Annotated in this window: 45 protein-coding genes; 27 read left to right on the plus strand and 18 right to left on the minus strand. The window is 45.9% G+C overall.

What is annotated here, in order from left to right:
• Positions 1-170 precede the first annotated feature (170 nt).
• A complete protein-coding gene (locus tag AACV20_RS02260) occupies positions 171-431 on the minus strand; it encodes a DUF3012 domain-containing protein (protein ID WP_170907891.1) in 261 nt (86 codons plus the stop codon).
• A gap of 306 nt (positions 432-737) precedes the next feature.
• Here AACV20_RS02260 and rbsD point away from each other — a divergent pair, with 306 nt between their 5' ends.
• The 6 genes from rbsD (at position 738) to AACV20_RS02290 (ending at position 6,737) form a co-directional block, all read left to right on the plus strand.
• Positions 738-1,157 carry a D-ribose pyranase gene (rbsD, locus tag AACV20_RS02265; protein ID WP_013868176.1) on the plus strand — a complete coding sequence of 140 codons (420 nt, stop codon included), beginning with the start codon at positions 738-740 and terminating at the stop codon, positions 1,155-1,157.
• A gap of 20 nt (positions 1,158-1,177) precedes the next feature.
• Positions 1,178-2,683 (plus strand): ribose ABC transporter ATP-binding protein RbsA, encoded by a 1,506-nt coding sequence (gene rbsA / locus AACV20_RS02270; protein WP_013868175.1) that lies wholly within the window; start codon positions 1,178-1,180, stop codon positions 2,681-2,683.
• 11 nt (positions 2,684-2,694) lie between these two features.
• Positions 2,695-3,663, plus strand: a complete 969-nt coding sequence (rbsC, locus tag AACV20_RS02275; protein ID WP_010320544.1) for a ribose ABC transporter permease — start codon at positions 2,695-2,697, stop codon at positions 3,661-3,663.
• Between the two features lie 73 nt (positions 3,664-3,736).
• A complete protein-coding gene (rbsB, locus tag AACV20_RS02280; RefSeq protein WP_010320543.1) occupies positions 3,737-4,615 on the plus strand; it encodes a ribose ABC transporter substrate-binding protein RbsB in 879 nt (292 codons plus the stop codon).
• Positions 4,616-4,792: 177 nt separating this feature from the next.
• Positions 4,793-5,713, plus strand: coding sequence for a ribokinase (gene rbsK, locus AACV20_RS02285; RefSeq protein ID WP_170907892.1), 921 nt, complete (start codon positions 4,793-4,795; stop codon positions 5,711-5,713).
• A 16-nt stretch (positions 5,714-5,729) separates the two neighbouring features.
• Positions 5,730-6,737 carry a substrate-binding domain-containing protein gene (locus tag AACV20_RS02290; RefSeq protein WP_047691031.1) on the plus strand — a complete coding sequence of 336 codons (1,008 nt, stop codon included), beginning with the start codon at positions 5,730-5,732 and terminating at the stop codon, positions 6,735-6,737.
• Between the two features lie 45 nt (positions 6,738-6,782).
• On the opposite strand, the gene AACV20_RS02295 is transcribed toward AACV20_RS02290, so the two are convergent.
• Together AACV20_RS02295 and AACV20_RS02300 are read right to left on the minus strand one after the other, a co-directional pair.
• The gene (locus tag AACV20_RS02295; protein ID WP_170907893.1) at positions 6,783-7,406 is read right to left on the minus strand and encodes a DsbA family protein; all 624 of its coding nucleotides are present in this window, start codon (positions 7,404-7,406) and stop codon (positions 6,783-6,785) included.
• A complete protein-coding gene (locus tag AACV20_RS02300) occupies positions 7,400-8,263 on the minus strand; it encodes an MBL fold metallo-hydrolase (RefSeq protein WP_170907894.1) in 864 nt (287 codons plus the stop codon). Before AACV20_RS02300 ends, AACV20_RS02295 begins: the two co-directional genes overlap by 7 nt.
• A gap of 110 nt (positions 8,264-8,373) precedes the next feature.
• On the opposite strand from AACV20_RS02300, the gene AACV20_RS02305 reads away from it, so the two are divergent.
• Positions 8,374-9,276 carry a LysR family transcriptional regulator gene (locus AACV20_RS02305; protein WP_170907895.1) on the plus strand — a complete coding sequence of 301 codons (903 nt, stop codon included), beginning with the start codon at positions 8,374-8,376 and terminating at the stop codon, positions 9,274-9,276.
• Positions 9,277-9,329: 53 nt separating this feature from the next.
• Here AACV20_RS02305 and AACV20_RS02310 read toward each other — a convergent pair whose 3' ends face one another.
• From AACV20_RS02310 to AACV20_RS02330, 5 genes are all read right to left on the minus strand, one after another.
• Entirely contained in the window at positions 9,330-9,470 is a 141-nt protein-coding gene (locus AACV20_RS02310) for a hypothetical protein (RefSeq protein WP_170907896.1), read from the minus strand.
• Between the two features lie 132 nt (positions 9,471-9,602).
• Positions 9,603-11,051, minus strand: a complete 1,449-nt coding sequence (gnd, locus tag AACV20_RS02315; protein ID WP_017044907.1) for a decarboxylating NADP(+)-dependent phosphogluconate dehydrogenase — start codon at positions 11,049-11,051, stop codon at positions 9,603-9,605.
• A gap of 13 nt (positions 11,052-11,064) precedes the next feature.
• Entirely contained in the window at positions 11,065-11,781 is a 717-nt protein-coding gene (pgl, locus tag AACV20_RS02320; protein ID WP_170907897.1) for a 6-phosphogluconolactonase, read from the minus strand.
• Positions 11,778-13,280 (minus strand): glucose-6-phosphate dehydrogenase, encoded by a 1,503-nt coding sequence (gene zwf / locus AACV20_RS02325; RefSeq protein ID WP_026027771.1) that lies wholly within the window; start codon positions 13,278-13,280, stop codon positions 11,778-11,780. The genes pgl and zwf overlap by 4 nt, the downstream gene beginning before the upstream one ends.
• Positions 13,281-13,636: 356 nt before the next feature.
• On the minus strand, positions 13,637-14,149 hold the full coding sequence (locus AACV20_RS02330; RefSeq protein ID WP_170894914.1) for a hypothetical protein: 513 nt from the start codon (positions 14,147-14,149) through the stop codon (positions 13,637-13,639).
• A 209-nt stretch (positions 14,150-14,358) separates the two neighbouring features.
• On the opposite strand from AACV20_RS02330, the gene AACV20_RS02335 reads away from it, so the two are divergent.
• Complete coding sequence (locus tag AACV20_RS02335) at positions 14,359-16,719, plus strand: Lon protease family protein (RefSeq protein ID WP_026027772.1); 2,361 nt, start codon at positions 14,359-14,361, stop codon at positions 16,717-16,719.
• A gap of 423 nt (positions 16,720-17,142) precedes the next feature.
• Positions 17,143-18,387 (plus strand): MDR family MFS transporter, encoded by a 1,245-nt coding sequence (locus tag AACV20_RS02340; RefSeq protein ID WP_170894913.1) that lies wholly within the window; start codon positions 17,143-17,145, stop codon positions 18,385-18,387.
• A 42-nt stretch (positions 18,388-18,429) separates the two neighbouring features.
• Here AACV20_RS02340 and AACV20_RS02345 read toward each other — a convergent pair whose 3' ends face one another.
• From AACV20_RS02345 to AACV20_RS02355, 3 genes are all read right to left on the minus strand, one after another.
• Positions 18,430-19,167, minus strand: a complete 738-nt coding sequence (locus tag AACV20_RS02345) for an MBL fold metallo-hydrolase (protein ID WP_013868161.1) — start codon at positions 19,165-19,167, stop codon at positions 18,430-18,432.
• Positions 19,145-19,774: a hypothetical protein gene (locus AACV20_RS02350; RefSeq protein WP_017043842.1), complete on the minus strand. Its 630-nt coding sequence runs from the start codon at positions 19,772-19,774 to the stop codon at positions 19,145-19,147. The genes AACV20_RS02345 and AACV20_RS02350 overlap by 23 nt, the downstream gene beginning before the upstream one ends.
• Before the next feature lie 99 nt (positions 19,775-19,873).
• Complete coding sequence (locus tag AACV20_RS02355) at positions 19,874-21,208, minus strand: MATE family efflux transporter (RefSeq protein ID WP_170907898.1); 1,335 nt, start codon at positions 21,206-21,208, stop codon at positions 19,874-19,876.
• 460 nt (positions 21,209-21,668) lie between these two features.
• On the opposite strand from AACV20_RS02355, the gene AACV20_RS02360 reads away from it, so the two are divergent.
• From AACV20_RS02360 to AACV20_RS02395, 8 genes are all read left to right on the plus strand, one after another.
• Entirely contained in the window at positions 21,669-22,907 is a 1,239-nt protein-coding gene (locus AACV20_RS02360) for a carbohydrate porin (protein WP_017044902.1), read from the plus strand.
• Positions 22,908-23,244: 337 nt separating this feature from the next.
• On the plus strand, positions 23,245-24,252 hold the full coding sequence (locus tag AACV20_RS02365; protein WP_017050242.1) for a LacI family DNA-binding transcriptional regulator: 1,008 nt from the start codon (positions 23,245-23,247) through the stop codon (positions 24,250-24,252).
• A gap of 30 nt (positions 24,253-24,282) precedes the next feature.
• Positions 24,283-25,530, plus strand: a complete 1,248-nt coding sequence (locus AACV20_RS02370; RefSeq protein WP_170907899.1) for an extracellular solute-binding protein — start codon at positions 24,283-24,285, stop codon at positions 25,528-25,530.
• 94 nt (positions 25,531-25,624) lie between these two features.
• Entirely contained in the window at positions 25,625-26,611 is a 987-nt protein-coding gene (locus AACV20_RS02375; protein WP_013868154.1) for a carbohydrate ABC transporter permease, read from the plus strand.
• A gap of 4 nt (positions 26,612-26,615) precedes the next feature.
• The gene (locus AACV20_RS02380) at positions 26,616-27,482 is read left to right on the plus strand and encodes a carbohydrate ABC transporter permease (RefSeq protein ID WP_017044900.1); all 867 of its coding nucleotides are present in this window, start codon (positions 26,616-26,618) and stop codon (positions 27,480-27,482) included.
• 80 nt (positions 27,483-27,562) lie between these two features.
• On the plus strand, positions 27,563-28,657 hold the full coding sequence (locus AACV20_RS02385; RefSeq protein ID WP_170907900.1) for an ABC transporter ATP-binding protein: 1,095 nt from the start codon (positions 27,563-27,565) through the stop codon (positions 28,655-28,657).
• On the plus strand, positions 28,657-31,257 hold the full coding sequence (locus tag AACV20_RS02390; protein ID WP_170907901.1) for a glycoside hydrolase family 3 protein: 2,601 nt from the start codon (positions 28,657-28,659) through the stop codon (positions 31,255-31,257). Before AACV20_RS02385 ends, AACV20_RS02390 begins: the two co-directional genes overlap by 1 nt.
• Positions 31,258-31,320: 63 nt before the next feature.
• A complete protein-coding gene (locus AACV20_RS02395; protein WP_026027775.1) occupies positions 31,321-32,334 on the plus strand; it encodes a LacI family DNA-binding transcriptional regulator in 1,014 nt (337 codons plus the stop codon).
• A gap of 37 nt (positions 32,335-32,371) precedes the next feature.
• Here AACV20_RS02395 and AACV20_RS02400 read toward each other — a convergent pair whose 3' ends face one another.
• On the minus strand, positions 32,372-33,928 hold the full coding sequence (locus AACV20_RS02400; RefSeq protein ID WP_170907902.1) for a methyl-accepting chemotaxis protein: 1,557 nt from the start codon (positions 33,926-33,928) through the stop codon (positions 32,372-32,374).
• Between the two features lie 235 nt (positions 33,929-34,163).
• On the opposite strand from AACV20_RS02400, the gene AACV20_RS02405 reads away from it, so the two are divergent.
• Entirely contained in the window at positions 34,164-37,082 is a 2,919-nt protein-coding gene (locus AACV20_RS02405) for an alkaline phosphatase family protein (RefSeq protein ID WP_170907903.1), read from the plus strand.
• A 96-nt stretch (positions 37,083-37,178) separates the two neighbouring features.
• Here the strand turns inward: AACV20_RS02405 and AACV20_RS02410 are convergent, their stop codons facing one another.
• Entirely contained in the window at positions 37,179-37,709 is a 531-nt protein-coding gene (locus tag AACV20_RS02410; protein ID WP_370685849.1) for an RNA methyltransferase, read from the minus strand.
• Positions 37,710-37,905: 196 nt separating this feature from the next.
• Here AACV20_RS02410 and AACV20_RS02415 point away from each other — a divergent pair, with 196 nt between their 5' ends.
• From AACV20_RS02415 to AACV20_RS02435, 5 genes are all read left to right on the plus strand, one after another.
• Positions 37,906-39,234 carry a sphingomyelin phosphodiesterase gene (locus AACV20_RS02415; protein WP_170907904.1) on the plus strand — a complete coding sequence of 443 codons (1,329 nt, stop codon included), beginning with the start codon at positions 37,906-37,908 and terminating at the stop codon, positions 39,232-39,234.
• Positions 39,235-40,182 carry a hypothetical protein gene (locus AACV20_RS02420; RefSeq protein WP_249929783.1) on the plus strand — a complete coding sequence of 316 codons (948 nt, stop codon included), beginning with the start codon at positions 39,235-39,237 and terminating at the stop codon, positions 40,180-40,182.
• 83 nt (positions 40,183-40,265) lie between these two features.
• Entirely contained in the window at positions 40,266-40,787 is a 522-nt protein-coding gene (locus tag AACV20_RS02425) for a DUF2058 domain-containing protein (RefSeq protein ID WP_026027777.1), read from the plus strand.
• Between the two features lie 180 nt (positions 40,788-40,967).
• Positions 40,968-41,870 carry a CDF family Co(II)/Ni(II) efflux transporter DmeF gene (gene dmeF, locus AACV20_RS02430; RefSeq protein WP_170907905.1) on the plus strand — a complete coding sequence of 301 codons (903 nt, stop codon included), beginning with the start codon at positions 40,968-40,970 and terminating at the stop codon, positions 41,868-41,870.
• On the plus strand, positions 41,870-42,286 hold the full coding sequence (locus AACV20_RS02435; RefSeq protein ID WP_017042082.1) for a MarR family winged helix-turn-helix transcriptional regulator: 417 nt from the start codon (positions 41,870-41,872) through the stop codon (positions 42,284-42,286). The genes dmeF and AACV20_RS02435 overlap by 1 nt, the downstream gene beginning before the upstream one ends.
• Positions 42,287-42,339: 53 nt before the next feature.
• Here AACV20_RS02435 and AACV20_RS02440 read toward each other — a convergent pair whose 3' ends face one another.
• Entirely contained in the window at positions 42,340-43,809 is a 1,470-nt protein-coding gene (locus tag AACV20_RS02440; protein WP_170907906.1) for a serine protease, read from the minus strand.
• Between the two features lie 275 nt (positions 43,810-44,084).
• Between AACV20_RS02440 and AACV20_RS02445 the strand changes: the two genes are divergently transcribed.
• Together AACV20_RS02445 and AACV20_RS02450 are read left to right on the plus strand one after the other, a co-directional pair.
• Positions 44,085-44,636 carry a YbhB/YbcL family Raf kinase inhibitor-like protein gene (locus AACV20_RS02445; RefSeq protein ID WP_017050256.1) on the plus strand — a complete coding sequence of 184 codons (552 nt, stop codon included), beginning with the start codon at positions 44,085-44,087 and terminating at the stop codon, positions 44,634-44,636.
• A gap of 14 nt (positions 44,637-44,650) precedes the next feature.
• Entirely contained in the window at positions 44,651-45,493 is an 843-nt protein-coding gene (locus tag AACV20_RS02450; RefSeq protein ID WP_212752649.1) for a helix-turn-helix transcriptional regulator, read from the plus strand.
• Positions 45,494-45,506: 13 nt separating this feature from the next.
• Here AACV20_RS02450 and AACV20_RS02455 read toward each other — a convergent pair whose 3' ends face one another.
• The 3 genes from AACV20_RS02455 to AACV20_RS02465 all read right to left on the minus strand — a co-directional run bounded on the left by AACV20_RS02455 (position 45,507) and on the right by AACV20_RS02465 (position 51,361).
• Positions 45,507-48,347, minus strand: coding sequence for an FAD-binding and (Fe-S)-binding domain-containing protein (locus AACV20_RS02455; RefSeq protein ID WP_371319571.1), 2,841 nt, complete (start codon positions 48,345-48,347; stop codon positions 45,507-45,509).
• A 69-nt stretch (positions 48,348-48,416) separates the two neighbouring features.
• Complete coding sequence (lldD, locus tag AACV20_RS02460; protein ID WP_026027779.1) at positions 48,417-49,553, minus strand: FMN-dependent L-lactate dehydrogenase LldD; 1,137 nt, start codon at positions 49,551-49,553, stop codon at positions 48,417-48,419.
• A 107-nt stretch (positions 49,554-49,660) separates the two neighbouring features.
• Complete coding sequence (locus tag AACV20_RS02465) at positions 49,661-51,361, minus strand: L-lactate permease (protein WP_170907908.1); 1,701 nt, start codon at positions 51,359-51,361, stop codon at positions 49,661-49,663.
• Positions 51,362-51,581: 220 nt separating this feature from the next.
• On the opposite strand from AACV20_RS02465, the gene AACV20_RS02470 reads away from it, so the two are divergent.
• A complete protein-coding gene (locus AACV20_RS02470; protein WP_170907909.1) occupies positions 51,582-52,481 on the plus strand; it encodes a LysR family transcriptional regulator in 900 nt (299 codons plus the stop codon).
• Positions 52,482-52,795: 314 nt separating this feature from the next.
• Here the strand turns inward: AACV20_RS02470 and AACV20_RS02475 are convergent, their stop codons facing one another.
• Positions 52,796-53,788: a nitrilase family protein gene (locus tag AACV20_RS02475; RefSeq protein ID WP_094131634.1), complete on the minus strand. Its 993-nt coding sequence runs from the start codon at positions 53,786-53,788 to the stop codon at positions 52,796-52,798.
• A gap of 62 nt (positions 53,789-53,850) precedes the next feature.
• Between AACV20_RS02475 and AACV20_RS02480 the strand changes: the two genes are divergently transcribed.
• Positions 53,851-54,729, plus strand: coding sequence for a LysR family transcriptional regulator (locus AACV20_RS02480; protein ID WP_170907910.1), 879 nt, complete (start codon positions 53,851-53,853; stop codon positions 54,727-54,729).
• Positions 54,730-54,883: the final 154 nt, after the last annotated feature.

A 54,883-nucleotide genomic window follows, 5' to 3' on the forward strand; every position in this document is an offset into this window, starting at 1 on the left:
TTCCAAGAAATGGACGATGCCGATCAAAAACTGGCGACAAGCTCTAAACCGCTTTATGATTATGTTCGAAGACCGACTCACTCAATACATGTAACCCTGACAGTTACACAGAATTATTTACAGGGTCGAATAAAGAGCCAACATAGCTAGGCTCTTTATTTAAACCAATCCTAAAAAATACAATGCTTAGCGAAATCGCCAGCCTCATTCGCTGTCCAATCACCTTTTGGCTTGTCTTTCATATCTTCACACCACGCGTCGCTGCCAATTTGTGATTGGAAGACACAGTGCTTTGCATAATCCACCGCCTGCTCGGCGTTCCATTCGCCTTTTGGTTTCTCTTTCATATCTTGACACCATGCTTCGCTGCCCACTTCTGAGCAGGCGGCGAGTGAAAATGCAGTAAACAATACCAAGGCTATTTTTTTCATGTTTGAGTTCCAAATGGATGCGATTTTTGTTCGGAGTGACTATACCGAAAATCACGGTCTCAGTGTTAATCCTATGCTAAAAATGGGCATCTAATGACAAATCACTCAGTGATGATCCTCACTCTTTTTTACTCCTCAGCTCACTAATCAACGATCAAAATCACATTACCTATTTTCGCATCGTGCAAATTATTTTTGCTACGCTAGGATTCATCGAAACGTTTCGATGAGATTTTCTTGAACGATTCAAGAGTGATAGAAAGGTGTCAAAAATCGAAACATAAAGCCTAACGTGAAGGTATAACAATGAAAAAAAGTACCCTATTAAACTCAGAACTCTCTTACTTGGTGGCTACTTTAGGGCATACCGACGAAATCACAATTTGTGATGCAGGTTTGCCCATTCCTGATGAAGTGCAGCGTATTGATTTAGCATTAACTCACGGTATTCCCGGTTTTATTGACACGGTCCGCGTGATTCTTTCTGAATCTCAAATTGAAGGTGTGATCATTGCTGAAGAGTTTGCACAAGTAAGCCCTGAGCATCACAAAGCGCTGCTTGCTGAGCTGAAAGCGGAAGAGGAGTTATGCGAGAAAGCGATTGCTGTCACTTACCTCTCTCATCAAGATTTTAAAGAACGCACTATGCGCAGCCGAGCCGTGGTAAGAACTGGCGAATGCACGCCGTATGCGAATGTTATTTTTCAAGCAGGCGTCGTGTTTTAAGCCGCGATTGAGGATCCACTATGACTCAAGCAATTTTAGCGCTCAGTGAGATTGAAAAAGCGTTCCCCGGCGTGAAAGCGCTCGATAAAGCTAGCCTCAATGTTTACCCCGGCCGCGTGATGGCGTTGATGGGCGAAAACGGCGCGGGTAAATCAACCTTAATGAAAGTGTTGACGGGTATCTATTCATTGGATGCGGGTTCTATCACTTACCAAGGAAAACCAGCCGCCTTTAAAGGCCCACGAGATTCACAACAAGCGGGCATCAGCATTATTCACCAAGAGTTGAATTTGATTCCGGAATTAACCATTGCTGAAAACATTTTTCTGGGTAGAGAGATAACCGGTGCTATGGGGCGAATTTTATGGAATGAAATGTACCAAGCAGCCGACAAACTACTGGCTCGCTTAAATGTTAAACACAGCTCCAAGACCTTGTTGGGTGACTTAAGCCTTGGTGAGCAACAGATGGTTGAGATTGCAAAAGCGCTCTCATTTGAGTCGAAAGTGATCATCATGGATGAGCCGACGGATGCGCTGACGGATACCGAAACTGAATCGTTATTTAATGTGATTAACGAGCTGCGTGAACAAGGTTGCGGCATTGTTTATATCTCACATCGGTTGAAAGAAATTTTTGAAATTTGCGACGACATTACCGTGTTACGTGATGGCAAATTCATTGGCCAGTGCAAAGTGTCTGACACCAATGAAGATGGCCTGATTGAGATGATGGTCGGCCGGAAATTAGAAGAGCAGTACCCACGTATTGAGGTAAAGCACGGCGACACTTGCCTTGAAGTGATAGGCCTCACGGGTTCAGGTGTGCATGACATTAATTTTACGCTCAAACGAGGTGAAATCCTCGGTGTCTCGGGTTTGATGGGCGCAGGGCGCACTGAATTAATGAAAGTGATTTACGGCGCGCTGCCCAGTGAGCGAGGCGTGATTAACCTTGAGAACAAAACCATCAACCCAGTCAGCCCACAAGATGGCCTTGCAAACGGTATCGCGTATATTTCAGAAGATCGCAAAGGGGACGGTTTGGTTCTTGGCCTGTCGGTGAAAGAGAACATGTCACTGTGTGCGTTGAATAAATTTAGCAAAGGTGTACAGATTCAACACAGTGATGAAGTCATCGCAGTGGAAGATTTTATTCGCCTATTCAACATCAAAACGCCATCTCGTGATCAAATCATTGGCAATTTGTCCGGTGGCAATCAGCAAAAAGTAGCGATTGCGAAAGGGTTGATGACACGCCCTAAAGTCTTGATTTTGGATGAACCCACACGCGGTGTTGACGTGGGAGCCAAAAAAGAGATTTACCAATTGATTAACCAATTTAAAGCCGAAGGGATGAGCATTATTTTGGTCTCGTCAGAGATGCCAGAAGTGCTAGGGATGAGTGACCGAATTTTGGTGATGCATGAAGGTCGGATCAGCGGCGAATTCAGTGCCAAACAAGCCAACCAAGAGATTCTACTCGCCTGTGCGGTAGGCAAAAAGATCAATGAGGAAGCAGCATGAGCAGTAACAGCATGAGTAATTCAACCCAAACTAACCGCAGAAAATGGATCAGTAAAGAGTGGCTCATTGAGCAAAAATCACTGATTGCTTTGCTTTTTTTAGTGGTCGTTGTCTCTTTTTTAAACCCCAATTTCTTCACGGTTGACAACATACTGAACATTTTGCGCCAAACCTCGGTCAACGCCATTATCGCTGTGGGGATGACCTTGGTTATTCTAACGGCAGGTATCGATTTGAGTGTTGGCTCGGTACTGGCGTTGTGCGGCGCTTTTGCTGCAACCATGATTGGTCTTGAGATTCCTGTCATTATCGCAGTCCCTACAGCGTTACTTGCTGGCGCGGCACTGGGTGCGATTAGCGGCATCATTATCGCCAAAGGTAAAGTGCAGGCGTTTATTGCCACCTTAGTCACCATGACCTTATTGCGTGGTGTGACCATGGTTTATACCGATGGGCGTCCAATTTCGACAGGTTTTACCGATACTGCAGATGCTTTTGCTTGGTTTGGTACAGGTTACGCGTTGGGTATTCCCGTTCCGGTGTGGATGATGGTGGTAGTCTTTGCTGCGGTTTGGTACTTACTCAACCATACACGTTTTGGCCGCTATGTTTACGCGCTAGGTGGCAATGAGTCTGCGACTCGATTGTCAGGTATTAATGTGGATCGCGTGAAAATTGGTGTGTACGCCATCTGTGGTCTATTGGCTGCGCTGGCTGGCATCATCGTCACGTCTCGCCTCTCTTCTGCGCAACCGACTGCTGGTATGGGTTATGAGCTGGATGCCATCGCTGCCGTCGTACTTGGTGGTACCAGCTTGATGGGTGGTAAAGGACGCATTATGGGCACGTTAATTGGGGCGCTGATCATCGGCTTTCTTAATAACGCGCTGAACCTGCTTGATGTCTCTTCTTACTACCAAATGATTGCGAAAGCCGTGGTTATTTTGCTCGCGGTACTCGTGGATAACAAAAATAAGTAACACGATAGAAAACCTCCGTTTTAAAGCGAGCCATATTAGCTTTAAAACGGCCCCTACAAAAAGGACTATAAAGATGAAAAAACTTGCAACTTTAATCTCTGCTGCTCTACTTTCCACCACTGTCTCTGTGGCTGCGCATGCGCAAGACACCATGGCAATTGTACTATCCACTCTGAACAACCCATTTTTTGTCACCATGAAAGATGGCGCAGAAGCGAAAGCGAAAGAGCTAGGCTACAACCTGATCGTCTTGGATTCACAAAATGATCCAAGCAAAGAGCTATCAAACGTAGAAGACTTAACCGTTCGTGGCGTTAAAGCGATTTTGATCAACCCAACCGATTCTGATGCCGTCTCTAACGCCATTCGTATGGCCAACCGCGCTAAAGTGCCAGTGTTGACACTGGATCGCGGTGCAAGCCGTGGTGATGTTGTGAGCCACATCGCTTCTGATAACGTAGTCGGTGGTGAAATGGCCGGTCACTTTATCGTCGAAAAAATCGGTGCAAAAGCCAAAGTCATTCAACTGGAAGGGATTGCCGGCACATCGGCCGCTCGTGAGCGTGGAGAAGGTTTCATGAACGCGGTGAAAGGCAGTGAAATGGAACTGCTTGCTAGCCAGCCTGCTGATTTTGACCGCACTAAAGGTTTGAATGTAATGGAAAACCTGCTAGCGGCAAACCCAGATGTTCAAGCCGTATTTGCCCAAAATGATGAAATGGCATTGGGTGCACTTCGCGCCGTTCAAGCATCAGGCAAAGAGGTGATGATCATCGGTTTTGATGGTACCGACGATGGTATCGCGGCGGTAGAACGCGGCCAACTTGCTGCGACAGTTGCTCAGCAACCAGACATGATCGGTGCACTTGGCATTGAAACGGCCGATAAAATGCTAAAAGGCGAACAAGTGGATGAGTACATTCCGGTTCCTCTAAAAATCATCAGCAAATAATATTTGCTGTAGGTAGCTCTTTACTGGCTCGTAGAGAGCTACCTCTTCTCTATAACCCCTCAGCCATTAATAACCAGTAATCAGGCTCGATAGGTTTGTTTTTTCAGGTGAAGCCACAAAAGCCAAACCTCTCCAGCTCTATTTCAAACATGTTCACTCATGAACAAAGGACAAATTATGAATCAGTTAGTGGTATTAGGTAGTGTTAACGCTGACCATGTTTTGCAAGTGCCTTCATTTCCTCGCCCGGGCGAGACGCTGCATGGTCGTCATTATCAAGTTATTCCCGGTGGTAAAGGGGCCAACCAAGCTGTAGCGGCCGCGCGATTAAAAGCGGACATCGGTTTTATTGCCTGCGTGGGTGACGATGCATTCGGTATCAATATTCGTGAGAATTTTAAGCTCGATGGTATCAACATTGCGGGAGTTAAAATGCAGCCCAATTGTCCGACGGGCATTGCGATGATCCAAGTCTCGGACAGCGGAGAAAACAGCATCTGTATTTCGGCAGAGGCGAATGACAAGCTGACGGCTGATGCCATTGAAGCGGATTTAGCCGCCATTGGTGCGGCCAAATATTTATTGATGCAACTGGAAACGCCAATCGATGGCATTATTAAAGCTGCGCAAATCGCCAAACAAAATCGTACCAATGTGATTTTAAACCCAGCGCCTGCCCGAGATCTGCCTGATACTCTGCTAGAATGTGTCGATGTGATCACACCAAACGAAACGGAAGCGCAGCGATTAACGGGGATCACGGTTGATGATGATCACTCGGCGCAATTAGCGGCCAATGAACTGCATAAAAAAGGGATTGAAATCGTCTTGATCACCTTAGGTGCAAAAGGCGTTTGGCTAAGCCAAAATGGGCGTGGTCAACTGATTGCTGGTTTTAAAGTCGATGTGACAGACACCACCGCGGCAGGTGATACGTTTAACGGTGCTTTAGTAACGGGTTTGTTGGAAGATATGCCTTTAGAATCAGCCATTAAATTTGCACATGCTGCGGCAGCCATTTCTGTTACCCGTTTTGGCGCGCAAACCTCAATACCCACCCGAGTAGAAGTGGACGCGTTTCTCGCTCTGCATCAATAGAATAGGAAAAACAGACATGGCGACAATGAAAGATATTGCAAGATTAGCCGGTGTATCCACGTCTACCGTCAGCCATGTCATTAATAAATCTCGCTATGTGAGCGATGAAATTGCTGAGCGTGTCAATAAAGCCGCGCAAGATCTGAACTATGCCCCGTCAGCATTGGCTCGCAGTCTCAAAATGAACCGAACGCGCACCATTGGTATGTTAGTGACCACTTCGACGAACCCTTTTTTTGGCGAAGTGGTCAAAGGGGTAGAGCGCAGTTGCTACCACAAAGGTTATAACCTTATTTTGTGTAATACCGAAGGGGATAGCCAGCGGATGCAAGCCTCTATCAACACACTGCTGCAAAAGCGCGTTGATGGCTTACTTTTGATGTGCTCCACCTTAGAAGGTGAGCGGATTGACGTTTTTGAACGCTACCCAGATATCCCTGTCGTGGTGATGGATTGGGGCCCAATGCTCTTTCCTAGCGATAAAATACAAGATAACTCTTTACGTGGTGGTTATATTGCGACGAACTATTTGATTGAGTGCGGTCATAAAGAAATCGGTTGCATTACTGGGCCATTGATTCGACATCAAGCTCAAATGCGTTATGAAGGCTATAAGCGCGCTGTCTTGGAAGCAGGTTTGGACATTTATCCCAATTGGATTGTTGAATCCGATTTTGAATGTGAAGGTGGCTACGAAGCGTTCAATAAAATGTTAGCCAAAGGACCATTACCGAGTGCGATTTTTGTCTCTAATGACATGATGGCAATGGGTGTGATTAATGCAGCTAATGAAAAAGGGATCCGCATTCCTGAAGATCTTTCGCTGATGGGGTATGACGATATTCACATCGCCCGTTTTATGTCGCCAGCTCTAACCACTATTCATCAACCCAAATATCGTTTAGGTAAAGCGGCAGTTGACACCTTACTTGCCCGTTTGGAAAACGAAGCGCTCGAACCGCAAATTGTCCAATTAGAGCCGACTTTAGTGGTGCGTAAAAGCATCAAAATGATGAACAAGTAGATGGAAAAATCCCTCTCTTTAGTCAAGAGAGGGATGAGGCACTAATTACTGAGTCATATTTTTCCAGAAATCAGCCCATTGTTGTGGTCGATTATAGAAATGGCTAACAGATACGGTTCGCCATTGCCCCTCTGCTTCATACACAATCGAGGGAAAACCAGAAAGCTGATATTGCGCCATTAAGCTTTGCGTCTGCTCTAACTGCTCTGGTAACTGAGCTTTAGCTTGCTCCATCGCTTGTTCCCATAGATTTGGCTCTAGGTCAAGCGATTGGGCTAACAGTGCTAATGTTTCAGTATCGGCCACAGGCAAACCTTGCTGGTAATGCGCTTGTTGAATGCTTTTGAGCATAACACTTGGCGATACACCGAGTAATTGCGCTGCAATAATGGCTTGAGCAGTAACGTATGAGTCCAATATCACGGTTTCACCACTTTTGATTTTGGCGATGTAACCTTCCCCAAATACGGCTCCTGTTTGCTGAGCAATGCGCTGATCAGCTTGCAGTACATGTTGGCGAAAACCATCTGAAAGAGGCGATCGCTCGATCATTCCACCCGGATGAAGGTGCAGTTTTACTCCGCTCATTTCATTCAACTGCTGAATCAGAGAGGTTGCTCCGTAACACCAGCCACACATTGGGTCGAAAATATAGTGGACGTTTACCATTTCATCTCACCCATGTGAACTTTGGCACCAATTTCTAAAGCCATTGGTAGGCCAGCATTAGGGTAAAGGTTTTGCATGGTTTGAATTAACTGAGCGCTGTCTTTGCTGTTTGCTTTGGTTTTAGCAAAATCCATAAGATATTGTTGTGCAAATTCAATTGAAGAAGCATCAAGCGCTGTTCCAGAAGTCATATGCCCCGGGATCACTACGTTTGGTTTGAGTGCTTTCATTTGATCAAGTTGTTGCGCCCAAGCTTGGCGGCTCGCATCACTTTGTGCATCAGCCATCCATAAATGAACATTTCCGTATACCGCGACGTTACCTAAAATCGCTTTATTGGCTGGTATCCATAAATAAGGACGATGCGCTAATTCTCCATCCGCATCGCGAATTTCAATAGTTTGCCCATCAATGGTTAAGGTTTTGCCATTATAAGCCGTTGGTAGTATTGGTTTTACAGGGGCATTTGCACCCATTTTTGGAGCCCAAAATGCCAGTTTACCTTCGAGTTTTTCTGCAATCGTTGCACGTACGCCAGGAGTCGTCAGCACTTTCGCTTGTGGAAACATGTCATGCAGTACTTCAGCGCCAAAGTAGTAATCAGGGTCAGCTTGGCTAATAAAAATCGTGGTTAAGTTTTTGCCAGAGTCTAGTACTTTTGCTGCAATACGGAGTGCGTCGGCTTTAGTAAAGCCAGTGTCAACCACCATCGCTTCTGTTTCGCCATAAACCAAAGTGGAGTTGACATGGAAGCTATTGCCATCTGCATTGTAGACGTCAAGTGTCAAAGGTTGTTGTGCTGCAAACGCGGTGCTGCTGATGAGTGTGGTTGCTGTAAGTAGAGTCAGTGTTTTCATGATTATTTATCCAAAGAGTATGTTATCGGTTCGAGAGCTATCATACGAATTAGACTTGTTCGGATATATAGCTAATAATTGACATCATTGTTTCTTAATTAGAACTAATCATGGACAAACTCACAGCAGCTCAGGTCTTTTTAGATATAGCGATTACCCAAAGTTTTACGGCGACAGCGGAACGGCTGGATATTTCTCGTCCTATGGTGACTCGGCATGTTGAAACCATGGAAACTTGGTTACAAGCTCGGTTATTGAACCGAACCACACGAAAAGTATCGCTCACATCAGCAGGAGTTCAATGCCTAGACGCGATAAAATTATGGGTCGAGCAAGCGCAGCAATTAGAACATCAGTTGATGGATCAACAGTCGTTATCTGGAAAAATCCGGATTGCGACCAGCATGTCGTTTGGCTTTTCTCAACTGATCCCGGCCGTTAAACCTTTTTTGAATACGCATCCAAATATCGAAATTGATATTGATGTACAGGATAAAACCGCAGATTTGATTGCAGAGCGAATTGATTTAGCGATCCGTATTGCAGCCGATCCTGATCCTTCTTTAATCGGGCGCCCTATCGCCCAATGTGATTCTGTATTGGTTGCCTCTCCTGACTATCTCATGCGCTGTGAGCCAATAGTCACACCAAGCGATCTCTCACAGCATCGTTGTCTTGGATACAAAAATTTTGAGCGACATATTTGGCATTTAAAACAAGATGATAAGCATCAATCGGTGGAGGTGCCATGCCAGCTAACTGCAAATGAAGCCACCACTTTGTTACATGCGGCTATCCACGGGATGGGCGTTGCTTTACAGCCGACTTATCTAGCCAAGGGTGCGTTAGAAAGGGGGGACTTACAGCAGGTGTTAGCGCATTGGCAACCGAAGAAAATGGACATTTACGCTTTATATCCCTCTCGGCGTCATTTATCACCCGCTGTCAGAGCTTTGATTGATCACTTAAAGGAGTATTTCGTGAATCATGATTGGCAAACGATATGCTTATAGGTGAGGTAGAGAGGAGTGATAAGCAGAGCGTGTTGCCACACTCTGCTTATGGATTATGCTACTGCGCCTTGTTTCTGCGCTTGTTGCACTAATGCCTGACGTTGAGCTTCCATAGCAGATTGAACTTCATTTTCCCTATGAGTGTCTTGTTCCACAGCCTGTGGGACAAGTACATAGAACTTATTGATGGTCATCTTTGGATCTCATGTAGTTTTGGAAACAAAAAATAGAGGATGTTAACCTAGTTAACATCCTCCATGACGGTCAAATTATAGGCGTAGATGAAGGGGCTTAGCTAGTCCTTTTTTCATCGTAAGCCGAATTTTTTATACGTCGTAAGTGGTAGACGCCGTATTTCCGCCTGTACCAGTCCAGTTTGTGTGGAAGAATTCACCACGTGGACGGTCAGTACGCTCATAAGTGTGAGCACCAAAGTAATCACGTTGGGCTTGCAGTAAATTAGCCGGTAAGCGAGCGGTGGTGTAGCCATCTAAGAAAGTGAGCGCGGAGGTCATACATGGCATTGGAATGCCGACTTCCATTGATTTGGCCGCTACTTTACGCCAAGCCGCTAGGCAGTTATCCAAAATGCCCTTGAAGTAGGCATCTGAACCTAAGAAGGCGATTTCTGGGTTAGCTTCGAACGCATCACGAATGTTGCTCAGGAATGCGGAGCGGATGATACAACCACCACGCCACATCAATGCCACGTTACCGTAGTTAAGATTCCAACCATTCTCGTTAGACGCTTGGCGCATTAGCATAAAGCCTTGTGCGTAAGAGATGATCTTAGACGCAAGTAGCGCTTGACGAAGTGCGTCAACCCACTCTTGTTTATCACCTTCGATCTGCATATTGCTCTTACCAAACAGCGCTTCGGCAGCAACGCGCTGATCTTTCAATGCTGAAAGGCAACGAGAGAAAACTGACTCAGTGATCAGCGTCAGCGGAATACCCATATCGAGTGCGTTAATGCCCGTCCATTTCCCTGTGCCTTTTTGGCCAGCAGTATCGAGGATTTTCTCAACCAGAGCTTCACCATCTTCGTCTTTGTAGCCTAAGATATCAGCGGTGATTTCCACTAGGTAGCTATCGAGCTCGGTCTTATTCCAATCAGCAAACACTTTTTGCATTTCATCATGGTTTAAACCCAAGCCGTCTTTCATAAACTGATAAGCTTCGGTAATTAGCTGCATGTCGCCATATTCGATACCGTTGTGTACCATTTTAACGAAGTGGCCCGCGCCGTCGTTACCCACCCAATCACAGCAAGGTTCACCAGCTTCGGTTTTTGCTGAGATACCTTGGAAAATTGGCTTCACGGCTTCCCAAGCTTCAGGTGCGCCACCTGGCATGATAGATGGGCCAAAACGTGCCCCTTCTTCGCCGCCAGAAACGCCTGTACCGATAAAGTGAATACCTTTTTCACGCAGTGCTGCAACACGGCGGTTGGTGTCTGGGAAGTTCGTGTTACCACCGTCGATAATGATGTCACCTTTATCGAGTAACGGAACCAGTTGGTCGATGAAATCATCCACGACTTGGCCCGCACGCACCATCAGCATCACTTTGCGAGGTGTCGCCAGTTTGTCGACTAACTCTTGCAGTGAATAAGCACCAACAATATTGGTGTCTTTTGCTGGACCTGCTAGGAACTCATCGACTTTTGCCGCGGTACGGTTGTGAGCTACCACTTTAAAACCGTGGTCGTTCATATTTAGGATAAGGTTTTGGCCCATCACTGCTAGGCCGATTACACCGATATCACCTTTCATTTATTTCTCTCCTTCACGCAATCTTTGTTGCGGCATCTGAATCTAAAAACCACTCTGTTTCGCCAGTTGTTGATTTAACTTTGGCAGCCGGATAAGGAAGATCCTCGGCTTTCGTGGTGTGAATTTCGTGTACGATCTCGGCTTTACCTGCGCCAAGAACGAGGTAACTAATGCGTTTTGCAGCTTCCAACACTTTCGCTGTTTTAGAGACACGAAGTTGGCCTGATTCCGGATGCGTTGCCACTAAAAATAAATTCTCATCCTCGTAGTCTGTCACATTAGGGAACAGGGATGCCGTATGGCCATCTGCGCCAACACCGAGCAAAATCCAATCAAAAACAGGAGTACCGTTGACGGATGGAATGACTTTTGCCATCTCATCGGCAAAGCGCTTAGCTTCGGTTTGTGGATCATCTTCGCCGCGAATACGGTGAATATTTTGAGGTGGAATGTTCACTTGGCTAAACAGCAGTGTATTGGCTTCACCAAAGTTGCTTTCGGCATCGTCAGGAGCGACACAGCGTTCATCACCCCACCAGAAATGCAGGTTTTGCCATGTAATCGCCTGTGCATAAGGTTCACTGGCCAATAATTTGAACAGCATTTTGGGTGTGCTGCCACCGGAAAGGGAGATATGAACTGGCTGACCTTGCTCGCTATAGCGTTGCATTTCATTGGCGAGCGTTTCAACCACCTGTTCTGGGGTTTGAAAAATTTTATGATTGATCATAATTCGCAGTAATCCGTATCGGTCAAGTTTTTACACGGGAAGCGCCACGCGCGGCCATCATTGTGTAGCAGCAAATCGGACTCTTTTGGTCCCCACGTGCCACAGGCATAGCCAAACAGCGATTGAGGGTCTTGTTTAAAATCCAAAATAGGTTGCACGAACTTCCAACACGCTTCTACGGCATCGGTACGCGCAAATAAAGTTGCATCACCGTTGAGCGCATCCAAAAGAAGCCGTTCATAAGCGGTCAACATCTTGGTTTCTTCCAGTGATGTGTAATGGAAGTTCATGGAGACTTCTTTGGCTTTAAAGCCCGCACCTGGCTCCTTCAAACCAAAGCTCATTTGAATGCCTTCATCGGGCTGAATGCGGATGATGAGCTTGTTTTCAGGGGCATTTTGCCCAAAAACAGGGTGTGGCGTACGCTTAAAGTGAATGACCACTTCGGTGACGCGCGTTGGTAAACGTTTACCTGAACGCACATAAAATGGCACGCCATTCCAGCGCCAGTTATTGATAAACATTTTCAAACCGACATAGGTTTCAGTGCGCGAATCTGCTGCCACACCATGTTCATCACGGTAACTGGGTAAAAACTGGCCACGAACTTCCGATTCCGTATATTGCCCCAGTACGAGGTTGTGGCGTAGGTCATCATCAGAAAGCGGTTGCAGGCTTTGCAGCACTTTATTGACTTCGTTACGAATTGAATCGGCATTAATGGCAGCTGGTGGTTCCATGCTAACCATAGCTAACACTTGCAGTAAATGGTTTTGGAACATATCACGCACCGCACCAGAACCGTCGTAATAGCCACCGCGTTCTTCGACGCCTAAAAATTCTGCGCCTGTAATTTCGACATAGTCAATGAAATTGCGGTTCCACAAAGGTTCGAACATCCCGTTAGCAAAACGGAAAACCAACAGGTTTTGTACCGTCTCTTTGCCTAAATAATGGTCGATACGGTAGATCTGGTGTTCTTGGAAATGGCGATGAATTTCGATATCAAGGCTTTGAGCCGATGCGAGGTCATAACCAAACGGTTTTTCGATGATCAAACGCTTCCAACCTTGCGCTTCGCTATTTAATCCATGCGCTGCGAGATTGGCCGGGATGACGCCATAAAGGCTCGGCGGCGTCGCGAGATAGAACAGAGTGTTGCGTTGCGTGAATTGGTATTGCTCAGCCAAAGAATCAAGACGCGTGGCGAGCTGCGCGTATTCTGCAACATCTGAAGTATTGATCGCTTGATAATGCAAGTGCTCGCAAAAGGCGTCGAGAATATCTGGGACGGTCTTTTCCATTTCCTGAAGAGAGCGCTTTAATTTTTCACGGTATGACTCATCGCTGTATTGGGTTCGGCTGACACCCAGAATAGCAAAGGATTTCGGCAGTTGATCACTGGCGAACAAGTGATACAGAGCAGGTATAAGCTTGCGATAGGTTAAGTCGCCTGAAGCACCAAAAATCACAATACTGCTGTTTTCAGGTATTACCATCATCTTTCCCTTAAAAACGAGGTATTTAGCATGCGCCAACGGTAGCAGCGTCATGCAAAAATAGAAAATAGGCTCTAACTATAATGTCGATAGTTAAAACCAATGCGCTCCTCCAAAAGTGCAGAACGCAGTCTAGGGATCGCCCCTAGACTCGGGTGCGTATTGTCTACGACAATTTGACATACATCAACTATTGATAACGCAATCGATTAAATTCTCATGCCATCTCGACACATTTTCAGGGTGAGAGGTTAGGTTCTGCCTAAGTCTCATCCCCTGACCACAGCACGTTACTTATAGCGGCTGTGAATGATGCTAGGTGGTCAGTCTTATCCGGAATGGTAACTCTATGGTGATTATTCAGTTGAACAATGACAGTTTGACGACGGAACTTGAGCCTGTACTTGGTTATAACGTTTGAGTTGGTTGAAGTAGTGGTGCGCTTTTTGTACGTGTTCGAACTCCAACATCCAAGTCGCACTGCGCTGCGCTGAACAAAAAGCACCCATATGTTTGAGCAAGTCATCGCTTTGTTTGGTGAGTACGTTGGCAAGGCGGTTAACCAAGGCGTTGGGCTCAATCGCAGTAAACTGCAGCAGAGCATAAGATTGATTTAAGACATCAAAGGCTTGTTTATGCTGGCCCAAGTGGTTGAAAATTTCAGATTGAGAAACAGCAGCATCACATAGCCCAGAGATCAAGCACACCAACTGGCAAGGTTTTGTATGTTCGCAGTTTAGCGCTGATTGAATATGGCTTGGTATATGATGCAGTACATCTTCAAACAAACAGTGTGCTTGTGGCCAATGCCCCTGCGCTAATAGTTGTTCAGCCTTGAGATAGCTTGTCCAGCACTGTTGTAAGTCCATACTCAATTCTCCAGAATGACGGCGTTCACTTATTTAAATGCAATTTATTATCAAATGCAAATAATTGTTATTTGCGATTTTAAGTGTGGTGATTGTTTATTATTTGTTCGGTTAAACGCGAATAAGGTGTAACTCGCTAAAATATAAATGAATTGCTTCTACACTTAGGTCAAACTACAACAAGAATCCAAAAGCTAAGGAGCGGAGTGATGGCGATTCAACGATTGAATGCAGAGCAGCTCTACCACGTTGCCCAGTTAGAAAAACTCCCTTGTAAATCAACTAAGGAGTTAGACCCAGTTGATGAGATTGTGGGGCAAGAACGGGCGCAAAAAGCGGTCGAATTTGCAATGTCGATCAAAGAGAAGGGTTACAACATCTACGCTATTGGCCGTAATGGGTTGGGCAAACGTACGATGATTTTGCGCTATTTAAACCGCCATCAGCATGATGTCGATGCGTTGTTTGATTGGTGTTATGTGGCCAATTTCAGCGATATTCGAACCCCAAAAGTGCTGAAGTTACCTTCGGGTATTGGGGTTAAACTCAAGCAAGACATTGAAAAGTTAATGAATAAGTTGGTCAATGCGATCCCGTTAGCTTTTGATAACGAGATTTACTTTGCTCGTGCCGATAAACTGAAAAATCAGATGGCACAAAAACAGCAAAGTGAATTGGATAGCATCAGTAAAGAAGCCAAAGATAAAGGCATTAGCTTAACCATCACCACTCAAGGCGACTATCAATTTGTTGCGATGAACGGTGAAGAGATGCACACCGAAGAGTCCTTTGACGCCTTGTCTAAAAAAGAGCAAGAGCACTTTAGCCATACCATTGATGAGCTAGAAATCAGCCTACGCAATATGGTACGTCAACTGACCGAATGGGAAGACTCCTACAGTGAGAAGATCAAAAAGCTTAATGATGAAGTAACGCTTGGCGTCATTACCCACTTTATTAAGCAGCTTAAGCAAGATTATTCTGGCTACCCAGACATTAAAACGTATCTTACGGAGTTACAAAAAGACATCGTCGATAATGCGGACATTTTCTTAGATGAAGACAGTGAGCAAGGCGAAGTCGCGACAGCTTCTTTAGATAAGCGTCTACCGCGTCGCTACAAAGTCAATGTGCTGGTCAGCCAGCCTTCAGACAAGCTACCGATCGTGGTAGAAGAGAACCCGAACTACCACTCTCTATTTGGTTATATCGAAACGGCGACTTTTAAAGGCACAGTATTTACCGATTTTTCGTTGATTCGAGCGGGTAGTTTACATAAAGCCAATGGTGGTGTGCTGTTGATGGATGCGGTGAAAGTGCTTGAACAGCCCTATGTTTGGGACGGTTTAAAGCGTGCGTTGCGTTCACGTCAAATGAGTTTTACCTCTTTGGAAAAAGAGGTCACGCTAACAGGGACGGTTTCACTTGACCCAGAGCCTATCCCGCTAAATGTGAAAATCATCCTATTTGGTGATTACCACACTTATCAGCTGCTGACTCATTACGATCCTGAATTTAGCGAATTGTTCCGAGTAACGGCCGATTTTGAAGATGAGATGAAACGTACGCCCGATACCGAGCTACATTACGCGCGTTTTATTTCGAGCATAGTGCACGACAACAATATGCTGCATTGCGACCGTAAAGCGATTGCACGCATCATTGAACACAGTTCACGTACAACGGGCGATCAAGGCAAACTGTCACTTCATTCGGCGCATATTGCCAATTTGTTACGCGAATCTAACTATGTGGCGAAGCAGGCGAATTCAAACATGATCCGCCAGAATCATGTCGAAGAGGCGCTCAGCAACCAAGAGATGCGAGTGAGCCGCCTGCAAGACAGTGTGATGGAGTCGTATGTTAACGGTACAACGCTAATCCAAACGCAAGGCATGGCGGTCGGGCAGGTGAATGCGCTGTCGGTATTGAGCACCAGCGATCATATGTTTGGTGCGCCAAACCGTATTACCGCCACCACTTCCTATGGCGATGGTGACATTATCGATATCGAGCGCAGTGTCGATCTGGGTGGCAGCATCCACTCTAAAGGTGTGATGATTTTATCCGCGTATCTCTCTTCGGTATTTGGCCGTACGGCGCGCGTACCACTCACCACGACCATCACATTTGAGCAATCATACGGTGGTGTGGATGGTGATAGTGCCAGCATGGCCGAATTCTGTGCGATTGTGTCTGCGTTTTCTAAACGGCCTAATCGCCAAGATATTGCGATCACAGGTTCGATGAACCAATTTGGTGAGTCGCAGCCGATTGGCGGTGTGAATGAGAAAATTGAAGGTTTCTTTGATGTGTGTGCAATCAAAGGGCGCACCAGCCAGCAAGGTGTCATCATTCCTCGTTCAAACATGCACAATCTGATGTTACGCGCTGACGTTGTTAAAGCGGTCGAGAAAGGGGAGTTCAATATCTGGGCTATTGAACATGTCACTGAAGCGGTTGAGCTCTTTACTGGCAAACCCGCAGGCGAAGCAACAGAAGATGGCAGCTACCCGGTTGATACCATCTTCGGTTTAGCACAAGCCAAACTGAATGCGCTTAGAAAATAACCTTATTGGACAGTGCATCACCAAGTTATAATCACGGTAAATGGCCACTCATCGAGTGGTCATTTTTTCACGGATCTAACAGCTATTGCCTCTGCTAAAGTCCCAGCATGGAGCCGTTACCATTGGCCGAGAAGCAAAAAGCGCAGCTCGCCTTCTTCAAACTATAAATCGACTACTATTTCCTAGTCTCAACCGCATAACTCGAAAGGTTATGCGGTTTTTTTATGAATCAAAGAATATCTAACCATCCGAAATAACTAGGTTTTTTGGGGTTAGCTGCTTGTTTTTATGATTCGATCCCCCCTGTATAAAAAACACTATCTTTATTAACATTATCTTCATATATTGACCCAATAAGAACTAGAAATGTGATGTTCATCGTGTGAACGCATGGTCAAGTGGCTGAAAGTAAGGAGTGTTTTTATGGCGAAAGAGGAAAGCTTATTTCGTTTAGAAAGGGTAAAAAGGTTTAATTTTTCAGTGTGGACGGTATTAACCGGAACATTGATTGCTCGTACCAGTTTTTTCATGGCATGGCCATTTTTGATCGTGTTTCTTTACCAAGATTATGGTGCATCGCCGATTGAAGTGGGTGGAATGCTGGCGACCTCTGCTGTTGTAGGAGCAATTACTGGGCTGTATTCAGGGTATCTTTCCGACAAATTTGGTCGCAAGTGGGTGATGGTTCTTGGCAGTGTGATGGCTGCATTTGCCTACAGTGGCATTGGTGTGGCTGATCAAATCTGGCAGTTTTACGTGCTTATCGTCCTTACTGGTTTAATGCGACCAATGATTGAAGCGCCGGGCAAAGCAGTGATTGGTGATAACTTGCCGAATTTGAAAGATCGCGAGCTGGCGCTCAACATCCGCTATTTCCTACTCAATCTAGGTGGTGCCATTGGGCCACTGCTTGGGATTACGTTTGGGCTTTCTCATCCACAAACACTCTTTTTCTTTACCGGCGGCACGTATTTATTGTTTGGCTTTTGGCTGCTGCTCGGTATTGAACGTAAAGGGCGCTACACCAAACCCGATCGCTCTGGTTTGCCTGATTTTTCTTCGACGCTAAGAGTGATCAGTAAAGATAATATTTTTGTGAAGTTGATGGTGGCGAACTTCATCATGATGTTCATCTATGGGCAGGTAGAATCGTCTATTCCACAAGTGATTGTACGCACCAGTGCCGCCGATGCAGCGCAAATTGTCGCAGGGTTAGTGCTGGTAAATACCATGACCATTATCATCTTCCAGTTCCCAATGTTGAAGTGGTTGGAAAACGTCCCGCTGTTTGTACGAACTCGGATCGGCATGTTATTGATGGGGCTTGCGCAACTCGGCTTTCTGTTTACCCCCGCAGATTTACCGATTGGTTGGGCGCTCGCTTGCTTTGTTTTGAGTATGGGCGAAGTCATTGCTTTTCCAACCTTAAACGTACAAATAGACCGCATGGCTCCCGCCCATTTGCGTGGTTCTTACTTTGGTGCCGCCGCGCTTTATTCGTTAGGTTTTGCGATTGCGCCACTGGTTGGGGGGGCGGTGATTGGATACCTCAATTCAAACTGGCTGTTTGGTCTTTGCTTTGTGCTGTGCTTAGTGATGATTTGGCTTTACTGGGTCGCAGAGCATCAGCCCGATACGGTCGAGCGTGAACCTATTACTCAAGCTTAATTTGTTCTTTTTGTAAGGCTCTCATCGAGAGCCTTAACATCGCTATTTTTTTATCGCTACGCCAACTTCCAGCTTATCTAGCCATTCCAAAAATCGTTGAACATCATCGCCCCGAAAAATAGCGCCATGTTGCGGACACATCATCTCAATATCCAGCTGGCTGACTCGCTCAATCCAATCACTTTTGGCGCGGTTAGATGGCATCCAACGTTGATGAAAATAAGTCATTTTTGGAATATGGCTTTGAAAATCTTCTACAAAAAAAGAGGCATTAGGGCTGTCGAGCGCGGCACCAATATCGCCAGACATCAATATTTTTGCATCAGGGTCGTAAACCGAAAAGTTACCAGAAGAGTGCATGTAATGTGCTGGGATAAAGTGCAGGTCGTGACCTGATAAGGACACTTTTCCACCTTCATCTTTGATGGGGGAGAATTGAATTGACTCCATACCAAAATGGCGGATAAACCCTTCCCACAACCAAGGTGAATGTAATGTTGCACTGGGCAGTGCTTTATCCCATAAACCGAGGGAAGAGATGATGTCTGGATCTTGGTGAGAGGCAAAAAGATGCTTGATATGTTCAATCGGCACTTCTTTCACGACGCAACCGAGCATCGCCGAAAACAGTTCAATGCCACCGGGATCTAGCAATATCGCTTGATCACGATTGACTATCATATATTGGTTGGTATCAATGATTTTTTCTGGTTTGTTTGGATCGCGAGCAAACATCACCCAGCGATGATGGCCGCGTTCAAATAGTATTTTTGATTGCATAGTTCACCTGAGAAAAGAGAGAGAATGTTTTGAGCGATAGCATGACGTGAGCTTGAATTTCTTTTGCCAGTTCAGCGACGTTATTCGCAATGCTTTGCAGTTGAGCTTGATATCGCTCATCTGCTTGAGAGGCTTCCACGCTCAGCATGATCGAGATGATTTGTGCAATGCGCAGGTTGTCGTATAAGGTTTGCAATAACTCGTGCAGGTTTTGAGCTTCAGAGTAGAAACTGTGACTGAGTTTGCTATATTCCTCTTGGTTCTGATGATGTACGACATCCAAACTGTGTAAATGCCGAGCGTTATGCGCTTGTATATACACATTTTCAAAACGTTCAAGCGCAGCGCGTGCACGAGTCCTTGCAGTTGCGAGTTGGCTGATACGCTGCGCCTTCAAGTTGATGGTGTGCGACGCCTCTAGCGTGACGCGGACTAAATCATCAATCGAATCAGTAATTGGCCGAAAACCTGCGGCACTTTCGCCCGCACGCAGAGCCAGAGCTCTGGCATTGCTGGCGACAAGCAGTAATTTTTTTGCAATGAGTACGCTTTGGTTTAGCTCTGCTGCCACTTCCGCCGCAATTACGAAAACCGGTTTGTTGTCCATAGTTATCGAAAATATTCATCAACTTAACGTGTGTTAACTATAGACCAGATTCATATTTTTGAGACTAGATTGCTCGTTTTGGCTCTGTGTTACCTAAACTCAATGGTTTTTCTGCTGCTCAACTTGCCGAAGTGCACGTTGGTACATCACCCACGCGGCAAGGCCTGCGAGGATGTTACCGACCAACGCCCCGATAAACAGGCCATGCAGTGCCGCTATTTGAGCGCCAACCCATAAACAGGGCAAGAAGAACACAAACAGGCGCAGCGCGGAAATGGTTAAGGCTGTGTATGATTTTGCCAACGCATTAGAAACCGAGACCATTAACATGCAGATACCAAGCGGCCCTAAACTGATTGGCACGATCATTAAGTGCCAGTGCAAAATGGATTCGACACTTTGTTCGCTGGTCATCAGCGCTGCAAGGTGGCCGGATAATAGATAGGTCACTACGGCGATGATGAGCTGAAACCCAAGAATAAATTGGCACGCAACACGAACCAATTTTCGAATGTCTTGTAATTGGCATGCGCCAAGCAAACGACCCACCATCGGTGGCATCGACATAGTTAATGCCAATATTGCTACCATCGCAAAAAACTCAAAACGAGATCCTAACGCCCATGCCGCGACAGCTGCGGTGCCGAAACTGGCCAATAGTTTGGTTGCCAGCATCGAAGAAAGCGGTGGAAGAAGCTGGCTTATCATGGCCGGCCCCATGATATGGCTGATAGAGCGAATACTTTTCCCTACATCCAAATCTGACCAATCAAACAGCATCCAGTGTCTTTTCGACACCTTGGGCGCAACCACGAATACGCCAATCCCAAAGGCTAGAATGGTCGCCAGCGCTGCGCCTTCAATACCCAAATCAAAAGTGAATATAAAAATAGGGTCTAAAATCAGGTTTAAAATGCTGGTGACCATCATCATAGTACCCGGCAACATCGTATTACCATTGGCTCGACACAGACTGTATAAAAAGTACAGCACCGCGCCCACCCAAGCACTGATTAACCAATAAATCCAGTAGCTGTCGACGATCTGATACACAGATTCAGGAGCGCTGAGTAGCGCTAAGATGGGATGACGCAGTAAATAGATAATCACTGAAAACAGAGCAACCCCAATGCTGCCAATAGCGACGACCAACCCACCAAGCTGCTTCGCGTAGCGAATTTGGTTCGCACCCAATGCGCGAGCAATCACCGCTGTGGTCGCAATGCCAAGCCCAACCTGAAGGCCAATAATGATCATCTGAATGGGTAATGTAAACCCTTGCGCGGCAAGGGGTAACACGCCAAGTTGGCCGATAAACGCACTATCGACCAGTTGGAAGCTCATGAGGGACAGCACACCAAACATCATCGGCCAAGTCATTTGCAAGAGTTGGCGCGTGAGTGAAGGTGGAGATAACGGGGTGGTGTTTGACATTGCTCGGCTCAACTATATGGGTAGAGGTTTTAATATGTGGCCTCTGCGGTGAAAAACAAGCTCAGAATGGTTTGTACGTTATGTGCGTTGAGTATGTTAACAGCTATACGTGAAGAGAGCGACGTTCATCCCCAGCGAGTTGTTCCGTGCAATGACATGAAAATCATCATATGGATGAAATATTTCATAAAAGCCTAATCATTTGGTGAATACTTGAGCGTTAATCTCGTGATGAACTCGTCCTATTTCTATGAAATGAAACCGATTTCATTTCTGCTTTGTGAATCAATTTGCGTTTAATGTATTGATGGTGTTAATAAAAAATAACAATAACGCTCTTCCTCAGTTTCATCGCCAAAAGCAGTCGAGCGCGCTGTGAAGCGACACCTAATTTTCACTTGTTTCATTTTTTAAACTGACCACAGAACAAAAACAAACCAAGTGATTAATAGGACTTAACATGAAAAATTATAAGCTTCTACCTCTATCCCTAGCTGTGGCTGCCGTACTCTCTTCTGCTCCTTCTTTTGCCAATGATCCAATGCCAAATCCTGAGGTGTTGGATCAAGATCAACAACCACTGGTGCTGACACCAGATATAAACGTTCCCGCGGGTATCGTATTTTCTGGTTATGCTCGCTATGGCGCAGCCTACCAAAATGGCGATGTCAAACTGGTTGAAACCAATGGTCGTTTAAACGGTAACTCAACAGGCCGTTTAGGTAACGAAGGTAACGGTGGTGAGTTTCAATTTGGTAAAGGATTCGTCAGTGACAGCGGTGCTATTTGGGATGTGGTGGTGATGTTCAACCATTGGGGTGATGAGGTGGGTGTGCCTAAAGCTTACGCTGGCGGAACCAACATTTTTGAAAGCCAACCTGAACTTTACGTATGGGCTGGTCGAGACTTTCACCAACGTATTTCAACGAATTTGAACGACTATTTTTGGATGACGCATGATGGGCAAGGTGGTGGTTTCTACAACCTTAATCTAGGAGGCATTAAATTCGACGCCAGTGTCGTTAGTGCAACGGGGGCTTCTCCTAGCGATCATCCAGATGGTAATTACGCATTGACCACCAAAATCCACGGCATTCAATTTTCTGATACAACCAATCTCAGCATTTATGCTAACTACGGCTTTGATGACAATTCGGATCCAACTGCCAAAAAACTCAACGCGTTTCAAGTGGCGGGTGAATTGAAGTTTGGGGATGACCGTTTGGTGGTGCGTTATGCTGATAACGCCAAAGACAGTGTTTTTTGGAAAACGGAGAATCAATCAGCGTTGTTGGTGAGCTTTGATGGGAGTAAGGCGCTGGGAGACAATGCGGCGATCGAATACCTAGCGGCTTATCAAGCCTACGAAGATGGTGCATACAAACAGTATGACCGTACTAACTACAACGTGTTGGTTCGCCCGATGTATTTTTGGGATGAGACCAACTCAACGTGGTTAGAAGCTGGCTATGATGTTGTAGATTTTGACAACATTGACGCCACCAACTCTTCTTGGAAAGTGACACTATCGCAGAACATTTCGTTTGGTAAAGGTGCAGGCGCTCGACCAATGCTCCGTTTCTATGCCACTTTGGGTGATGCCGATAACGAAACTGTGATCGACAAAGACGGCCTATTTAAAGCCGCAAGTAACCCAGATACGGTAACGATTGGCGCGATGTGGGAAGCGTGGTGGTAACCCCATATTTGATCATTAACTGTCCATTCTTTTTTCACGGCTCGCTCGATGCCTGCCGTGGTTTTTAACCTCCAGCGATACACTTACGCTTTCGGGCCACATTAGTGGCCCTTTTTTATTTACGGTAATCGGCCACCATCTTTTTCTCTCTTCCGATTGCCATGAAACAGTTTCATGGCTGCCTGGGAAACTGCTGTGGCTTTCAATGTTTAGATAATTGTCATTTGTGTGCCTAGTTCGATGTGATTTCTCTCACGCTAAAGCGAGGGGATATCTTGAATACTAGCTCATGAAAGCGGTTTCTTGTTGGTTTTGTCAGTAATGTTGTGAGGCGAGAGTGGCGACAATTAAAGATGTGTCTGATCATGCAGGTGTATCGCAAGCGACGGTGTCGCGGGTGATTAATGGAACTAGCCGTGTTAGCCACGATAAAAAACTCAGAGTCGAAAAGGCGATTAAAGATCTTGGTTACCGCCCCAATTCTATTGCTCAAGCACTGGCCTCAAGCCGTACGGGGAGCATCGGCATCATAGTACCGGAATTAGGGGGCCCTTTTTATTCAAGCATTTTGCATAACATTGAAGAGCAACTGCGTAAGTTTGGCTACCACGTCGTCGTGACGGCAGGCTCGAACACAGAGCAAGGACAAAAAGAGTCGGTGCAATTTCTGCTAGGTCGCCGAGTCGATGCATTAATTCTCCATACTCAACATCTAACCGATGACTACTTGATTGAATTGGATCAACAAGGGGTTCATTTGGTGCTAGTGAACCGTTTTATTCCTGAAATGGCCAGCAGCTGTATTGACATTGATAACGAGATAGGTGGCTTTTTGGCGACACAGTATTTACTCAGTCAGGGTCATCAACGAATTGCTTGTATTACTGGGCCATTGGATAAATCTGATGCGCGAGGTCGTCTGCAAGGCTACCGAAAAGCGTTGGAAGAGGCTGGGCTTGACTATGAAGAAGCGCTCGTGTCTGAAGCTGGTTTTACCGAAGAATCCGGCGTCAAAGCGATGCGCAAATTACTGATGCGTCACTGTGAATTTAGCGCCGTATTTGCTTCAAACGATCATATGGCATTTGGTGCATTTGAAGAGTTGCGCCGTGTCGGGTTGCAAATACCACAACACATATCCTTGGTTGGATTTGACGATATTTTATTCGCGCGTTACCTCACCCCAGCGTTAACGACCGTGAATTTCCCTCTTGAACAGATGAGCTTAGAAGCGGTTCAGCTCGTTATTCAAAAGCTGCACAAAAACAAACGCGACGTGAACTTCAAATTATCCCCTTCGTTGGTGATACGAGACTCCGTCAAAAATTTACTCAACACCCTATAAACCTAACAATAAAGATATTAAGGATGAATCATGAAATTTAAGACCTTAGTGCTATCAAGCGCCGTGGCTTTAGGATTTTCTTCGCTTACATATGCTGCCGACCACACCATCCGTTTAGACGGTTTCCCCGACTTTGATAGCAGTTTGAAAGTCTTATTGCCGGACTTTGAACAAAAGAGTGGTATCAAGGTTGACTATTTAATGAATAACCACGGCGACCACCACACCAAGCTGACGACGAACCTTGCCACAGGATCCGGAGCGGGGGATGTGATTGTGGTTGATGTAGAGAAAATTGGTCCCTTTGTTGCCTCCGGTGGCTTAGTCAATTTGTCCGAAAAATATGGCGCGGACAAATTCCAAGACCATTTCGCACCTTATGCTTGGGCACAAGGCAAGGGTGGTGATGGCAATATGTATGGCATTCCTGTCGACCTTGGCCCTGGCGTGATGTACTACCGAACCGATGTGTTTGAAAAGGCGGGGATTGACATCAATAAAGCGATAAAAGATTGGGACTCCTACATCAAAGCCGGTGAAATATTGAAGAAACAAAACGTACAGCTGATTGCATCCGCCGCTGATGTAGCACAAGCGATCATTTTTACCACGGTTCCTGACGGCGAAGGATTGTATTTTGATAGTAAGGGGAATTCAGTCGTCACTTCCGAACGTTTTGTACATGCATTTGAAGTGGCAAAAACGATTCGTGAAAAAGGGCTAGATGGCCGAATTTTGGCATGGTCTAACGAATGGTATGAAGGTTTCCGTAACGGTACTTTTGCCACTCAGCTTTCTGGTGCGTGGTTACTCGGACATCTGAAAAACTGGATTGCGCCAGATACAGCAGGCAAATGGGCCGTATCAAACCTTCCTGATGGTATTTACGGCAGTTGGGGCGGTTCATTTCTCTCAATCCCTACTCAGTCAAAACATCAAGATGAAGCGTGGAAGCTGATTGAGTACATGACAACCAACCGTGGTGTGCAGCTTAAAGCGTTCGAAACGATTGCCGCGTTCCCCTCTAATGTCACGACTTACGATGACCCAATGTTCAATGAAGAAATTGAATTTCTAGGTGGTCAAAAAGCGCGTTTGTTGTTTGCGAATGTGGCAAAAAACATCAAACCAGTCGCGCCTGCGAAAGGCGACCATGTGGCTCGTTCTATCATCTTAGAAAATGCACTGATGGAAGTGTTGGATGAAGGCAAAGACATCAAAGCCGCACTGAAAGATGCAGAACGTTTGATTCAGCGTCGTACCCGTAATATGCAATAGCACGGTCATCATTAAAAAGAACCGCCAGCGGTGCTGGTGGTTCACTAAGCGTAAGTTATAGAAGGCATGATGTTATGCCTAAGAGGTCGTTATTATGAATCACGTTACGAGCAACGCTGTGCAAGCGCCATCGGGTCGACGTTTTTTTTCTCACCTGAGTTTGAAAGCGCTTACACCGTACGGGTTTCTATTGCCGTTTTTGATTATTTTTTCTGTTTTTGGAGTTTTTCCTCTCCTGTTTTCTGTCTATCTCTCTTTTCATGCGTGGAACCCCGTCGAAGGGGTTGCCGCCATGAATTATGTGGGATTTGATAACTACCAAGTTGCATTGACCGACCCTTGGTTGTGGCGTTCATTAAGCAATACATTGTGGTTGGCGATAACCTCGGGCGTCGCTCAACATTTAGTGGCTATTCCAGTGGCCTATATTTTGGTTTCATTGGGCGATCGGCTGCGTCATTGGCTGACATCCGCTTATTTTTTGCCATTCATTACCTCAACGGTGGCGGCGTCGCTCATCTTCTTCAATATGTATTCACCCAATTCGGGCATCATCAACCAAAGCTTAATGGCTTTAGCTGATAGCAGTGTCTTTGGCTGGGCATTTTCTTGGCTTAATGAGTATCAACCTATCCGTTGGTTAGATGATGCCAACATGATCAAACCCTCGATTGCCATCATGGTTTTTTGGAAATACACCGGTTTTAACATCGTGTTGTACACCACAGGTTTAATGACCATTCCCAAAGAAATTTTAGAGGCCGCGCGGATGGATGGCGCTAACGCCTTTCGCCGTTTTTGGAATATCTCACTGCCGATGATTCGCCCTTTCGTTTTCTTTGCCGTCACCATGACCATCATTGGCAACTTACAACTGTTTGAAGAACCGTTTGTATTAACGCGCGGCACCGGAGGCGTAGGCCAAGCGGGCTTAACCATCTCAATGTATCTCTACAAAGTGGGTTGGGAGTGGCTAGAGATGGGCACGGCATCCGCTATTTCTTGGCTGCTGTTTGCGCTGATTGCAACTTGTACTGCGATTCAGTTTTTCTTCTTTGGTAAAAAAGGGTTGGGGGAGTAATAGCATGTCAATCCACGCTTTAAAACTCAGTGATCGCAGCATTGAACTCATCACTAAAGTAATGATGGCGCTACTGGCGGTTGTATTGATTGTCTCGGCGTTGATCACTGTTTTCCCATTTTTGTGGTCGGCGCTGCTGTCAACGCGCGATCGTACGGAAATCTTCGGTTCAGGCATCAGCTTTGCCATTGGGGATAGCTTAGCCATTAACTATGCAAAGCTGTTGCAGATTATGCCGTTTTGGCAGGCGATGTTTAACTCTATCTACATTGCCTTTTTAGGCACCACTATCTCACTGTTGTTTTGCAGTATGGGCGGTTACGCGTTTGCTGTGTTTCAGTTCAAAGGTAAGAACGCGCTATTTGGCATGTTGGTGGCTTCCATGATGATCCCACCCGTCTTGAGCTTGATCCCCTATTTTATGATCGTGAAATTTCTGGGTTTGATGGATAACCACATGGCGGTTTGGCTGCCGTTTACCACCACTCCATTTGGGATTTTTCTAATGCGCCAACACGTGATGGCCTCTATTCCTAAAGAGTTATTAGAAGCGGCCAAACTCGATGGCGCGGGAGAGTTTCGTACTTACTGGAGCGTTGTTTTGCCGTTGATGAAACCAGCGTTGGCAACACTGGCGATTGTACAGTTTGTCTTTTTCTGGAACAGCTTTATGAATCCGTTAGTGGTGCTCACATCGCCAGAAAACTACGTCATTACTCAGGCGTTACGTAGCGTGCAAGGCATTCCAAATACGCCTTGGGGTGCGGTGATGCTTGGCACCACCATTTCTATATTGCCGTTGGTGACTATCTATCTCTTTGCGTCCAAACAGATGATAAGCGGCTTAACATCCGGTGCAGTAAAAGGCTAATTGGCCTTTAATCCCTCATTTTAGTTACTCATGCTGGCGTGGTTTTGTTGAAAGAAGGCGCAGTGTGAAGGAGAAAAATTATGGCAAAAGTTGAATTTAAGAACATTAAGAAGTCGTTTGGTCATGTGGATGTTGTTAGGCATTTTGATTTCACGGTGAATGATGGTGAGTTTGTGGTATTTCTTGGCCCATCGGGTTGCGGAAAATCAACCACATTACGCATGTTGGCGGGGCTGGAGTCGATTACGGCCGGTGATATTTACGTTGGTGACAAGTGGATGAATAACGTAGATGCCAAAGATAGAGACTTAGCGATGGTGTTCCAAAGTTATGCGCTTTACCCACATATGAGCGTGTATGAAAATATCGCGTTTGCATTGAAGTTAAAAGGCATGCCAAAAACTGAAATCGATAAGGAAGTGCGTAAAGCGGCAAAAATGTTAGAGCTTGGCCCGCTCCTTGATCGTAAGCCTAAAGAGTTATCCGGCGGTCAACGCCAACGCGTGGCGATGGGGCGTGCCATGGTGCGTACGCCAAAAGTGTTCTTGTTTGATGAGCCACTTTCTAACTTAGATGCCAAACTTCGTGGTGTGATGCGCGAAGAGATCAAGCAGTTACATCGTCAGCTTAAAACCACCACTATTTATGTTACGCATGATCAAATTGAGGCCATGACGCTCGCTGATCGCATTGTGATCCTCAAAGATGGCTATGTTGCGCAAGTCGGTACGCCAACAGAGGTGTTTCAACGCCCGGCGAACAAATTTGTGGCGCAGTTTATTGGTAACCCTTCGATGAACATGCTTGATGCACAACTTATCCAGCAAGATGGCGAATGGCTTATCCAACTGGGTGACATCTTTATTCCGCTTCCCGAGCGATTTAAAGCGCATGCGTCTAAAAACCTCGCACTGCATGTCGGTATTCGCCCCACCGACATTCACTTACGCGCAGAACAAGTTAACCATGAACGTGTATTGCCAATTGCCGTCACGCTCAAAGATAAAGAGTTGCTCGGTGCGAGTATTTTGTTGAAAACCCATGTTGCAGGCCAGCCTTTGATGGTGGAAACCCAAGCGGCAGAGGTAGAGGTGACGAAGGTTACACTCTATCTCGACCTAGATGCGATTCATATTTTTGATGCGCTGAGTGAAAACTCATTGGCCAGTTTTTAATGGTGAACAAGACGATGACAATAATAAAGCAAGCCCCTTATTTCGACGTTTGGCCCAAAATAGAATCAGCAATCAAAGCTGACCCTGAAATTGAACAGCAAGTAGTAAGGATCGTCGGGTTGATGACCTTAGAAGAAAAAATTGGCCAGATTATCCAACCAGAAATCCGCGATATTACGCCGCAAGAAATCATCGATTATAAGATTGGTACGGTACTCAATGGTGGTGGCTCTTGGCCAAACAGCAATAAACATGCACCAGCCAGTGAATGGGTAGCGAAAGCCGATGAATACTGGTTTGCCGCAGAAAAAGCTTATCAAGGTCGCCCATTTCATATTCCGTTTATGTGGGGGACTGACGCAGTACACGGCCACAATAACGTCTTTGGCGCAACCGTATTTCCGCACAATATTGGGTTGGGGTGCGCGCGCAATCCTGCGTTAATTCGCAAAATTGGCCGTATTACCGCGCTGGAAATCGCCGCGACGGGTATTGATTGGACCTTTGCACCAACCGTGGCCACCCCTCGTGATTTGCGTTGGGGGCGCTGTTATGAAGGTTACTCTGAAGACCCTGAAGTGACTTATGTTTATGCCAGCGAAATGGTCGCAGGTTTGCAAGGTGATGCCATTGACTTACAAGGTGAGCACCATGTGATCTCAAACGTCAAACATTGGGTGGGTGATGGCGGCACAGTGAATGGTGTTGATCGTGGCAGCAATACTTACAGTGAAGATCTGCTGCGTAACGTGCATGCCATGGGCTATTTCAGTGGCCTTAATGCCGGTGCGCAAGTGGTGATGTCTTCATTTAATTCGTGGGATAACCAAGCGAACTACGATCACGCACCGCACATTTCAGGTGATTACAACCTCAAAATTCATGGCAGTAAGTATCTACTCACTGATGTTTTGAAAGATCAAATGGGCTTTGATGGATTAGTTGTAACCGATTGGCATGGTCATTCTGAAGTCAGTAAATGTACCGATGGGAATGCGACTTACGCTATCAATGCGGGTAACGATATTTTAATGATCCCTATTCGTGAGCATTGGCAATCAGCCTATCGTCAAGCGGTGAGCGATGCCAAAAGTGGAGTACTGAGCCAGAGCCGAATTGATGATGCTGTGACGCGTATTTTACGGGTGAAAATGCGCGCGGGTTTATGGAAAAAACCGCATCCTTCAGCGCGAGCTTTGGCTGGTCAGCAATCTCTGATTGGTTGCTCTGAGCATCGTGCTATCGCTCGCCAAGCCGTGCAGCAATCGATGGTACTGTTGAAAAATAACAAGGGTATTTTACCGCTCAAACGTGGGTGCAAGGTTGTGTTAACGGGCAGCGGCGCCAATGATTTGCAAAAGCAAGCGGGCGGGTGGAACCTCACTTGGCAAGGGGATGAAAATAACTTAGCCGATTTCCCCGGAGCCACCACAGTGAAAATGGCGTTAGAAGCCGAATTGGGCATAGATAATGTTTGCTACGATCCAGAATTAACGGGTGATTGGCAAGCGGGTGATATTGCGGTTGTGGTGTTTGGTGAAGATCCTTATTCTGAAATGATGGGTGACATTAAAGCGTGGCAATCTTTGGAGTTTTCAACCTTGAAACGTCGCTACCGAGCAGATAGCGAAAAAATCAAAGCATTTCATAAGCGCGGCGTAAAAGTGGTATCGATTTTCTTTAGCGGTCGTCCACTGTTTGTCAATGAAGAAATATCCTTGTCTGATGCTTTTGTTGCGGCATTTTTACCCGGCAGCGAAGGACGTGGCATTACTGATGTTTTAGTGGCTAAAGAGAATGGTGAAGTTAATATCGACTTCTCTGGTACCTTGTCATTCAGTTGGCCCAATAAAAAGCGCAGCACCTGTGTGAACCGTATTCCTCCTCATATTCCCAATTATGTCGTGCCTGAATGTGAGCAGTCTCCTGTTGGGGAACATGCTCCTTTATTTGAATACGGTTATGGGCTTAATTATGCTGAAAAAAAACAAACTCGAGATTTAGATGACCTTGATTTAGATATCGACTCAGAAGAAGCAAAATGGCAAGCAACACGTGCAGAGCATCTGTATGGCATTATGGCGACGATAGGCGATTATCAACTTAAAGTGTCGGATGCTGAACATTGGATGGGCGTGGATGTCTCACGCAACAACGTGATGAAACTCGGTGCTGTCCGAACTAAGCCGTATAACTACCAGCAGCAGCAAGACGCCGTTGAGGTAGAAATTCTGGGGGGTGGAGCAATGGTTTATGCGCAAACGGGGCTAGGGCAAGCGGAAGATTTCAGCCATTACGATAATGCGCATGGTGTGGTCAGTTTTGAGATTAAAGTGCTCAGAGCGGCAACAGAACCTGTTTATTTGTCACTGCAACGCGCCGTTGTTCCTGGGTGTTTGGGGGATATTGATAACGTGGTTAAAGTGGACGTCAGCCACTACTTTTCCACCATCAATGATAGCTTTACGCGCGTGAACATTGCTTGTTCACATTTCTCTGAGCAGGGATTAAGTTTTACTCATCTCGACACGCCCTTCTCATTATTTACTAATGGTGAGTGTCAATTTGTGATCGCCAATATATGTTGGGATACACAGTAAAAAGAAACGATAGACTCCTTCTCCGTGTGGAGAAGGAGTGCTTCTAAAGAGCCAAACATCGCCATGAGAAAATCAAAGAAAGCACCCACTGTTTATGATGTCGCTAAGCTTGCCGAGGTTTCGGCAAGCACTGTCTCTCGTTTTTTGAATCGCACAACTTACGTATCGGATGAAAAAAGCCAAAATATTGAACGTGCAATTAAAACCCTTGGCTACAAACCTAGTTACCCAACCAGTCATCTAGGCAATAAGCGTTCGATGACTATTGGTGTATTAGTGCAGCACGCAGAGAGCCCTCACACCAGTCGAATTCTGAATGACATGGAGAAGGTATTAATGACCCAAGGGTATTCACTGGTGATTGCCACAGGTCAGTGGCAGAAAAACTTGGAAGCACATGCACTGGAGTATCTTGCCAGAAGCAATGTCGATGGAATGATCATAGTGACAGGCAGTTTAAAAAGCGATCAAATCCTCAAATATGCTCAATCGATTCCCATCATTGCTGTCGGCCACCAAATTGTTAGTAATAATGTACGTTGCATTAATGTGGACAATGTACTCGGCGGTTATATTGCCACCTTGCACCTATTGCAATTAGGGCACGTGAACATTGCTCATATAAAAGGGCTCGCTAATCAGCCTGATTCAACCGCCCGTTTCACTGGCTACCAAAAAGCGCTTCGTGAAGCGGGAATTAAGCCTATGCCTAAACTCATTAAACAAGGTGACTTTAGCTCTGAATGTGGGTATGAAAAGACGGTTGAACTGTTGCAGTCGAAAGTCCATTTCTCGGCTATTTTTGCTGCTAATGATCAAACGGCTTATGGTGCCATTAAGGCGTTAACTGACCACGGTGTGCGAGTGCCAGATGATGTTTCAGTGATTGGTTTTGATGACTTACCTGTCTCTCAGTATTTCACTCCGGCCCTAACGACATTGCGTCAACCAATTGAAGAGATCGGTGCGGTGTGTGCGCATTCCATTCTCAACTTGCTCAGTGGTGAGAGGCACGATGCTAGGTTACCCCCTATCGATTTAATTGTGCGAGAGTCCACAAAGTCTATCTATCGTTAATAAAAAGCCCTCGTTAGAGGGCTGGTAGGGCATGAAATTATAACCGTCGGAATTGGCGAACTAATGTGCCTTGAGAGCTAAGGTTTACCACTAAATCCTCACATTCATCTCGTGTATCACTGGCCAAAATATTGGTCGCAACACAGACATCACTGATCGATTGAACACTTGAATTCATATCTTCAGTCACGCGTGCCATCTCTTCTACGGCGGTGGCAATTTGTTCATTTCTATCCGTAATATCAATCACTTGTGTAAGTAGCATATTGAGTTTATCGCCAGAGACATTAGCACTATTAACACATAATTTAGATAACTGTGCGCCTTCATGCATCGCATCGACAGCTTGGTGGGTGCTGGTTTGAATCAGCGCAATGACATTTTGGATCTCTTTAGTGGACTCATGGCTGCGTTGTGCCAAGGTGCGAACTTCGTCGGCAACGACCGCAAATCCACGGCCTTGCTCGCCAGCCCGAGCAGCTTCAATAGCGGCGTTAAGTGCAAGCAGGTTGGTTTGCTCAGCGACAGATTGGATCACAATTAACACTTGGCCAATGGTTTTTCCGTGGTCTGCCAATTGTGTGACAACCGATGAAGCGCTGTCTAGTTGGGTTGCGAGCTGTTGCATTGCATTCAATGTATCTTTTACCGAATCCATACCTTCTTCGGCGGCCAATTTTGCTTTCTCTGTTGCGTCTGATGCACTTTGTGCATTTTGTGCAATTTCATTCGCAGTAGAGTGCATTTCATTGATCGCGGCGGCAACTTGTTCCGTTTCTCGTGTTTGACCTTCTAAATTGGTCGCAGTTGTTTTGCAGTTTTTTGAAGATGAATTGGCAGCCTCACCAATTTGTTGGTTTGAATCTTGAATGCGTCCCACCATAGCATTGATCTCGGATTGGCGCATTTTTAACGCAAGTTTGATTTCAGAAATATCATCAATATGGTTGTTATACACCAATTCCATTAGTGGGTTATCAAATACTTTTCGTGCATCAGCACTGAGAGATTCTAAACGGCGAGTTAAATAATAACCGGCAACCATGGACAGGAATAACATCAATACTAAGCCTATTCCCGGAAGAAGAGTATCAGCCATAAAACTGATGCCTGCAATCGGGACTAAGGCGATGGCTAAACGTTGCCACAGGCGAGTCCGAGGCAGCTTTAACTGCCTGGGTGTTTTGCCTGCTTTAAGCTGCGCGTAGATTTTTTCTGCGTTGGTGATGTGTTCTCGACTTGGACACAAACGTACCGACTGAAATTCAACGGTTTTGCCATTTTCGACTATCGGAGAAGCAAACGCATCAACCCAATAATGATCGCCATTTTTACATCTATTTTTGACGATACCCATCCAAGATTGGCCGCGTTTTAAGTGATCCCACATATCTTTAAATGCTTCTGCTGGCATGTCAGGGTGGCGCACCATATTGTGGGGCTGGTTTGTTAGTTCCTCTAATGAATAGCCTGCGACCTCACAAAATTCTTTACTAGCATATGTAATATTGCTGCTTGGGTTAGTGACCGATAATAAATTATAGCTAGGTGGAAACTTGACTTCTTTTTGTGTAACTGATTGATTGGTGCGCATGAGACGGTTCCCGAATTAAATAAGTAAAAAATGAATTAAGCCAAGTTTTTCTATCGTGTGATGAGAGTTTTATTTATTTTTATTTCCATTATTTATAGAATCGAATCGGTAAAAAGGCAATGGAACTCGTCATTATCGAATAGTCAATTGGTATCATTACTTTTAATGTGGATATATGGCCGAGTTATAACGGAAATATGACTTACGACTTGACCTTACGAGTAAGCTTGCCACAATGTGCGCATGCAATAACTGTAGGGAAAACAGTATGATATTTTATTCTTTTGGGCGGCTAAAACCCATCGCGTTACTCTTAACCTCTTTACTTTCATCAACCTCTTTCGCTGCTATCAGTGACGCGCCTGTGGTTGGCGGGCTGTTCAATTCGGCGCAAATATTGAAAAATCAAATGGCGTCGTCTTTAAGCTATTCAACGCGCTTTGCCCGTGATTCGACCTTATTTACCATTGCCGGGGTAACACTCGATAGCTATATCCTTATGTTGCCTTTAGATGCAAAAACAAAAGCTCGCGTTATTGCACAAATTTCTAACCCAACTTACGCCATCCCGCTGGGCTATTTTTTATATCAATATTATGATCGTTATACGGGGTTAGAAAATGATGATGTATTTAAACAGTATTTAAGTACTGTTTATGACGCAAAGGTTTTAAAGGGATTCGAGCATAGCCTCTACCATTATGGGGAAGAGGTGGTGAGTGAACAAAAAGAAAATATTAAAGATCAAGGGCATCATGAAGGGATTAAAGTGGATGCCCAATTTATTGCGGCCATGGTGACTGTGTATGATGCCTTGGTTGAAATTGGTGAGTGGCAACAGCTTGAGAGATTGCCGGATCACTATCAATATCTGACGTCAAGTGAACCCGATCGATTACTGATTAATAAAATCCAACCGATAGTGATCCAAATTATTAGTCAGGCTGCTAATGGGATGGATGAAGGAGAGATGAAGCAAGCCCTTTTTGGGGTATTAGAAGATGCAAAGCCAGAAAATACAGCACGTGTGAACAACAAAGCAGAGGCAATCACGGTTACTTTGATTGATTTTGTGCGTATGAACGTATTAAAAGGCTACCGCCAATTTGTCTATCAGCAAGAGCGTGAACAAGCACTAAATTCCTGGTTACAAAAAGCATTTGATGATGATCCTCAAGCATTGATTGCGTTTCTCCGCTCTCAGCAACAACGTCGTATGGCAGTGCAGATCACCGTGGATGGTTTGCAACGAGGGCTGATCGAAGGTTTGGTTGACCCGAGTAAGCCATTTATCCGCAAAGCTCACCAAGATCACAACAATCGATTGAGCACGAAGCCCTCTTCAATGGAGGTGGTTCAACCTGAACATCAGCAACAAGTACGTTTCATGCAGATATTGGCTGAGCAGCCTTATCACGATCCACATTACTTGCCGTTTTTTAAACGCTTGTATCGTGATCATCGCGCTTCTATTACTCAAGTGGGCATTTCATCAACACCAACGATCAGTGTGCGTAATTTACCGATCATAAAAACAGGAGCTAAGGTGTCCGGCCAAGGTGGTACTGGCATACCCAATTTCCACTTTGTTGATCGCCCAACCGACCGAGCTTATTACTTTTTTGGTAATGATGCACTGCAGCTTGATCGCTTACTGGTTAAAAACCAAGTACAAACGATGTTTGATCGCCTCGCTTACCTCAACACCCTCAACTGTAATGCGCAATACGATTGGAATGCTCACACCACTTATGATGGTTTAGTGAATTTAGGGGCGGGTGAGGCACTACGTGATTTTGGTGAAAAGCGGTGTGTGCGTGAGCTGAAAGAGCGCGCGATTGTCGAACGTGAACTTCAACAGTTGCGAGCGACATTAGTTGAAGAGGTCACGCGCTATCAGCAGATAAGCAAGTGGGATTTTTATACTCGCTGGACTCGCCATCAAGTGCTTGCTCACCAGTTGAAACAACTTGCACAAAAAGAACTGAAAGGAATGCCCGACTATGCGCTGATTTATAATCCATGGCCGGATCATTTTGCTCATTTTAGCGGCCCATTCAGCGATGAAGTCATCATGCCAACTGGGGAACTAAACCGCCTCGATTACTGGCTAGCGCAAATAGAAGCAACCTATCAAGACGCGGGAGTATATGACCGCACGTTATGGGGCATGGCTGGCGATCATGGTTTAGCTCCTGTTTATTTCTCCCTCAATCCAGAAAAACAGATCTTTGAACCGCTAGCGTCGCAACTGGGAATAAAACTCAAGGTGAAGAAAATCTCATCGGATGAGGGAGAAGGGCCAAAAATGACGAATGCGATTAACGCGCCGTCAAACAAAGGGATTGATGTGGTCGTCGCTTCCACTGCGGGTGGAAATTTTATGATGGATTTCTTTAATGCAGAAGCTGGATGGGAAGTTCAACCGGTTTATCAAGAGTTGATCCGTTGGCAACCGATCCATTCTAAGCCAGGGCAGCAGGTTGATGTGATCGATGAAACCGTAGCGCAACTTGCTGAAAGCCTAGATTATTTAGTTGTGAGAGAAAAACCATGTGATTTAACGGACTGTTCTGTACGGTTGGTTGGCGAGCGGCAAGGTAAACGAGTGGATGAATGGATTGAAAAAAAGGGTGATAAACTGCGCTATTTTGCTAAATCGGAACAGCCATTGCTGCTTGGCGTTCAGCAGCTAAATGCTTATTTGTCGCCTCCTTCATCTGACGAGCTAGAACATTATGCACAACTCGTCGAACGTTGCGTTTATCACGCTAAAGCGAATCAAGCTGAGACGTGGTGCTCAAGTGCGCAGTGGCGAGAGTTAACACGTTTTACGCCCCGTCCAGATTCGGTTAATCAGCTCGCTGCTATTTATGAAGACGACCGTGCGGGCACCATTAACCTATTTCCTAAAGAGGGCGTTGGCTTTAATACTAAAGTTCCGGGGCGTCATGCGGGTGAAAGCTATCTAGAAAAAGATGCTTTTATCGGTTTTTGGGGGAGCCCAATTGGCAATCAAGCCACGCCGCTCGGTTCAGTCGAAAATGGCTCACTTGCGCCCACTCTTTATCACTATTTAACGGGAGACGAAGTTAAAGTTGGTGAAGATGGGTGGGGTTATCCATCGGTTCTTAAACAGTTGGATATTCGCTAGCGAGAGTTAGCCGTTATGACTGCCAATGAAATAAGTGAGCGTTAGGCTCTATTGAGTGAAGAACGTTCGCTTGTTTCATTGGTTTCGATTGCAGCCTTAAGTGGCTGGTTGATCAGCACGTTTAAACTTCAAACGATTTTTCACATCTCGGCTGCTCAGAATACGTTGGCTGTGGTCAATATCGAGCTTGGATTTTGCTAAGCGATCATACAGCAGCACATTGACGCTCGCGGCCAAATTCATGCAACCAATCGTTGGGATGTATACAACCTCACTGGCTTGGTTAACTATCTCTTGTGGAATAGAACCATCTTCAGGGCCAAACACATACAGCGCTTTTTCCGGGTGAATAAACTCGGGCAGTGGTGTGGCCCCTTCTGCCAGTTCAACACAGACGATTTTCATCTCACTTGGCAAGTCCTGCGTGATCTCTACCATCGCGGTGAGCGGGATTTTACTTTGAATGTTTTTTGTGTCGGTTTGAAATTTCACTGCGCGATCATAACGCTCACCACTGTAGCGAACCGCGCACGCTTGGTAGCAACCTGCCGCGCGCATCACACCACCTACGTTGGTTGGGCTTTTAGGGTTACACAAACCAATGATCACTGACATTTCACGTTCCACAAAAAATCCTCTCATAATTTGGGGCGGGCAGTATAACGCTAAAATTTGCCTTGAAAGAAAAAATATCGATAAATCGTTCAATAGTTTTTATATTTTTCGTGACCTTTCTTGGAGTACTCAAACTGTCGTATTTCTTACATCAATATTTCATAGGGGGATGGCTTAATTTATTTTTTCACAGTTAAAGGATGAAAACGTGAAGATTATTAATAAAGTCATGCTATTTGGGTTGTCTCTTGCTGCTCATGCGGTATTGGCGGACACCGATATTTATTTAACCAATAACTCTGCGCTGCCGATGTCTATTACTGTGAAACAGACCGGATCTGATCAGTTGCAACAAGGCAGTGAATGGCAGCAACACAGTGAAACGTTAGGCCCGTGGGAAACCAAAATGGTGCTCAGCTTTAACCGCTGGCAAGGGGTGAAATCTGGCAACACGTACCAATTTGAAACCATGGTGACTTTGCCGCAAGGGCCGGTTTTCTCTTTACAGCAGAAGATGGAAGGCCATTGGTATAACTCAAGCATTGAGCATGGGGTACAAGCACGAGATGTTCCTCTTCAGTGGCAAAATGATCGTGCGGTTCACCGTTATTACTCAACGCAGTTGATTGAACGTCCAACCGAGCTTGCGTTTAAATCCGTCAGCACCACTCGTTACGACGACATTTATTACACCATTACACCAACGAATACAGAAGAAACACCCGACGCTGAGACCTTAAAAGTGATGACCTATAACGTTTGGGCGTTACCTGTGATTGCTTCAAATATTGCCGAGCGTTTTGCTATCATCCCTCAGCATATCAAAGGATATGATGCCGTAATGCTGCAAGAAGTGTTTGCTGCGGGGCGTGATGCCTTTCTTCGAGAGCTGGCAAAAGAGTATCCATACCAAACGAAGATGCTCGACAAGTCTGGGGTGAATATCCATGACGGCGGAGTGATGATCGTCAGCCGCTACCCAATTGTTAACCAAGGACAATATGTTTTCCCTGATTGCTCGGGAACTGACTGTTTTGCTGATAAAGGGGTGAATTATGCTGAAATTATCAAAAATGGTCAGGCTTATCATCTGTTTGCAACGCATACTGCCTCGTTTGATACCGATACCGCTCGCGATTATCGCCAACGTCAGTTCAGACAGATGCGCAGTTTTGCGCAATCGTTCTCTATTCCCAGCACAGAAACGGTGATTTATGGCGGTGATTTTAACGTGAATAAACGTAAATTTGCCGATGACTATCAAAACATGCTCGCGAATCTTGCGTCAACCGAACCTAGCTACGCAGGCTATACCGAATCAACGTTTGATCCGCGTATCAATGATTTTGCAGGAGAAGCCTTATCCGGTGGTGAAAACGTGGAGTACCTCGATTATGTGGTGGTAAGTCAAGAGTTTGCACAACCAAGCGAACAACAAAACCGCAATACTGTGCTGGTGCCAAGAACCACGGACGAGCGTTTATGGCAGCATTACAATTTATCGGATCACTTTCCGGTTAAAGCTGAGATCCGCTAGATGCGTTGGGTTAGGTTATTGATCTGCGTTGCCTTAGTCGGCAGCGCAAGTTATTGGTGGGTGAAGAGGGATGAGTTTCCCACTATCCAAACACCCCCCAATAGAATTGAGGTTGCATTGCCGGGCACGGTGCGTTTGCCAGAGCAAAGTAGCGTTGCTTTGCTGGCTAATCGCGATCATCAAACCCATGAAGAGTGGACACTCGTTGGTGAAACGCTGCAAACAGAAATAGGCAAAGCGCTGAGAGAGAGAATAGAGCAGTTTTGGCAACAGTGTCGTCAGCAAAATGTGTGCGCTGCGCGGCTACAACAATTACAAACGCAGTTGCCCCATGAACGCTATGAGCTGGTTGCACTCTATTGGCAAAAACAGGCGGAACGTGACGCGTTGCTTGGAATGGAACTCATCAGTCAGGATACGGAATTAGGTGACAAAATGGCTTATGTAAAATCGATTGATCAACAAGTATGGGGGCGACAAGCGGATATCTTGTTTGCTGATCAGTACGCTTATGATGATTTTGTACAGCAACCCAATGACTACGAAGGCATTGCTTCCGTAGAAGAGGCGTTGCAGAGCATTGAACAGCGGCTTACACAGCATCAATATCAATGGGATGCCTTTTCATTAAACACAGGTAATGCACGCTATGAACAAGCGATTCGGCTGATCCCTCAACATTTATCGTTAGAACAGCGCTTAGAAGTACAACAAGGTTTGGCCGAACTTTACTTAAATGAACATGAGCGCAGTGAGGTGGCCCATAGCCAAATCGAGCAACAAGCGCAGGCTGCTCAAGTCATTGACTACCAGCAAGCGTTAGCGCAGTTAGAAAAGACGCTCTCAAACCAGAGAAAGACAGCCTATGCCACCCTTTCGACAGAAGAGTGGGTACGCTACGCGGCAAAGCAGCGTTATGAGTTTAGAAAAGCATTTTTTGCTCGTTAGGATGAATAAGATAACTACAGCGCTCTTTATTCACTCGCCATGAACCGTTAAACTCACCAGCAAATAACTGACTTGGATTGATCATGGCAACCTTATCTCTACAAGAGCAAATGCTAAAAGCGGGTTTAGTTAACGCCAAAAAACTCAGCAAAGCGAAAAAGAGCTCTAAAAAATCGCGCGTGCAAGCACGTGAAGTGAAAGCGGCAGTAGAAGCGAATAAAGTCGAGCAACAAGAGCGCGACAAGGCACTGAATAAACAGCAAAAAGAGCAGTTGTTGAGCAAAGAAATTCGTGCTCAAGTAAAACAACTGATTGAGATGAATAAGCTGGATCTAAAACACGGTGAAATCAAATACAACTTTGTTGATGGTAAGTTGGTGAAGTCACTTTATGTCGATTCATTGGTTCGTGATCAACTGAGTAAAGGAATCCTGGCTATCGCGCGTTATGAAGATGGCTATGCTGTCATCCCGGGTGTGGTAGCGGATAAAATCTTCATGCGTGATGAAGAGAGCATTATCGAAAATAAAACCGCCGATGAATCTCTACCTGCTGAAGATGATCCGTACGCGGATTTCGTAGTCCCCGATGATTTGATGTGGTAATTCCTTCCGGCTCTCCTTCTCAACGGAGGAGGGCTTTTGTTCCCTCTTCCTACCTATACTGTCCACTTAGCTTATTTCCCAATGGTTTCGGTACCAATAGACAGAGTTTGTTGACAATATTTGATAATCAAACTAAATTCAAATCAAATATTTTGACTATCAAACTAAGTGAGTGGGATTTTGCAGTTTACTACCGAGCATCGTCATAACTTTATCGCTAGCGCAGACCAAAATGAGAAACGCACGTTTTACGTTCTTTTGCTCACGCTTGTTACCATGGTAGCGGAGATCATTGCTGGTACTATTTTTGGTTCGATGGCTTTACTTGCCGATGGTTGGCATATGGGTACTCATGCGGCTGCTTTCTGCATTACGCTGTTTGCTTACCGTTATGCTAGAAAGCATGCACACAGTGAGAAGTTCTCATTTGGTACCGGTAAAGTGAGTGTGTTGGGAGGCTACACCAGTGCGATTGCATTAGGTATTGTGGCGTTGCTGATGGTGGTGGAATCGGTTCATCGTTTATTCAATCCCGAGGCGATTCAATTTAATGAAGCGATTATTGTCGCCATCATTGGCTTGCTGGTGAATTTAGTGAGCATGCTATTGTTACATGATAACCATCATCATCATGGTGACCATGACCATGACCATGACCATGACCATCACGATCACAATTTACGAGCGGCCTATTTGCATGTTCTTGCCGATGCCTTGACTTCTCTTCTGGCGATTGTGGCGCTCTTGTTTGGAAAATATTATGGCTGGAACTGGTTAGATTCTGTTGTAGGCATCGTCGGCGCTGCCGTGATTGCTAAGTGGACAATAGGTCTTATCAAGCAGACTAGCCCCATTTTATTAGATGAAAGCATCGAGCAACCCTATCGACGTTTAATTGAAGAAGAGCTAGCCGCATTTGCGGTGATTAAAGATCTCCATATTTGGAAAATCAGTGGTCATCACTACTCAGCTGCGATTATCTTAGAATCTCATGTTGATAAAACCGTGGCAGAATATAAACAAATACTGGCGAAGTTTGATAAAATCCACCACCTTACCCTTGAAGTTCACCCGATGGCATGATGAGCAATATCGAAAAACTGAATCAACAATTAACCGAATTTTACGACAAGATGTCCTCATGGGAGCAATCTGTGGTGCGAGACACCGGCTATTCTCTGGCGCAGATCCACACCATCGAGGTGTTAGGTATTCATGGCGCGCTGAGAATGAAAGAGTTAGCGCAAAAACTCGGTATCACAACTGGTACGCTCACCGTTCAAATAGAGAAGTTAGTGAATGCCAAGTTGATTGAACGCGGCGCGCACCCAGATGACAGAAGATCGATTGTCGTGACTTTAACCGCGGAAGGTCAGAAAATTCATCGCCAGCATAATCAGTTGCATGTGGAGTTAGTGAAAGATCTGACGAGATACTTGGATGCAAACGAAGAAACAGTATTACTCAACAGCCTGCTAAAAATGAACCAAGAGTTTTAAACTATGACCAACCACTTGCGACTTGCAAGTGGTTGGTCAGCTAATTTTCTGTTTTATTCTACCTGTAATGTTACATCAGAAAAATTCGAGTATGCATCGATCATGATATGCAGATCCTCAGCATTTGGCTCTGCTAAGCATTGCTCATTACTTCCTGATTGGTAAGGCCGACAATCAAAGACTCTTTTGGTCGGTGGATTGCCTGAAAGGGTATAGAGATCGGCATCGCCTTGCCCAGAGGTTATCGAAATTTTCACCGCTGTTTGGCGTTCTGATGCAGGTAAAATGAATCGTTTTTGTTGGCCTTTGCTCAAGGTGATGCCAGTAATGCTTTGCCCACGTTGGATGACGCCATCTTGCGGAGGTGGAGTGCCTCCTTTTTTCCCTACGGGCAACTGGTTATCAAAGAATGGTGCAACCTGAGGCCAGATTTTGCTGATTTTGACCCCTTGGTTTTCACATCCCCCAAAGTGGTGTAGTGCAATGACTTTATGGCTCTCAGAGGCCAATACAGGTGAACCAGAAGAGCCGCCAATAGTGTCACAAAAATACCCTGTGTCGGTATTGGCACCGCGACCATTGGTAGAGGCTATATCAATTTGGCACATGCCAGAGCCATTTTGATCGCTTTCTATCGCCAACTCTTTGGGGTTACCAGCGCCGTGTTGTGGAATATAAATACCCGTGCCGTAGCTGGGCTCTGAATTGTCTAAGCCTAAGTAACTAAATTGTCCTAGCTGCTCGAAATTAGCCACCGTGAATAATGTGTAGTCCAAGGTATAATCGGTGCTTAATAACTGATCGCCCATGACCTTTACTGTGGTATCCAAGCTACCGCCGCAAGTCGTGCGTTGGTAATTAAACCATACTTCAGTGTTTTTTAGTTCAGAGGCTGTTGATACACAGTGGTTATTGGTGATCATGTGATTATTGGGCCCGACACGCCAAGCCGTGCATAAGCTACGGCCATCAATCAGTAGCCTTGCTACGGCGCTACTCCACGCCACTTTTTCAGGGTGTGAGTCGATCCAACAAGCAACATCTTTTCTTTCATTGATGCCACAGGTTGAAAACAACCCAGAGTTATCAGCGGCTAGGTTCGGTTGTGGTAACGTGGCACTTTCATTCCCAGCCATAAAATAGTCAATCGAGATTTGTGCTTGGTCAGGGTGTTCGCCGGTTTTCCACTCCACGATAACGCTATCCCCATTAATCGAGCGGGCAAATAAAGGCCCGCTCTCTGAACTGTCGTAGGTGATACTTTCGTCACCGTGTACAGAACGTAGCGTGACGCTTCCTCCTTTGCTGAGTTGAAACTTATCAAAGTGGACCTTAATAAAGCTGGCTCCCGGTGAATGAATTGGATAGTGAGTGGTTAGAGATTGATGGGTTGTTAAAGAATACGGATGGATAACTTTATCCGCGATGGTGGGTAGTGGTTCTTTTTCCGTTGAAGCTGTGGCTTGAGTAGAACTCAACACCACTGCTGCTATTAAGCCAAGTAGACGTATTGATAATTGCATTTTGATCTCCTCTATGTGGCAATCAATGCCTTATAAAGCATATGAGCCTATGAGAGTATTGGCTCAAAAATAGTCTCGATATGTGTGTAAACTTAATTGTGCGTAATATTATCAATAGCAGTCCTCTCCAGTAGTATCTCGATGATGGTAGAGGAATGGGGTCAACAAAAAGTATCACTGATCAATCATTAAAGCGTCAAAATGATACTTTTTGTCGGATGTTGTATGGGTGATGCTGCTAGACTTGTTCATGAACTTATTCATAGGAGAAAACAATGAACTCGACGATTTTTAGCTCGGCCATCGTCACCACGACGTTAACCACCAGCTTATTATTTACAGGGATGGCAAACGCTCTGCAACTCAGTAGCCGTGATATCCAAGAAGGCCACCCGATGGCAAAAACCTTTGAATTTTCAGGCTGGGGTTGTTCTGGGGAGAATCTTTCGCCGCACTTAATTTGGACTGATGCACCACAAGGAACCAAAAGTTTTGCTATTACGACTTTTGATCCAGATGCTCCGACAGGAAGTGGCTTTTGGCATTGGATTGCGCTGGATATTCCAGCGACAGTGAGTGAGCTAGCACGTGGGGTTGAAGTCAAAAAGCTCGGTGCAATAGAAACACGTATCGATTATGGCAGCGTTGGTTTTGGTGGTGCTTGTCCGCCAGAAGGGCACGGAATGCACCGTTACCAGTTTACGGTATGGGCTCTCCCGACGGAAAAACTCAATTTGGCAGCCGATGTATCACCTGCGGTGGTTGGTTTTACCCTCAATAGTTTGGCGTTAGAAAAAGCGACGCTGACCGCAACCTATACACGCTAATTCATGGGGGAGTGATGAATCACCAATACCAAGTCACCACCTTTCGAGCCGCTCAGCAACAAAGGCTGAGAAATGTGAGGATTCACTCTCCAAGCTTGATTCAGATCCAATCTGGCAGTAAAAAACTGTTTCATAAGGAAGAGGCCATTAATCTATCGAGCACTTCGTTATTGTTGTGTGAGGCCTCAGCTTCGCTCAGTTTCGAAAATTTACCAGAACACGGTTACTTCTCTTCAAGGCTGTTCAGTTTCACCTACCGCCCGACCGAGGCGATGCTTGCGTTAAGCGCAAGTCATGATCGCCCAGTTATGTGGCCTGTGATTTCAACCAGCCCCTCACTGAAAAGTTCGCTCAATGCGCTCGCCTCGTTCGATCTTTCGTTAATCAGCCAAGAAACCCAAGCCTATCTACTGATGGTGTTATACCAACAATTGGCTGAGCAAGGTGTACTGCATTGGCTCTTTGAGAGTAATTCTCTACCCTTTGAGCAGAAGCTGAGAAACTACCTCGCCCAGTTACCAGAAGAAGAACATCCGCTTGAGCGGGTAGCAACGCACTTTGCCATGAGCCGCGCGACCTTAATTCGACGCTTAAAGCAACATGGCACCCGTTACCGTGAGGTTTTGGCTGAAGTGCGTGTGAATCACGCGCTGAACTTAATGCAAAGTGGCCAACGAAATATAGCGATATTGGCACAGTGTTGCGGCTACCAATCGGAACAGCGATTTAATCAACGCTTTCGCAGTCAGTTTGGTTTAAGCCCCAAAGCGTATTTACAAACTCTTGGTATGCGAGGTAAAGGTACGCCAGATAAAGAGACAAAAAAACAGCCCATTTTATCCAATGAGCCATTTTAAGATTGAGGGTAGATCAAAGCGGTTTAGACACTTCATCAACCAAATACAAAATGGATTGATATGGAATACCGCTGTGGTGTGATAGGCCAATTTCACAGGTACGGCTATTACTGAATCCGCGTTCGCAGTGAGCAGGGACTTGCTCTTTGAGCGGATGAACGGCCGCAGCATTCAGTTCTGGCGTGGTAAAGCCTTTATCGCCCGCCCAGCCGCAGCATTGAATATGCTCTGGCACAATCACCGTGCTGACGCAGGTTTGGGTCAATTTGAGCATGTCGGCTTCCAACCCCATTTTGCGTGCACTGCAGGTGATATGCAGCATCACAGTTTCTTCTTTGACTTTGATAGCTAAAGAATCCAGCAGATACTTATTGACAAAACCGACGGGTTCTAAGATCTCCAGTGGTTTGGTAAATTGTTCAATACTGCGTTTTGCACACGGGCTGGTATCCATCAATACCGGATATCGCCCTTGTTGGCTAGCTTGCCATAACGCGGCTTCTAACTGCTGCGCTTTTGACTGTGCAAGCTCATTCATTCCCTTGCTGTCATAGGGCATGCCACAACATTGGCTGTTGAGCTCATTAGGTAGAATCACCTCATATCCTGCTTTATTAAGCAGCGATAAGGTCACTTCGGTTAATGGCCGCTGATCGCCCGCGCTGTTTTGTTGGCCCATATTTCGGCTCGCACAAGAGGGTAGATAGACGACTTTTTTCTCACGGCGCGGTAGGTTTTCTACTGCAATGGCTAAGTTCTGATGATTGGCTTGCGGCAGTTGTGGATACCAAATAGGCGTTTTGCCTTTGCTGAGTTTACGCAAGCCGTTGGTTGCGCCGCCGACTAACTTCTCGCCCAGCCATTGGCTCGCCAATTGGTTGGCACTGAGGCCGATTTTAGCCACGGCTGTGGTGGCGGCAAAGTGATCCGCCGTCCATGTAGCAATGGGGATGAATTTTTGGTATTTCGCGGTGCGCAGCTTTTTCACTAAATCGCCAGTGTTGATGCCAACAGGGCAGCGCTCAGCGCATAAGCCAGTTGCGGCGCAGGTGTCTAATCCTTGGTATTCAAAGACTTTTTCAAGCTCAGAAGCTTCTACCGTTTCACCTTGAGCGCGTCGACGTTGCAGCTCGCGGTACAAGACGATTCGTTGACGGGGCGAGAGTGATAGCGTGCGAGACGGACAAACAGGTTCGCAAAACCCGCATTCGATGCAGCGATCGACCAAGGCATCAGCTGCTGGCATTGGCTTTAGGTTAGCTAAGTGGGAACGCGGATCATCGTTGATTATAACGCCGGGGTTGAGCAAGCCTTGTGGATCAAACAGTGTTTTGATTTGTTGCATTAAGGCGTAACCGTCTTTGCCCCATTCCAATTCCACATACGGTGCCATGTTGCGGCCCGTGCCGTGCTCGGCTTTGAGTGAGCCTTGATATTTCACTGCCACTAGTTCGGCCACTTCATCCATAAATGCGCCGTAGCGGTCGATTTCACTTTGGCTATCAAAGCCTTGTGTAAAGACAAAATGCAAGTTGCCTTCCAGAGCGTGGCCGAAGATGATGGCTTCGTGATAGTGGTAGTGATCAAACAAAGCCTGCAAATCGCGCACACCATTGGCAAGGCTTTCTACCGGAAACGCCACATCTTCAATGATGACGGTTGTCCCCACTTCGCGCACTGCGCCCACGGCAGGGAACATCCCTTTGCGAATGCCCCATAAGGTTGCCACCGTTTTGGTATCAGAGGTGAATGGTACGGATTCGATGATCTGGTAGTCGCTTAGTGCTGCCATCACGGCGCTGCATTGTGAGTGAAGTGTTGCGTGATCGCTGGCGTGAGACTCAATTAGCAGCGCAGCGGCTTCTAGATCCAATTGCGCAATAAATGCGGGCATGCCAGCTTTGTCAGCGACAGAGCGCATCGCGCGTCCATCCATCATTTCCACTGCCGCAACTGGGGTTTTGGACAGGGTTGTAACCGCTTGGCTAGCCTGCTCAATATCAGCAAAGACAAGCAGCGCCGAGGCTTTGTGCGCGTGCTCAATGACGGTGTTGTAGGTGATGTCGGCAATAAAACCGAGTGTGCCTTCTGACCCAATCATCAAATGTTCAATGATTTCAATCGGATCAGAGTAATCAACGAGAGCATTTAGGGCGTAGCCAGTGGTGTTTTTTAGGCGATATTTGTGGTGAATAAGCTTTGATAGTGTGTGATTTTTCGCCGTTTGTGCATGAAGTTGAGCAATACCTTCAATCAATTCGGGTTTAGCGATTTTGAATGCAGCGATGCTTTCTGGGTTTGCGGTGTCGAGCACGGAACCGTCTGCGAAGACGATCTTCATACTATCGACAGTGCGGTAAGAATTTTGCGCGGTGCCGCAGCACATACCACTGGCGTTATTGGCGGCGATTCCACCAATTTTGCAGGTGTTAATTGAGGCTGGATCTGGGCCGATTTTGCGTTGAAAAGGGGTAAGGTATTTGTTGGCATCGGCTCCGATGACCCCTGGTTGTAGGGTGATTTTTTTTCCCTCATCGTGAATGCGATGGCCGCGCCAGTCATCAGTTAAGGCGATCAAGACCGAATCAGAAACTGCCTGACCAGACAAACTGGTGCCAGCGGCGCGAAACGTGCAGTGAACGCCAAGCTCGCGGCAGCTTTTAATGGCAAAAATGACCTCATCAAGGCTTTGTAAGCGCAGCACAATTTTCGGCACCAAGCGATAGAAACTGGCATCAGTGCCATAAGCAAGGCGTTTTGCCTGTTGCGTGATGATGCGCTCAGGGTCGATGCGCGTAGCGAGTTGCGTTTCCAGTTGACGATAGGTGGCGTCTGAAAGAGTGCTGGCCATCATTGTTTCCCATTTTAAATTGAGGTTGTGGATAGGTTAACGTGCGGCTACCGTTGGTTTGTCATCATGAGATTAAAGTTTGACTAACGAGTCTCGTGACAAATCGGCAATGGTTTTCGCTCCGGTTAAGGTCATGGCAACGCGCATCTCTTTTTCATACAAATCGAGCAAGTTCTCAACGCCGCTTTGACCTTGCGCCGCCAATGCATAAACAAACGAGCGACCCAGTAGCGTGCAGTCCGCGCCCAGCGCCAGCATGCGCACCACATCAAGCCCAGTGCGAATTCCTGAATCGACCAGAATTTTCAGGTCGCCCTTCACCGCATCAGCAATTGCAGGTAAGGCTTTGGCGGTTGACAACACTCCATCAAGCTGGCGACCACCGTGGTTGGATACGATAATGCCATCAGCGCCAAAGCGCACCGCGTCTTTGGCATCTTCTGTATCTAGAATGCCTTTAATGATCATCGGGCCGTCCCAAAAGTCGCGGATCCACTCTAAATCTTTCCATGAAATGGAAGGATCAAAATTTTCACCAAGCCAACCAATGTAGTCTTCCAATTTAGTCGGCGTGCCACGGTAGGCAGAAATATTGCCTAAATCGTGTGGCTTGCCGAGCAAGCCGACATCCCACGCCCAGCTTGGGTGTTTCATCGCTTGAAATACTCGGCGCATCGCCGCATTAGGGCCGCTCATGCCAGAATGCATATCGCGGTAACGCGCGCCGGGAACGGGCATATCCACGGTAAACACGAGGTTTTTTACCCCCGCGGCTTTGGCGCGCTCCAACACGTTTTTCATAAAACCGCGATCTTTGAGCACGTAGAGTTGAAACCAAATTGGTCGAGCCAGCGCCGCTGATACTTCTTCGATCGGGCAAACCGATACGGTAGACAGTGTAAAAGGAATACCTTTATTTTCAGCCGCGCGCGCTGCTTGCACTTCGCCGCGCCGCGCGTACATACCAGTTAAACCTACAGGGGCAAGGGCAATCGGCATTGCAAGCTGTTCGCCAAACAGTTGTGTTTCTAAACTGAGCTCTGACATGTCATTAAGCACGCGTTGGCGCAGTGCGATGTCAGCTAAATCCGCGGTATTGCGTGTGAGCGTGTGCTCACCGTATGAGCCACCATCAATATAATGAAACAGAAAAGGAGGCAATTTCGCTTTCGCGGCAGCGCGATAGTCGGTGGAGGCTGAAATAATCATAGATTGAATCCTAATTTGTACAGAGCTGCCGCCTAGCGAGCTCTGCATTTATTACACAAGATTAATGGTTATAAAAACCAAGTTGATACCAAATCACATCACCAAACTTAGGGTTGCTGGGTCATTAGTACGTCGGTCATATTAAAGCCGTAAATCACCACTAAACCGATAAGGCCAGTCATCACAAGGTAGTAGAAAGTCGGGATAATGGTTTTGCGCAGCGTGGCTCCTTCACGGCCCAATAAACCGACCGTTGCTGATGCCGCGACGACGTTGTGAATCGCAATCATATTGCCCGCCGCTGCGCCAACAGCTTGTAGCGCAATGATCATCACACTGGAAATAGAAAGTGTTTGCGCCACTTCAAACTGGAATTGACTGAACATCATGTTCGACACCGTATTTGAGCCTGCGATGAACGCCCCAAGTGCGCCAACGGTGGCACTTAATGCAGGGAAGGCATCACCGACTAAACCCGCGGCAAAATTGGCGGTAGTGACAGGCATGCTCGCAAGCTCTGCGCCATTGACGCCAGAGTTAATAAAAATACGCACCATAGGGATAGTGAATACCAACACAAAGCCCGCGCCGATCAGCGTTTTGCTTGATTCACCGAATGCTTTGATGAGCGGTGTCGCACTGCGTGACTGCAATATTACTGCCAGTAACGCGACAAAAACCAAGATGCCACCGGGAAGATAAAGCGGTTGAATGGCCGTGCTGATGCCTGTTTCAGCCAGAATGTTGTTAAAGGATAGGCTCACTCCAGCCAGTAGTGACTTAAATTCGCTGCTCACACGGCTTGCCACAAGGATAACCGCGAGCAGAACATAGGGAGTCCAAGCCAATGCAAGGCCCATCGGTTTAGCTTTGATCTCCTCAATATCAATTTTTAATGAGCCTAGCCACTCTGCGGGCCACGATTTCTCTTCTGGAAAATCCCATTGTGATTTGGGTACTAAAAAGCCTTTTTTCGCGGCCGTGACAACCAGTGCCAAGCTGATCAAGCCACCGATTAATGAGGGAAATTCTGGGCCAAGAAAGACGCCCGTTAGCGCGTAAGGCACAGTAAAAGCCAAGCCAGAGAAAATCGCAAAAGGCAAAATATCTAACCCTTCGGTCCAGCTTTTGTTTTTACCGAAAAAGCGCGTCAACATCATCGCCATTAATACTGGCATCAATGTACCGACTATTGCATGGGTGATGGCAACACTGGCGGTGATTTGCTGTAAATACACATCCCAACTTGAACCGTTGCTGGTCAGCGTTTCGGTGATGTTGTGCGTATCTAACCCCTTGTTTACCCCAACAATAATGGGTGTGCCCACTGCGCCGAAAGAGACAGGAGTGGATTGGATCATCATCCCCATCAATACGGCAGCCAACGCAGGAAAACCAATCGCAACCAGCAACGGAGCCGCGATAGCTGCCGGTGTACCAAAACCAGAAGCGCCTTCAATAAAAGAGCCAAAACACCACGCAATGATAATGGCTTGCACACGGCGATCAGCCGAAACATCCGTAAAACCGTTACGAATGGTGGTGATAGCACCAGTGTGTTTTAAGGTGTTGAGTAGGAAGATTGCGCCAAACACAATCCAGAGTACGGAAATCGTGATACCGAACCCTTGCAAAACAGAAGCGAGCACGCGGTTTGCCGACATATCCCAAAATGTGAGGGCGATGGCCACAGTTAATGCAAAGGCCACGGGCATCGCCTTTTTCGCAGGCCAGTTGAGCCCGACTAAAAGAATCGCTGCTACCACAATGGGGGAGAAGGCCACTAGTGCCAGTAAGGTTTCGTTCATTGGATACTTCCTCGTAAAGTGTGCTCTTCGTACTAACTCTAAATAGTAGGATAGTTGAAGAGCAGACATCCTGTAGGGGCTACAGACCTTTCGGCCACGTCGGGTAGCTAAATTATTATATTTGTGATGTTTTTGTTAATTTGGGGTAAATTTACTCCTTTATTTTTTATGGATATAGGGAAATAATGAAAATAATTAATTCCAAAATTGACATAATAAAATGCGAGCAGACGACCTAATATTGTTTTCACAAGTGATGGAACTGGGGAGTTTTAGTAAGGTAGCAGAACAGAATAGCCTTACAAATTCGGTAGTTAGTAAAAGAATGGCGCGTTTGGAAGAAGAGCTAGGCGTGCAGCTATTATACCGAACAACGCGTAAATTAACCCTGACCGAAGCAGGCAAGGCACTGTTACAGGGTGCGAAAAATGTGAAGCTTGCCACTCAAGAAGCCGTCGATGCGGTGGCTGGGTTTGGTGAAAATGTCAGCGGCCACATCAAAATGTCGGTACCCACCATATCAGGCGATCTAATATTGGCCGACGCGGTTGCGGAATTTTGCAATTTACACCCCGGCTTAACGGTGGACATGTCGCTTGATAACCGTTTTGTTGATTTAGTGGAAGGAGGTTTTGACCTAGTGATCCGCACTGGTTATTTGGAAGATTCAAGCTTAATTGCGCGGCATATTTTAGACTCACAGTGGGTTGTGTGCGCTTCTCCCTCTTATATTGCGAAAAATGGAAAACCGTTAAAACCGGAAGATTTAGTCAACCACAACTGCTTTCAATACGCCTACCAAACCACAGGCGCGAGCGAGTGGGAATTTAAAGGCCGCAAAGGAAACTACATTGTCACAGTCTCGGGTTGCTTTTCTACGGATAACGCCACGGCATTGAGAAAAGCGGCTTTAGGCGGCCACGGCATTGCTTATGTACCGCGCTGTTTGGTTTATCATGATTTTCGTAACGGCCAGCTAGTGGATATTTTCCCGGAACAAGTGGGCAAAAAATTGGGTATATACGCCGTGTATCCCTTTACTCGCCAACCCCCGAATAAAGTCCGCTTGCTGATAGAGCACATCCGCGTCCGCTATTTGACTATTTCACACTATTTTTGAGTGTCGACTTATGTAAAGCATGCCTTCAGTTTATTTTGTAAAGGATGTCTTCTGTCTGTATACCCTCCTAACCTCCCCCTTTTAGGGGGAGGTTAGGAGGGTACTGCCAGCAACCAAGAAACACCCCACCCTAACCCTCCCCTTGAAGGGGAGGGAATCAGTTTCGTGATCGTTGAGAGTGTGCCATTTATTATGATTGGTATGGCTTACTAAAACACTTTTGCCCCAAAGTTTGTTAGGGGTTCTTTATGAAACAATATAATCATAATCGCCAACGTATTACTCGTTGGCGACCACTCAATAAGTTACGCCATCTATTTTTGTGTCGAGAATCTTGCCTGATAAGGCGTCAGTTCATTCCCTTCCATCGTTAAGGGAGCGTATAGATTAGGTCTACGACCTCTGATCCAGCGTCTGCCTGTACACATATTTAAATCTTTCGCATTGAGATCGGCAATAACCATATCATTATCGATGCAGTCAGTTTCAGCGATAATTTCACCATAGGGATTGAGCACCATCGCATTCCCCGTTCTAACTTCATCCATATCAACCCCAACACCGTTACTAAAGATCAGGAACATACCATTGTCATGTGCACGCGCGGGTAGCCAACGCATTAACCACTTTCTTCCCTTAGAACCTTGCATTTCAGAACGAATCGAATCTGGATCTTGGTGACGATTATGCCAAAGCTGGGGATCAATCAACCCCATCGCATTAGGGCTGCGAGAGTTCGTTCCGCCTGTTTGATGAGGCGCGACTAGTATATCAGCCCCTTTTAATGCTGTTATTCGAACATTCTCGACTAAATTATTATCCCAGCAAATCAGGATTCCTACACGGCATCCATGTGGCGTATCAAACACAGTGTATTCATTGCCACTTCTCATGTGTTTGCTGACAAACGTATGCAGTTTTCTGTGTTTGGATATCTGGCCATCAGGCATTGCCATTACGTAAGAATTATAGAGATTTCCGTCCTTGTCCTTTTCAATTAAACCTGCGCCGATACTGAGTTGGTATTGTTCAGACATTTTTAGCAAGCGTTGGGACGTTTCCCCTTGTGGAATAAACTCGGACAAATCATTGATCTCTGATTTCTTAAGTTTCGAAACATGCCAATAACCAGTCACACACATTTCAGGGAAGGCGATGATTTTTACCCCTTGTTTAGCAGCCTTTTCTACGTAACTTTGAATAACTGATAAGTTGTAGTTTTTGTCGTTCGCATGGTGGTTAAATTGGACAGTCGCAACACGGATATCTTTCATAATTGTTCCTTTTACTTGGTGAATTTCAACCATTTTAAAAAGCTCCTTTGATTCCGTATAATGAATAAAATTCCTATAATTAATGAGCACATGGAATGGATTTTGTCGATTTACGCACATTCTGCCAGTTAGCGGTAGATGGTAACTATCGAGTAGCTTCAGAGCACTTACACATCACTCAGTCAGCTTTAACTAAGAAGATTCAGCGCCTTGAAGCTTTTTGTGGAGTGGTTTTATTCGAGAGAGGAAGACAAGGGGCCAGTCTAACTGCGGCAGGCGTAGCTCTTTTACCTGAAGCGCAACGAATTGTATCAAGTTTTGAATCTTATAAATCTCTAACTCAACGAGTCGCCAAGGGAATTGCAGGAAATCTCAATATAGGTTTTGGTATATCTTCCTACCACCTTGCACCAGATTACATAGCTAAGTTTAAAAAACACTACCCAGAGATCCACATTACGCTTAACGATATACCATCTCAAAAGCAGTCAGAATTTCTACTTCTAGGGGATCTTCATCTCAGTTTTAGTCGACTACCAACTGTAGCTCCGCTGAAGGGCGTGAAGCTCTGTACAGATCATCTAGTGCTTGCGACGCATAGAAGTCAAATCATAGACAAAAACAAACTGTGGTTTTCGTTAGATTCAATCGATTATTTACAGCTTAATCCTGAGCGAGGTAAGGGGCTAAGCCAACAAATAAACATGCTATTAGAGGAGCATGAGAAAAAACTGAATGTAGTTCAGGAGGCCGATGATATTCAAACATTGTTGGCACTAGTATCAGCAAATTTGGGGTTCACTATTGTTCCTGCAAGTGTAAAGCATATTGCGAATGAGCATGTCGCTTTTTGGGAACTGTCAGGGAAAAATAGCTCATGGGATGTCGGTCTAATTTGGAATGAGCAGTTAGAGAGCTTTGCAAAAGACAATTTCATTCAATTTGTTCAGAAGATGCAAATTGAACGTCGTTGATTCTATAGGTGTGCTGTAACTCATTTTTGTCCGTGCGACCTGAAGTCGTATGAAGCGTTGTTCACCGCTTTATGAGTGAACCGTCTGTATCACCAGATGAACCTACGAGCCTGAATAAAGCAGCGGCTCGGACAATGTAACGAAACTTGGCCGT

Origin of the sequence: Vibrio sp. B4-6, from assembly GCF_963888245.1 — a bacterium.
In the GTDB taxonomy this organism is placed as follows: Bacteria; Pseudomonadota; Gammaproteobacteria; order Enterobacterales; family Vibrionaceae; genus Vibrio; species Vibrio anguillarum.

Excerpts from the sequence above, each read along its gene's own strand:
- AACV20_RS02260 (WP_170907891.1), bottom strand. The coding sequence starts at position 431 with ATGAAAAAAATAGCCTTGGTATTGTTTACTGCATTTTCACTCGCCGCC.
- rbsD (WP_013868176.1), top strand. The coding sequence starts at position 738 with ATGAAAAAAAGTACCCTATTAAACTCAGAACTCTCTTACTTGGTGGCT.
- rbsA (WP_013868175.1), top strand. The coding sequence starts at position 1,178 with ATGACTCAAGCAATTTTAGCGCTCAGTGAGATTGAAAAAGCGTTCCCC.
- rbsC (WP_010320544.1), top strand. The coding sequence starts at position 2,695 with ATGAGTAATTCAACCCAAACTAACCGCAGAAAATGGATCAGTAAAGAG.
- rbsB (WP_010320543.1), top strand. The coding sequence starts at position 3,737 with ATGAAAAAACTTGCAACTTTAATCTCTGCTGCTCTACTTTCCACCACT.
- rbsK (WP_170907892.1), top strand. The coding sequence starts at position 4,793 with ATGAATCAGTTAGTGGTATTAGGTAGTGTTAACGCTGACCATGTTTTG.
- AACV20_RS02290 (WP_047691031.1), top strand. The coding sequence starts at position 5,730 with ATGGCGACAATGAAAGATATTGCAAGATTAGCCGGTGTATCCACGTCT.
- AACV20_RS02295 (WP_170907893.1), bottom strand. The coding sequence starts at position 7,406 with ATGGTAAACGTCCACTATATTTTCGACCCAATGTGTGGCTGGTGTTAC.
- AACV20_RS02300 (WP_170907894.1), bottom strand. The coding sequence starts at position 8,263 with ATGAAAACACTGACTCTACTTACAGCAACCACACTCATCAGCAGCACC.
- AACV20_RS02305 (WP_170907895.1), top strand. The coding sequence starts at position 8,374 with ATGGACAAACTCACAGCAGCTCAGGTCTTTTTAGATATAGCGATTACC.
- AACV20_RS02310 (WP_170907896.1), bottom strand. The coding sequence starts at position 9,470 with ATGACCATCAATAAGTTCTATGTACTTGTCCCACAGGCTGTGGAACAA.
- gnd (WP_017044907.1), bottom strand. The coding sequence starts at position 11,051 with ATGAAAGGTGATATCGGTGTAATCGGCCTAGCAGTGATGGGCCAAAAC.
- pgl (WP_170907897.1), bottom strand. The coding sequence starts at position 11,781 with ATGATCAATCATAAAATTTTTCAAACCCCAGAACAGGTGGTTGAAACG.
- zwf (WP_026027771.1), bottom strand. The coding sequence starts at position 13,280 with ATGGTAATACCTGAAAACAGCAGTATTGTGATTTTTGGTGCTTCAGGC.
- AACV20_RS02330 (WP_170894914.1), bottom strand. The coding sequence starts at position 14,149 with ATGGACTTACAACAGTGCTGGACAAGCTATCTCAAGGCTGAACAACTA.
- AACV20_RS02335 (WP_026027772.1), top strand. The coding sequence starts at position 14,359 with ATGGCGATTCAACGATTGAATGCAGAGCAGCTCTACCACGTTGCCCAG.
- AACV20_RS02340 (WP_170894913.1), top strand. The coding sequence starts at position 17,143 with ATGGCGAAAGAGGAAAGCTTATTTCGTTTAGAAAGGGTAAAAAGGTTT.
- AACV20_RS02345 (WP_013868161.1), bottom strand. The coding sequence starts at position 19,167 with ATGCAATCAAAAATACTATTTGAACGCGGCCATCATCGCTGGGTGATG.
- AACV20_RS02350 (WP_017043842.1), bottom strand. The coding sequence starts at position 19,774 with ATGGACAACAAACCGGTTTTCGTAATTGCGGCGGAAGTGGCAGCAGAG.
- AACV20_RS02355 (WP_170907898.1), bottom strand. The coding sequence starts at position 21,208 with ATGTCAAACACCACCCCGTTATCTCCACCTTCACTCACGCGCCAACTC.
- AACV20_RS02360 (WP_017044902.1), top strand. The coding sequence starts at position 21,669 with ATGAAAAATTATAAGCTTCTACCTCTATCCCTAGCTGTGGCTGCCGTA.
- AACV20_RS02370 (WP_170907899.1), top strand. The coding sequence starts at position 24,283 with ATGAAATTTAAGACCTTAGTGCTATCAAGCGCCGTGGCTTTAGGATTT.
- AACV20_RS02375 (WP_013868154.1), top strand. The coding sequence starts at position 25,625 with ATGAATCACGTTACGAGCAACGCTGTGCAAGCGCCATCGGGTCGACGT.
- AACV20_RS02380 (WP_017044900.1), top strand. The coding sequence starts at position 26,616 with ATGTCAATCCACGCTTTAAAACTCAGTGATCGCAGCATTGAACTCATC.
- AACV20_RS02385 (WP_170907900.1), top strand. The coding sequence starts at position 27,563 with ATGGCAAAAGTTGAATTTAAGAACATTAAGAAGTCGTTTGGTCATGTG.
- AACV20_RS02390 (WP_170907901.1), top strand. The coding sequence starts at position 28,657 with ATGGTGAACAAGACGATGACAATAATAAAGCAAGCCCCTTATTTCGAC.
- AACV20_RS02395 (WP_026027775.1), top strand. The coding sequence starts at position 31,321 with ATGAGAAAATCAAAGAAAGCACCCACTGTTTATGATGTCGCTAAGCTT.
- AACV20_RS02400 (WP_170907902.1), bottom strand. The coding sequence starts at position 33,928 with ATGCGCACCAATCAATCAGTTACACAAAAAGAAGTCAAGTTTCCACCT.
- AACV20_RS02405 (WP_170907903.1), top strand. The coding sequence starts at position 34,164 with ATGTGCGCATGCAATAACTGTAGGGAAAACAGTATGATATTTTATTCT.
- AACV20_RS02420 (WP_249929783.1), top strand. The coding sequence starts at position 39,235 with ATGCGTTGGGTTAGGTTATTGATCTGCGTTGCCTTAGTCGGCAGCGCA.
- AACV20_RS02425 (WP_026027777.1), top strand. The coding sequence starts at position 40,266 with ATGGCAACCTTATCTCTACAAGAGCAAATGCTAAAAGCGGGTTTAGTT.
- AACV20_RS02435 (WP_017042082.1), top strand. The coding sequence starts at position 41,870 with ATGAGCAATATCGAAAAACTGAATCAACAATTAACCGAATTTTACGAC.
- AACV20_RS02440 (WP_170907906.1), bottom strand. The coding sequence starts at position 43,809 with ATGCAATTATCAATACGTCTACTTGGCTTAATAGCAGCAGTGGTGTTG.
- AACV20_RS02445 (WP_017050256.1), top strand. The coding sequence starts at position 44,085 with ATGAACTCGACGATTTTTAGCTCGGCCATCGTCACCACGACGTTAACC.
- AACV20_RS02450 (WP_212752649.1), top strand. The coding sequence starts at position 44,651 with ATGAATCACCAATACCAAGTCACCACCTTTCGAGCCGCTCAGCAACAA.
- AACV20_RS02455 (WP_371319571.1), bottom strand. The coding sequence starts at position 48,347 with ATGATGGCCAGCACTCTTTCAGACGCCACCTATCGTCAACTGGAAACG.
- lldD (WP_026027779.1), bottom strand. The coding sequence starts at position 49,553 with ATGATTATTTCAGCCTCCACCGACTATCGCGCTGCCGCGAAAGCGAAA.
- AACV20_RS02465 (WP_170907908.1), bottom strand. The coding sequence starts at position 51,361 with ATGAACGAAACCTTACTGGCACTAGTGGCCTTCTCCCCCATTGTGGTA.
- AACV20_RS02470 (WP_170907909.1), top strand. The coding sequence starts at position 51,582 with ATGCGAGCAGACGACCTAATATTGTTTTCACAAGTGATGGAACTGGGG.
- AACV20_RS02475 (WP_094131634.1), bottom strand. The coding sequence starts at position 53,788 with ATGGTTGAAATTCACCAAGTAAAAGGAACAATTATGAAAGATATCCGT.
- AACV20_RS02480 (WP_170907910.1), top strand. The coding sequence starts at position 53,851 with ATGGATTTTGTCGATTTACGCACATTCTGCCAGTTAGCGGTAGATGGT.